We start from the raw sequence: 57421 nt of genomic DNA on the forward strand, positions 1-57421 counted from the left end.
GGCGCTGCTGCCAGTGATTGAAAGCGCCTACAACCCGATGGCCTATTCCCGGGCCGACGCGGTTGGCTTGTGGCAATTCATCCCTTCCACCGGGCGTTACTTCAACCTGCGTCAAACCCGTTTCTATGATGGCCGTCGCGATATCACCGCCTCGACCACCGCGGCCATGGATTACCTGACCCGCCTGCACGACATGTTCAACGGCGACTGGCTGCTGGCCCTGGCGGCGTACAACGCCGGCGAAGGCACGGTCAGCCGGGCCATCGAGCGCAACGAAAAGCTCGGTTTGCCGACCGATTACTGGAACTTGCCGCTGCCGGCCGAAACCCAGGCCTACGTGCCAAAGCTGTTGGCCCTGTCGCAAGTGGTGCTGGCACCTGAAGCCTACGGCGTGAACCTGAACCCGATTGCCAACGAACCGTACTTCCAGGTCGTCGAAATCAACCAGCGCATGGACCTGTCCAAGGTCGCCGCGGTGGCTAACATCGACGAAGACGAACTGTTCCAGCTCAACCCGGCCTTCAAGCAGCGCACCACCATCGATGGCCCACAGCATTTGCTGGTGCCAACGTCCAAGGCGCAGCTGCTGACCGCCAGCCTGTCGACCATGCGTCCTGAAGAGTTGATCAGCAAGAAGCCGCTCAAGCCAGTATTCGAAGGCTCGGACGACTCCGAACTCGCCAGTCTCAAACGCGGTTACCGCGTTAAACGCGGCGACAACCTCGGCACCATCGCCAAGGCCAACAAGGTCGACATCAAGGACCTGCAGCGCTGGAACAAGCTGACCGGCAAGGACCTCAAGGTCGGCCAGACACTGGTCATGCAGGACACCGCCAAGCGCAGCAGCGGTCGGGTCAACACCGTCGTGGCAGCGAACAGCAAAGCAAACAGTAAAGCTGACAAACAGCAGACCCAATACAAGGTCAAGCAAGGCGACTCGCTGTACATGGTAGCCAAGCGTTTCAACGTTGAAATGCAGCACCTCAAGCGCTGGAACCCACGTGTTGGCCAGGCGCTGAAGCCTGGTCAGATGCTGACGGTGGCTTCCCCACGCTGATTGATGTGAAACCGAAAAAGATCGCAGCCTTCGGCAGCTCCTACGGATGTAAACGCAGGTAGGAGCTGCCGAAGGCTGCGATCTTTTTTTGTGCCCCTACACCGCTTTCAGCACCCGTCTTTTTCCTGTCGATACAAGCTGTTACTGTACGGGCCACAAAGCCCAAGCCGCCTGGATCGGATCCCTGACTTGAAGCGTCCCCTCCTCCTGCTCCTGATCAGCCTGGCCTTAAGCTCCCCCGCAAGCGCGACGATCAGCGAAAGCCATGGTTATGCGCAGTTCGGCACGCTCAAGTACCCGGCCAGATTTACCCACTTCGACTGGGTCAACCCGCAAGCGCCCAAGGGCGGTACGTTGCGGGTGATGGCGTTTGGCACCTTCGATACGCTCAACCCCTACACCTTCAAGGGTTCAAGTCCGGTTTCCACACCGAACTTCCTGCAATACGGCATCAACGAGCTCAACGAACCGTTGATGGTCGGCACCGGCCAATACGCGCCGTCCGGCGATGAGCCGACCTCCAGCTATGGCCTGATCGCCCAATCGGTGGAATACAGCGAAGACCGCAGCTGGGTGGTGTTCAACCTGCGCCCCGAAGCGCGTTTCCACGATGGCACGCCGATTACCGCCTATGACGTGGCGTTTTCCTACCGCTTGCTGCTCAAGGAAGGCCATCCGCAATACCGCACCAACCTTCAGGAAGTGTCCCGGGTCGACATCCTCAATCCGCAGCGCATTCGTTTCGTCTTCAAGCGCGCCGGCAATCCGTTGCTGATCCTGCGCCTGGGCGAATTGCCGGTGCTGCCCCAGCATTACTGGAAAGGTCGCGATTTCAAGGCCACCACCTTCGAACCGCCACTGGGTAGCGGGCCGTATCGCATCACATCGGTAGAGCCAGGGCGCCGGATTGTTTTCGAACGGGTCAAGGATTACTGGGGCAAGGACCTGCCGGTCAATCGCGGCAAATACAACTTCGACCGTATGGAAGTCGAGTTCTACCGCGACAGCGACGTCGCGTTCGAAGCCTTCAAGGCCGGCGAATTCGACATCTATATCGAGCACCAGGCGAAGAACTGGGAAAACGGCTACAGCTTCCCGGCGGTGCAACGCGGCGACGTCATCAAGGCGCAAATCCCGCATCAGATCCCGACCCAGAGCCAGGGTCTGTTCATGAACTCCCGACGCCCCGCCTTCTCCGAGACCAAAGTCCGTGAAGCGCTGGGCCTGATGTTCGACTTCGAGTGGACCAACCGCACCCTGTTCAGCGGCGCTTACAAGCGCGCCTTGAGTTACTACCCCAACAGCGAGTTCTCCGCGACCGGCCTTCCGGTCGGCCATGAATGGCTGATGCTCACGCCGTATCGCGAGCAGTTGCCCGCCAAGCTCTTCACCGAGCCGTTCAGCCTGCCGCAGACCCAAGGGCGCGGCATCCCCCGGGAAACCATGCGCAAGGCCCTGAGCCTGCTCTCTGAGGCCGGCTGGAAGCTCAGTGGCCAACACGTACAGAACGCCGCTGGCCAACCGTTGCGTTTGGAGATCCTGCTGGTCAACCCGAACCTGGAGCGCATCCTTCAGCCTTACGTCGAGAACCTCGCCAGCATCGGCATCGACGCTCGGCTGCGCACAGTCGATCGCGCCCAGTACAAGCAACGCCTTGATCAGTTCGACTTCGACATGATCCTGATGACCCTCAACCAGACGCTCAGTCCGGGCCTGGAACAATGGCAGTACTTCCATTCCAGCCAGGTCGGGGTCAAGGGCAGCAAAAACTACGCCGGTATTGCCAATCCGGCGGTCGACCATTTACTCGAACAATTGCTCGCCGCCCAGACACAGGATGAACAGGTCGCCGCCGGCAAGGCCCTGGACCGGGTGTTGCTGTGGCAGCACTACATCATTCCCAACTGGTACCTCAATTATCACCGCCTGGCCTACCGCAACCGGTTCGCCTTCGTCACCACGCCGCCCTACACATTGGGCCTGAGCGCCTGGTGGCTGAAATCTTCGGAGAAAGATCGATGAAACCCGTACGCACCCTGCTCTTGCAGGCCAGCGGTCTGTTGTTCGCCGGGCTGGCCTGTGCCGCCCCGCAACATGCCCTGACCCTGTACAACGAGCCGCCGAAATACCCGGCCGATTTCAAACATTTCGATTACGTGAACCCCGACGCGCCCAAGGGCGGGATCTTCCGTCAGGCCGGTTTCGGCGGCTTTGACAACCTCAATCCGTTCATCAACAAGGGTGTCGCGGCCGACGACATCAGCATGATCTACGACACCCTGGCCAAACAGGGCCTGGATGAACCGTTCACCGAGTACGGCCTGGTCGCCGGCAAGATTGAAAAAGCCCCGGACAACAGCTGGGTGCGTTTCTACCTGCGCCCCGAAGCGCGCTTCCACGACGGGCATCCGATGCGCGCCGAGGACGTGGTGTTCAGCTTCCAGACCCTGATCAAAGACGGCGCGCCGCTGTACCGCGGTTACTACAGCGATGTCGAGGAAGTGGTCGCTGAAGATCCGCTGACGGTGCTGTTCAAGTTCAAACACAACAACAACCGTGAGCTGCCGTTGATCCTCGGCCAGTTGCCGGTGTTGCCCAAGCATTGGTGGGCGACTCGCGATTTCACCAAGGGCAACCTGGAAATGCCGTTGGGCAGCGGCCCGTACAAGGTCAGCGAAGTGAAGGCCGGGCGGTCGGTGCGCTATGAACGGGTCAAGGATTACTGGGGCAAGGACCTGCCGGCCAACCGCGGGTTCTACAACTTCGACGTGATGACCACCGACTATTACCGCGACAACACCGTGGCCCTGGAAGCGCTCAAGGCCGGGCAGTTCGATTACTGGCTCGAAATGGCAGCAAAGAACTGGGCCAACGCCTACAACATTCCGGCCGTCACCGAGGGCCGGTTGATCAAGGAACAGATCCCGAACGGCAACCCCACCGGCATGCAGGGTTTTGTGTATAACCTGCGCCGCCCGGTTTTCCAGGACGTACGTGTACGTCAGGCCTTGACGCTATTGCTGGATTTCGAGTGGACCAACAAACAACTGTTCAATGGCGCCTATGTGCGCACCCGCAGTTATTTCGAGAATTCGGAAATGGCGGCCAGCGACCTGCCGGACGCCGATCAATTGGCGATCCTCGACCCGTTCCGCGGCAAGATTCCCGAGCAGGTATTCAGCGAGGCGTTCCAGAACCCGGTGACCGACGCCAGCGGCATGATCCGCGCCCAACAGCGCAAAGCTTATCAACTGCTGCAAGAGGCGGGCTGGCGGATCGTCGATGACAAGATGGTCGACACCCATGGCAAACCGGTGACCATCGAGTTCCTGCTGGCCCAGACCGAGTTCGAGCGGGTGCTGCTGCCGTTCAAGCGCAACCTGAGCGACTTGGGGATTGACCTGGTCATCCGCCGGGTCGATGTCTCGCAGTACATCAATCGCGTGCGTTCACGGGACTTCGACATGATCGTCGGCAGCTTCCCCCAGTCCAATTCACCGGGCAATGAACAGCGTGAGTTCTGGATGTCTGCCGCCGCCGACAAACCAGGCAGTCGCAACTCCATGGGCCTCAAAGACCCGGTGGTGGACCAACTGGTCGAGCAACTGATCAACGCCGATTCGCGCAAAAGTCTGGTGGCCCATGCCCGCGCGCTGGACCGCGTGCTGCAATGGGGCTATTACGTGATCCCCAACTGGCACATCAAAACCTGGCGCGTGGCGTACTGGAACCACATCGGCCACCCGAAAATCTCACCCAAGTACGACATCGGCATTAACACCTGGTGGATCAAGCCCGATGCCAAACCTGCGGTAGAAGTCGAAACCAAACTGCAAGCCGACCCTGCGGGCACGGAGTAATCAGATGCTGGCGTATATTTTTCGGCGACTGCTGCTGATCATCCCGACCTTGCTCGGCATTTTGCTGATCAACTTTGTGATCATCCAGGCCGCCCCCGGCGGGCCGGTGGAGCAGATGATCGCCAAGCTCGAAGGCTTCGAAGGCGCCACCAGCCGCATCGCCGGCGGCGGTGCCGAAGTCTCGGTGGCGGGCTCCGCCTATCGCGGCGCCCAGGGCCTGGACCCTGCGCTGGTCAAGGAAATCGAGCACATGTACGGCTTCGACAAATCGGCGCCGGAACGCTTGTGGATCATGATCAAGAACTACGCGACGCTGGATTTCGGCGACAGCTTCTTCCGCGATGCCAAGGTCATCGACCTGATCAAGGAAAAGATGCCAGTGTCGATCTCCCTCGGGCTGTGGAGCACGCTGATCATGTACCTGGTGTCGATCCCGCTGGGGATCGCCAAGGCGACGCGACACGGCAGCCACTTCGACGTCTGGACCAGTTCGGCGATCATCGTCGGTTACGCGATTCCGGCGTTCCTGTTCGCCATCCTGCTGATCGTGGTGTTCGCCGGCGGCAGCTATTTCGACTGGTTCCCCCTCAGAGGGCTGACCTCCAACAACTTCGATGAGTTGAGCATGGGCGGCAAGGTTCTCGATTACTTCTGGCACCTGGCATTGCCGGTGACGGCGCTGGTGATCGGCAACTTCGCGACCATGACCTTGCTGACCAAGAACAGTTTTCTCGACGAAATCAACAAGCAGTACGTGGTCACCGCCAAGGCCAAGGGCCTGACCAATCACCGCGTGCTCTACGGCCACGTGTTCCGCAACGCCATGCTGTTGGTCATCGCCGGGTTCCCGTCGGCGTTTATCGGCATCTTCTTCACTGGCTCGTTGCTGGTGGAAGTGATCTTCTCCCTCGACGGTCTCGGGCTGATGAGTTTTGAGGCGGCGATCAACCGCGATTACCCAGTGGTGTTTGGCACGCTGTTCATCTTCACCCTGTTGGGATTGGTGGTGAAACTCATCGGCGACCTCACGTACACCTTTGTCGATCCGCGCATCGACTTCGAAAGCCGGGAGCATTGAGATGAATCTGTCCCCTCTCAATCGCCGACGCTTCGAACTGTTCAAGGCCAACAAGCGTGGCTGGTGGTCGCTGTGGCTGTTTCTGCTGCTGTTTGGGCTGAGCCTCGGCGCCGAGTTGATCGCCAACGACAAACCGCTGGTGGTGCATTACGACAACGGTTGGTACTTCCCGGCGCTCAAGCGTTACCCGGAAACCACCTTCGGCGGCGAATTCCCGCTGGAAGCCAATTACAAGAGCCCGTACATCCGCGAACTGCTCAAGGCCAAAGACGCCTGGGTGCTGTGGGCGCCGATTCCCTACAGCTATCAAAGCATCAATTACGATCTGAAAGTCCCGGCACCCGCACCGCCCTCGACCGACAACCTGCTGGGCACGGACGATCAGGGTCGCGACGTGTTGGCGCGGGTGATTTATGGCTTCCGGATTTCGGTGCTGTTCGCCCTGACGCTGACCATTCTCAGCTCGATCATCGGGGTGATTGCCGGGGCCTTGCAGGGTTTCTACGGCGGCTGGGTGGATTTGGCCGGGCAGCGCTTTCTGGAGATCTGGTCCGGGCTGCCGGTGCTGTACCTGCTGATCATTCTCGCCAGTTTCGTCCAGCCGAACTTCTGGTGGCTGCTGGGGATCATGCTGTTGTTCTCGTGGATGAGCCTGGTGGACGTGGTCCGCGCCGAATTCCTGCGAGGGCGTAATCTGGAATACGTGCGCGCCGCGCGGGCGTTGGGGATGCAAAACGGAGCGATCATGTTCCGCCACATCCTGCCCAACGCCATGGTCTCGACGATGACCTTCATGCCGTTCATCCTGACGGGCGCCATCGGCACCCTGACCGCTCTCGATTTTCTGGGCTTCGGTCTGCCGCCTGGCGCACCGTCCCTCGGTGAACTGGTGGCCCAGGGCAAATCCAACCTGCAAGCGCCGTGGCTCGGCATGAGCGCGTTTGCCGTGCTGGCGTTGATGTTGAGTTTGCTGGTGTTCATCGGCGAGTCCGCTCGCGATGCCTTCGACCCGAGGAAGTGAAATGAATCAGGACAATCTGATCGAAGTGCGCGACCTGGCCGTCGAATTTGTCGTCGGCGAGCGCGTTCAACGAGTGGTCGAAGGCGTGAGCTTCGATATCAAGCGCGGCGAAACCCTGGCGCTGGTGGGCGAGAGTGGCTCCGGCAAATCGGTGACTGCTCACTCGATCCTGCGGCTGCTACCCTACCCGCTCGCCCGGCATCCGTCCGGGACCATCGAGTATTCCGGGCAAAACCTGCTGAGCCTGAAAGAGAAAACCATCCGCCACATCCGCGGCAACCGGATCGCGATGATCTTCCAGGAGCCGATGACCTCGCTCAATCCGCTGCACTCGATCGAGAAGCAGATCAACGAGGTGTTGAGCACCCACAAAGGGCTGATCGGCAAAGTCGCGACCAAGCGCACCCTGGAGCTGCTGGAGATGGTCGGCATCCCGGAGCCCGAGAAGCGCCTCAAGGCCCTGCCCCACGAACTGTCTGGCGGCCAACGGCAGCGGGTGATGATTGCCATGGCGCTGGCCAACGAGCCGGAACTGCTGATCGCCGACGAGCCGACCACCGCGCTGGACGTGACCGTTCAGCTGAAAATCCTCGAATTGCTCAAGGAATTACAGGCCCGGTTGGGCATGGCGCTGCTACTGATCAGTCACGATTTGAATCTTGTACGAAGAATTGCGCATCGCGTATGTGTCATGCAGCGCGGTTGCATCGTCGAACAGGCATCGTGCGAAGAGTTGTTCCGCGCACCGCAGCATCCGTACACTCGGGAACTGCTGGCAGCGGAGCCCAGCGGCAAACCGGCGACCAATGTAATCGGCCCGCCGTTGCTGCAGGTCGAGGACCTGAAAGTCTGGTTCCCGATCAAGAAAGGCTTTCTGAAAAAGACCGTCGACCACATCAAAGCGGTGGACGGAATCAATTTCAGCCTGCCTCAGGGCCAGACTCTGGGGATTGTGGGAGAAAGCGGCTCGGGCAAGTCGACACTGGGTTTGGCGATTTTGCGGCTGATCGGCAGCAAAGGTGCCATCCGTTTTGAAGGCAAGCAGCTAGACTGCCTGACGCAGCAACAGGTTCGACCGCTGCGTCGGCAGATGCAGGTGGTGTTTCAGGACCCGTTCGGCAGCCTGAGTCCACGGATGTGCGTGAGCCAGATCGTCGGCGAAGGCCTGCGGATCCACAAGATGGGCACCGAGGCAGAACAGGAACAAGCGATTATTGCGGCACTCAAGGAGGTAGGTCTGGACCCGGAAACCCGGAATCGCTACCCCCACGAATTTTCCGGTGGGCAACGGCAGAGAATCGCCATTGCCCGGGCATTAGTGCTAAAACCGGCGTTGATTCTGCTGGACGAGCCGACATCGGCCCTCGACCGGACAGTGCAACGCCAAGTGGTGGAGCTTTTGCGTTCACTGCAAACCAAGTACAACCTGACGTATCTGTTTATCAGCCATGACCTGGCTGTCGTCAAAGCGCTGAGCCACCAGCTGATGGTGGTCAAGCAAGGCCAAGTGGTCGAACAGGGAGACGCGCAAAGTATTTTTGCGGCCCCCAAACATCCGTATACACAGCAGTTGCTGGAAGCCGCTTTCCTGGCCCCGGCCACTGCGCAATAACCTGAAAGAGAGGAGCAACACATGGGTTTTCTCGCCGGTAAGCGCGTACTGATCGTCGGTGTCGCCAGCAAGCTGTCCATCGCATCCGGCATCGCTGCCGCCATGCATCGCGAGGGCGCTGAGCTTGCCTTCACTTATCAGAACGACAAACTCAAGGGTCGTGTCGAAGAGTTCGCACAAAGCTGGGGTTCCAACCCTGATCTGTGCTTCCCGTGCGACGTGGCCAGCGATGAAGAAATCGCCAAGGTCTTCGTTGAGCTGGGCAAGAAGTGGGACGGCCTGGACTGCATCGTGCACTCCGTCGGCTTCGCCCCGGGCGACCAACTGGATGGCGACTTCACCGAAGCCACCACCCGTGAAGGTTTCCGCATCGCTCACGACATCAGCGCCTACAGCTTCGTGGCCCTGGCCAAAGCTGGCCGCGAAATGATGAAAGGCCGCAACGGCAGCCTGCTGACCCTGTCGTACCTGGGCGCCGAGCGCACCATGCCGAACTACAACGTAATGGGCATGGCCAAGGCTTCCCTGGAAGCTGGCGTTCGTTACCTGGCCGGCTCCCTGGGCCCGGACGGCACCCGCGTCAACTGCGTATCGGCTGGCCCGATCCGCACCCTCGCCGCTTCCGGCATCAAGAACTTCCGCAAGATGCTGGCCGCCAACGAAGCGCAAACTCCGCTGCGTCGCAACGTCACCATCGACGAAGTCGGCAACGCCGGCGCCTTCCTGTGCTCGGACCTGGCGTCCGGCATCAGCGGTGAAATCATGTACGTGGACGGTGGTTTCAACACCACGGCCATGGGCAGCCTCGAAGAGTAATCTTCAGTCGGCCAACTAAAAAACCCGCCTCTTCAGGCGGGTTTTTTATGGGGGGGGCGAAGTCAAAAGATCGCAGCCTTCGGCAGCTCCTACAGGGGATTTGTGTTCATCAGCCAACATGGGTGACCCCGGTCAATGTAGGAGCTGCCGAAGGCTGCGATCTTTTGACTTTGACGTCAGACTAAACACTGCGCAAACAGCTGCTGGATAGGCTGTGTGCGCTGGCTATAGCGCTGCAACAGGACGATCTCCCGGTAGAACGTCAACGCACCCAAAGGGATGATCCTGACCTTCGCCCCGTACTGGAGCCAGAGCCCCGCCTCGGGTAGCAGCGACACCCCTAACCCGCATTCAACCATCTTCACGATGGCTTCCAGCTCATCCAGCTCCAAAGCCACCTGCACATCAATCTGCTGCTCGCGCAAAAACCGCGTCACAAGTCTTCCACCGAACGAATTGCGGTCGTAGCGCACATGCGGATGGCTCGCGAGGATCTGCAACGGCTCATCGCCTTCAAGGTCCGCTGGCACGATCAATACAAACGGTTCCTTGCGGATGAGCTGCGCTGACAGTTCTTTGGGCAACTCGAACGGCGGCTTGATCAGGATCGCCAGATCCACCTCACCGGTGTCCACCTGACTTAACAGGTTCAGCGACACACCGGGCACCAGTTTCGGTTCCAGCAACGGCGCCTGTTGCCTCAGTCGCAGCAACGCCTGGGGCAGCAGTCCGGTCTGGGCCGTGGCCACCGCGCCTATTTTCAACTCGCCGCGATACTCACTGACATCATCGCTGACCGCCATGCGGCTGAAGGTTTCCAGGATTTCCCTGGCCATCGGCAATGCCCGTTGGCCCGCCGCATTGAGCAGCGCCTGACGTCCGGTGCGGTCGAACAAACGAATACCCAGCGCGTGTTCCAGATTGCGAATCTGCGCGCTGACGGCCGACTGGGTCAGGCCGATGTGCATCCCGGCGGCCGCAAACGTGCCGTAGCGCGTCACCGCAATGAAGGTTTTCAGTTCCCGCAGCATGGCGTACTCGATTGATCGAAATAATTTGAGCTCGATGCAAAAATTATCGTCTTTTAATCAAAAAGCACAGGGCTAAACTCAGTCTGAATCCAGACAGTCGAGGCACATCCGATGCAACTCTCCCCTTTTCACTTGGCCATCCCGGTTTACGACCTGACCGCCGCGCGCAATTTTTATGGCCAAGTGTTCGGCCTGGAAGAAGGTCGCTCAAGCGATCATTGGGTCGATTTCAACTTCTTCGGCCATCAACTGGTCATTCACCTGGCGCCGAAAAATGCCTCTCAAGAAGCCGCGCACACCAATGCTGTCGACGGTCATGACGTACCGGTGCCACATTTCGGCGTGGTGTTGGGGATGAACGAATGGGAGGCGCTGGCCGAGCGGTTGAAAGCCCTCGACACCCGATTCGTGATCGAACCGGGCATTCGCTTTCAGGGCTTGGTGGGTGAGCAAGCGACGATGTTTCTCTTCGATCCGTGCGGCAACGCGCTTGAGTTCAAGGCATTCAAGGATGTGGCTCAGCTGTTTGCCAAGTGAACGCATCGGCCTGTGCCATCAGCTCCTCGATCGAGCCGGGAAGCTGAGGGTTGCACTCGATTTGTCCAATGCTGAAGTGGATGTCATAACCGCGATGCACCGTGGCATTGCGCTCTTTGAGTATTTCTTCGAGTCGCGCCCTGATCGCGGGAATCTCCACAACGCTTGAGCCGGTCAGCAACGCGACGAATTTGTCACTGCCCAACCGGCCGATCACGTCGCTCTCGCGAAAGGCAATTCGCAGCACATCAGCGAAGGTTTTCAGGGCATTGTCGCCCTCGGCACGACCATAGAGATAGTTGATGTGTTTGAAGTCATCAATATTGAAAAGCAGCAGCGTTGCTGGCTTTTTCAGCTGATGGCAGACATCCAGCCCTTGTTGGGCCAGCGCTGTAAAACCGTGTCGGTTGGAGAGCAGCGTCAACTCGTCCATGCTCGCCATCTGCAGGCCCATCAACTCCTCCTCGGCCTTGCGGGCCAGGTCACGCAGCAGCTCGCGCTCCTGCAGTGGCGTGCGCAACGGGTCGGCGCATGCGCCTGGTTTTACCGGTTTGCCTGGGATCAGCATTACTCACTCCATTGGCGGGTATATTTCTTAGAGTCGTCCATACCCGGTTTGGCTCCCTGTTAACGGACCGCCGGTCAACTACCCACGACCGGACATGGCCCCCCAGCGTCTGCCCAGCGCTTGAACTGGGTGACGAAAATGTCGTGCGGCACCGGGACCGGCGCCCTTCCCTGACCCGGATTCCAACCCCAGAGCACCAGTTTGTCGTCGCTGACATGCTTGATCAGCGCGGCGAAATCGCGGTCACCGTTGCTGGAACGGTCCTTGATCATTGCGCACAACTGGTCGGCCGGCAGACCGATCCAGGCCATTTTGTGCGCGGCTGGCGGCAAGCTCCAGTGCGGCGCCCCTGGCGGTGCGTGAGCGCCGTAACTGGCTGGCGGATTACTCTCGGCGTGGCAGGTAGCGCAGGGCAAACCCGCCGCGCCCTTGCCGTCCATGCCCCGCACGACGTTCATTGCGTGAGTAATCCCGGCGTCGAATTGCAACGGCGAATCGCCGGGGATATGGCAGTTCTGGCAGCGCGGGCTCTGAAAGACCTTTTGCACGGTATCGAACGCCTTGATGGCCTCCTTATCATCAGCGAACATGTCCTCGGCGTAGCCGATCAGGCCGACCAACACCACCGCGCCAAGAATCAGATGTCGTCTCATCTCACACCCCCGACAGTTGCAGTGGCAGTTCCCGCAAGCGTTGGCCGGTCAGGGCGAACACCGCGTTGGCCACTGCCGGCGCCGTGGGCGGCACACCGGCCTCGCCGATGCCGCCGGGTTTGTCACTACTGGGCACGATATGCACTTCCACCACCGGCATTTCGTTGAGCCGCAGCACTTGATAGTCGTGGTAATTGGATTGCACCACTTGCCCGTTCTTGAAGGTCAGTTTGCTGTGCAAGGTAAACCCGAGGCCGAAGGTGATGGCCGACTCCATTTGCGCCGCGATGCTCATCGGGTTGACCGCAATCCCGCAATCCACCGCACACACCACCCGATGCACGCGGATCGCCAGGTTGTCCTCGGACACCTCGGCCACCTGGGCAACATAACTGCCGAAAGATTCATGCACCGCGACACCCAACGCATGGCCGTCTGGCAGTGGCGCCTTCCAGTTGGCTTTCTCGACGGCCAGGTTCAGCACGCCAAGATGCCGCGGATGCTCCTTGAGCAAGGTTCGTCGGTACTCGACCGGATCCTTGCCGGCCGCCTCTGCCAGTTCGTCGATCAGCGACTCCATCACGAACGCGGTGTGGGTGTGCCCCACCGAGCGCAGCCAGAGCACGCGAATGCCGGTTTGCGGCGAATGCAGATCAACCTGGTGATTCGCCAACCCCTCAAGGTACGGACTGTCGGCGACCCCTTCGACAGACGTCTTGTCGATGCCATTTTTGACCATGGTCGCCTCGAATGACGTGCCCGCCATGATCGACTGCCCGACCATCACATGCTTCCAGGCGATCGGTAGGCCGCCGGCATCGAGGCCGATACGGGCCTGATGGAGGAATGCCGAGCGGTAGTAGCCACCGCGAATGTCGTCCTCCCGGGACCACACGGTTTTCACCGGTGCGCCCGCCGCCTTGGCGACTTCCACGGCCTCAGCGACAAAGTCCGAGGTCGGATTGGCCCGGCGACCGAAACCGCCGCCCAGAAACTCGGTATGAATCTCCACCTGCTCGGGTTTGAGCCCGGTGATTTTCCCGGCGACCATTTGATCCAGCGTCTGGAACTGGGTGCCGGTCCAGATTTCACATTTGTCCTGGGTGATTTTGACGGTGCAGTTGAGCGGCTCCATCGGCGCGTGGGCCAGGTATGGCACGCTGTATTCGACATCGATGGTCTTCGCCGCTTTACCCAGACCCGCCGCGACATCACCGGCCTGACTGGCCGACGCGCCTGGGGTGGCGGCGAGTTTGCGGAAGCTTTCCAGCAGTGTCTGACTGTCGAGCCCGGTGTTCGGCCCCAGGTCCCAATCAATCTTCAATGCATCGCGCCCCAGCTTCGCCGCCCAGTAATGGTCGGCAATCACCGCCACCCCGGTGGGCACCTGCACCACTTTGTGCACGCCCGGGATCGCCAGCGCTTCGGCGCCTTCGAAGGATTTGACGCTGCCACCGAACACCGGCGAGCGCGCGACCATGGCGGTCATCAGCCCGTCGAACTGCACGTCCATGCCGAACTTGGCGCGGCCAGTGATTTTCTCCGGCGTGTCCAGGCGCTTGGTCGGTTTGCCGATGATTTTCCAGTCCTTGGACTCCTTGAGCTTGATCGACGCCGGATCCGGCACCGGCAGCTTGCCGGCGTCATCGGCCAGTTCGCCGTAGGTGGCGCGTTGGTCGCCGGCAATCACCACACCCGATTCGGTGCGAATCCCGGAGGGCGCGACGTTGAAGCGCTTGGCCGCCGCGTCGATCAACATCAAACGCGCCGCTGCACCGGCCTGCCGGTAGCGGTCGAACTCCATCCAGGTCGAGGTGGACCCGCCAGTGATTTGCATCCCGCCAAACCCGGCCAGGCCATACTCGGCGGCCGAAGCCGGTGCATGTTCGACACGGATCTTTGACCAGTCGGCGTCCAGTTCTTCGGCGATCAACATGGTCAGGCCGGTCCAGATGCCCTGGCCCATTTCCGAATGGCCGAGCAGCATGGTGACGCTGTTGTCATTACCGATCCGTAAAAACGCATTCGGCGCGAAGACATTGCCTTGATTCTCGGCGCCCATGGCAAAGCGATGGGCACCGGGGATGACAAACGCCACCACCAGACCACCGCCCAGCACCGCGCTGCCCTTGAGGAAACCGCGGCGTGACAGAGGATTGAGGCTGTTCATTGCTCAGACTCCCTTCAACGTGGCATCAACCGATCTCGGCGGCGCGTTTGACCGCTGCGCGGATCCTTGGGTAGGTGCCGCAGCGACAGATGTTGCCGGAGAGCGCCTGATCGATGTCGCTGTCGGTGGGCTTGGGAATTTTCGCCAGCAACGCGGCGGCCGACATGATCTGCCCGGACTGGCAGTAACCGCACTGGACTACATCGAGCTCCGCCCAGGCTTGTTGCACCGGGTGCGAACCGTCGGTAGACAGACCTTCGATGGTGAGGATTTTTTGCCCATTGGCCACCGCCGTGGCGGGGGTGATGCAGGAGCGCAGCGGCGCGCCGTCGACGTGCACGGTGCAGGCGCCACACTGGGCGATGCCACAACCGAATTTGGTGCCGGTCAGGTGCGCGACATCGCGCAGGACCCACAGCAGCGGCATGTCTGCGGGGACATCCAGCGCCTGGTCCTTGCCATTGATGTTGAGGGTCAACATTGCGAATGTCCTCAGACTCACGGTGTTCTGAAGGGGCTCTCGGGAACCTCCGGTTATCCCTACAGCTAAGCGCAAATTGCCGGGCGAGACCGGTTCATCGACCACCGGTCACACGATGAAGGAAATCAGGATCGCTCTGTAGCAGCTGCCGAGCCCGCGAGGCTGCGTTCGGCGACGGAGTCGTCGTGAAGTCAGGCTCTGCGGTGTGTCAGGAAAACTGCGTTTGCAGGGTTTACGACGACTTCGTCGCCGAACGCAGCCTCGCAGGCTCGGCAGCTGCTACATAGAGCGGGTGGGGGCTTAGAAGTCGGTGGACACCGACACTTCGCGCCACGTCTGCAACTCATCGGCGACGAAGGCGTTCTTGGCTTCGATCGCCGCGACACAGTCGCTGCCAAGCGGTAAGCGCAGCGGGGCTTTTTGCGCTTGCACCAGGGTGATCATGGCTTGGGCGAGCTTGTCCGGATCGCCAGGCTGATTCAGGGTTACAGCCTTGGCGATTTTGCGCACCTCGCCCGCTGTGGTGTCGTAGTCGGTAATCGACGCCGGGGATTCAACCAGCGAATTGCCTTCGAGGAATTCGGTGCGGAAGTAACCCGGCTCGACAATGGTCACGTTGATACCCAGCGGTGCCAACTCGGCGTGCAGCGCCTCGCTCAAGCCTTCGACGGCAAATTTGGTCGAGCAGTAGACGCCAAAGCCCGGCCCCGACCTGTAGCCGCCCACCGATGAGAGATTGATCACATGTCCACGGCGAGCAGCGCGCATGTGCGGCAGAACGGCGCGCGTGACATTCAGCAAGCCGAAGACGTTGGTTTCATACACGCGCCGCACTTCATCAGCGCTGGCTTCTTCCACCGCTCCGAGCACGCCGAAACCGGCGTTGTTGACCAGCACATCAATGCGCCCGAAGTGCTCAATGGCCGCCTTGGCAACCGCAACGCCTTGGGCTTCGTTGGTCACATCAAGGGTCGCGGCCAACAAACCCGGCTGCTCGCCAAAACGCTGGGTGATGCTACTGGCGTCACGAGCGGTGGCGACTACGGCGTCGCCATTGGCCAGCGCGGCGGCAGCAATCTTGGCGCCGATACCGCGAGAAGCACCGGTGATGAGCCAGACACGTTTGAAGTTTTGGGAAGTGGTCATGATGGCGAATCCTTGTAGGCAGTTGGGGTAAGCACAAGGTACGCAGGAACATTGGTCTGAAAAATGCCCTCGTGTTACAAGCACTATGAAACTCTCTTTCATAATGACGCCGATATGAATCACGACCCGTTTGATGGTTTGACCGAGTTTCTCGCCGTCGCCGAGCATAAAAGCTTCACTCTGGCCGCGACTCGGCTAGCCGTTACGCCCACCGCCGTCAGCCATGCGATCAAACTGCTGGAACGGCGCACCGGCGTGTTGCTGTTTCAGCGCACCACACGCCGAGTGGCGCTGACCGAAGCCGGCGCCAGTCTGTTTGCCCGCTTGCGTCCGGCGGCCAGTGAAATCGATGAAGCGCTGGCGGTGCTCAGCGGTTTCCGCGATCAGCCCATGGGCACGCTGCGACTCACGGCCCCACGATTGTCCGGGGCCTTGTTGATGGAGCCGCTGATTCCGCTGTTCCGCGAGGCCTACCCGCAAGTCACTCTCGATATTTCCCTGGACGACGCCACGGTTGACCTGATGGCCGGCGGCTTCGATGCCGGGATTCGCCTGGGAGAGTCGATTGAAAAAGACATGATCGCGGTGCGCCTGACACCTGATCTGCAATGGTCGGTGGTGGGCTCCCCGGCCTACTTCGCCAAGGCGGGAAAACCGGTTATCCCGGAAGACCTGACACGACATGAATGCATCGGCTTTCGCTTCTCGACCTCCGGCAGCGCGCATCGCTGGGAGTTTCGCCGCGAGAGTCGGGACTTCACCGTGGGCGTCGAGGGTGGCGTGATCGTCAATGATCGCCGGTTGTTGGTGGCGGCCGCTCGTAGCGGTTCAGGCCTGGCCTACGCCTGTGATCTGGAGATTGCCGACGAGTTGGCGGATGGACGCCTCGAACGGGTGCTGCAACCCTTCGTACCGCTCAGCTCGGCGTTGTACCTGTACTTTCCCAGCCGCACTCAGACCCAGCCAAAACTGCGGGCCTTTATTGATTTGGCCACCCGCTGGATCGCTGAAAAAGGAGGCCTGGGTCGTCGCTGAACCGTCGTCTTCACAGTATGACTGCATTCAAAAACAGTCATATCGACCCTACAAAAAGTCATTACGACTACATCAGGGTTGTTTCACGTAAGCCGCGCTGTACTTCTGATACTCACCAAAACCGGTCACTTCTGCGGCGCCATTGAGCAACTGCAGGCGAAACAGCGGATCGCCCTCGGGGTCCACTGCGATGACGAGGTTGCCGGCAAGCAATGGGTACTGATGATGGACTTCGACAGGCGGGTCCTTGAGCTGAAAAATGCTCAGGTTGATATCCGCCATCTCGGGGCCGTTGTCGATCCCCGGCAATACTCTGAGGGTCAACTCGCCGACACGCCGATCCTGGACATTGCTCACGAGGTAGCGCCCTTCTCGCTGACTGTCTGCTACCCGCTCAAGTTTTTGCGCGGCGACTTTGAACGCAGTCGGCCTCACATTGATGCTTAATTGACGAGAGCCGTTGATCCACGTGCCGGTCTGGCTGCCCTGCTCGTTCGGCGTGCCTTCGACGAACCAGTTGCCGATCATCTGACCGTCGTCGTCCAGTTCACGCAGAACAATACCGCCATCCTCGTAGGTATTGCCCACCAGCCGGATCGGTTGACCGCTGCCGGTCTTGCTGTAGCGAACTTCCCCGACGTAGACATCACCCTGACGTTGCCACCACAGCTCAACGGGGATCTTGTCATCGAGGGTGCCGCGCAACATGACAGGCGCTTCACCGACGGGCCCCTCGAGGCGCCGACGCTCCGTCCACTGGCCGGATTTCAGTTCACGATCGGTGACGTCGACATAGCCATCAGGCATGAACGGGTTGGCTTCCGACGGCTTTTGCACCACCTCTGTTTTCTCGGCCACCTTCACAGGATTGTTGTCCTGAATTTGCCAAGTCGCGCTCTGGCGCCAGCAGCAACCGCTTTTGGACTGGGTATGCAGGCGCTTGGTGACCGGGTCGATGTCGAACATGCCCAGATTTGCGTCACGGGTCAGAGCGGAAAAGGACGTGCTCAACACGAGCGTCGGGCTCTCGGGATCGAACAGGTAGATGTCATAGGAAGGACCGCCATAGCCCGCTTCATTGCCATTGCGTACGGCAAGATCTTGTTGCCCGTCGAAATTGAAATCGCCGAACAACAGCAGACTTTGATCGGTATACGCCAGGTTGCGGTCGAACTCCGAAGCTTTGCGGCCTGGCTTGAACAGGGCGAACGCTTCGGCTGACTCGATGCGCTGCAGCACCTGCCCACCGGCCCTTTCGCGCAGCGTAATCAGCGCGGGAGCGCCGTCGAAAGTCTGGGTGGGCGGCTGTGCAAACAGCACGTCGATGACGTATTTCTGCGCAGGGTCCGTGAGGTGATACGTCAGCGGTTCGGCGCTTACGGCAGCGGCAACCAGCAGACAGGAAACAGCCAATAAACGATGGGCAACCATAATGCAGAGCGTCCTTGCGGCAAACCAGGTCGGCAAGTCTAGCGGCAATCGGGTCATGCCGACATCGTTGATTCCGTCGACAGGAAACTCTTTCAACTTGTCGATCTACGGTACGGCCAGACGACCCGAGGCTGACTACGCTGAAAGTCCAGCCTGAGTAATCCGTAGAGGAGCTACACCATGCACCGCGTTCAAAAACTCACGCCCTGCCTGTGGTTCGATGATCAAGCCGAGGAGGCCGCGAAGTTCTACTGTGCGATCTTCGATCATTCGAAAATCAGCGCCACCACCCACTATGGCAAGGCCGGTCAGGAGATTCACGGCAGGCCCGAAGGCTCGGTGATGACGGTCAGTTTCGAACTGGACGGACAGAGTTTTACCGGCCTCAACGGCGGCCCCCTATTCAAATTCAATGAAGCCGTTTCGTTTCAGGTCAATTGCCATACTCAGGAAGAAGTCGACCACTTCTGGGGGCGCCTGTCCGCGGGTGGTCCCGTTGAGGCCCAGCAATGCGGCTGGCTCAAGGACAAATTCGGCGTGTCCTGGCAGATCGTGCCAGTGGCCCTGATGGACATGATGAAAGACCCTGACCCGGCAAAATCACAACGCGCCATGACGGCGATGTTGCAGATGAAAAAACTCGATATCGCTGCACTGCAACGAGCCTTTGACGGCGAGAGCTAATACACTTCGACGCTGACCTGCCGAGGACGCTGACCATGAAGCCCGCCGTTGCCAAAGACGCTGACAAAGCCCCGCGCTTCTGGCGCGACGACGCCCTGCCCTTCATCGAAGCCCGCTCCATCGCCGACGGCCGCGAGGTCTGTTACACCCGGCATTCCCACGAGCACTTTTCCATCGGTGCGATCACGGCCGGGCGCAGTACCTACCTCCACGAGCAATCGGAATTTCAGGTCAGTGCCGGCACCGTGGTGCTGATGAATCCCGGTGATGTCCACGCCTGCAATCCCATCGATGACCAGCCGTGGTCGTACCTGATGCTGTACGTCGAGACACCCTGGCTGACCGATTTGCAGCATCAGTTGGGGTTTGGCCAGGACCAGACGTTTCGGCGGTTTTCCATCACTCACTTGCACGACGCCGATCTGTTTACCGGGCTCAAGGGTTTGTATGAAGTGTTGGTCGATGATCAGCACGACATCCTGCGCAAACACAGCACCGCGGTGGAGCTTTTCACCGATGTGCAACAGCGCCTCAACCCTGGTGATCAACCACTGCGCGAGCCCAATTTCAAACTGGAACGGGCCGCCGAGTACATCCGCGACAACTGCACGCACATGCTCAAGCTCGAAGACATTTGCGAGGCAGCTCAGCTATCGCCGTCCTACTTGATCCGTGCATTCAAGCAGCATTACGGCATGACGCCCCACGCCTTTCTGGTCAACCGGCGTATCCAGTTCGCCCGGGAGCGGTTGCGTAGCGGCAAATTGATTGCCGATGTGGCACTTGAAGCCGGGTTTGCCGATCAGGCGCACTTTCAACGGGTATTTAAACAGCATTTGGCGGCGACGCCGGGGCAATATCGGAGTTGACATCAGCCGTTATCAATAAAAGAACCCGTGGCAAACTTTCGCATATACATACCGCAACACATCGCCCCACTAAGGTATTTGCCACGTCACCCGACACTTCGCTCACCCCACGTCTGTTTCATACATATATGGATATATAGCTAAAACGACAACGCGCATCAGTTCAATTAGCGTAACGGGCAAGTTCCCTCCAGCCAGGAAACTTACTCACTTACTCGAAGATGGAACTTAAATCATGCAATTGCAAGGACAGGCCAACCTGGCTTCCGGCGATGAACGCCAACGAATGGCGATTACCCAAGCGCTCACCAACGCCATGGGGGATGAGGACATTCACCAGACCTTGACGTGGCCGTGGGATCGACTGGCCGTTTCCTGCGTGCCCAACTCCGCCTTCCATGACGTTCATCACAGCAGCGCCGTTCTTTTGTCGCAAATGATTCGACAGCCAGACTTCCTCAACATCCGCGCCGAACAATTTATCCCCGAACACGCCAGTTTCCATGTTGACCAAGAAGGCCGTCTCTATTACGTCCGGGAAAACATCCGCTCTTTCGGCCGCCCTGGCGATGTTGCTGAACAGGCCACCAACCACTTCTTCGCGCGCGTCGATATTACCTCTCATATTACCGACGTTGCCGAGTTCAAACAGAATCTGGCGTTACTGGCAAAGATGGCCGGGCTCACGGGCGGTTTCATATCTTCCAATGATCGAATTGCCGTTGGCCAATGGCTGCGTTTTCACAACTTGCCACTGCCCTCCGATGAAGAAAGTACCAAAGCGCTGATTGACCTGCTCAACTTCGCCGTTATGCCGGACCTGCCGGACACGGGTAACTACTGGGCGCTGCTGGACGCTCCAGAGGATTCGCCCTTCGAGTTAACCAAGAGCAAACGCGCGATCATTCGTGACATCACCACGCAACTGACCGGCAACGAAATGCCCTTGGCCGAATACTTTGGCGCAGCGCTGGTGTTGGAAAACGCAGGATCGGACAAGCAGCCGCAGAGCCTCGAGTACCGCTTGCAACGGCTGATCAGCGACGCGCGCCTGCTGGATGAAACAGGGCAAAACTACATTGATGCGCTGGGTTGGTTCACCGACGAGTCAGGCCCCAAGGCGTCGAAACAATTTATCGAACAGTTGCTGATCGCCGCCATGCTGCTGGACCTCGATCCCGAGGTAGACACGGCCAACACGACGCTTGCAGGGTTCAACCTTTACTCCTCAGCTCAGGTTCAGCGCCGGCCTTGCGATGTCCGCAACGACCTGGAAGCGCATCTGATTCAGCGCTTCAAGCTCGATAAACTCATCGCCCCCCTGGTGGCCGAACTGGCATTGGCGGGTATGGCACCGGAGTATCTGGTGCGCGAACTACCCCCGTCGTTGAAGGTCGGAACCCCGGGCTGGGTCATCCTCTGCCAAGCCGTGGGCCTGGCCGAAAGCATTGTTCCCGGTTGCTCCCGGCGCCTGACCTATGAACACTTGCTGGGCTTTAGCCCGATCTCGGGGCTCACCCCGCAACTCAACGATTTGCACGCCATGGCGGGGATTGACCCGGTCGTTACGTGGGCATTGATGAATGGACTGGTCCAACGCGACGCGGACGGCAACCTGAGCCTCGAAACGATCAATAAAGGCATCAAGGCCTATAACGAGCATGTCCAGACGCTGTCTACCGCGCTTAACGCGATCAACAAGCCAATTCCCCGGCGCAAAGCCCTCGCATTGAAAGAGCTGACATCGAACGTACCGGCCTGCGACCCTCATGAACGGCTGGTCAAACAGCGGGGCTCCGGTGGCGGTGGCGCAAGCAAAGTGTCGGTGTTGGACTTGTACATGAGCGACCAACTTCACACGCAAGACTGGGGGCGTATCAGGGGCCGCGATATTTATCAGGAATTTCCCCGGCTCAAGCAGCTGTACCCGGTTGCCGACCTATATGAAACAGCCGTGCACGATCACTACAACGATCTGATATCCGGCCTGTCGACCACGATTCGCTATGTGTTTTCACAGATGGAGAAATCCGACAAAAGATTTATCGAACATGGGCGATTGGCTATCTACCGCGTAGAAGCCTACAAACAGCATTTTTCCGTAGGATCAATACCCGAGGCGACACGGGAGCGAACGGGCCGTTACGGCGTGATTATTTGTGCGGAATATCAAGGCACGCTGGTTCGCTGCTTCGAGCTGTTCCCGTTGCGCTCTGAATGCCGGAGCACGCCGGAACTCAGGGAGAAAGTCGGTCAATACCTGTTTACTTATGCACAGGACGGCACACGGGGCAACTTTGTCAAAGACAACGGCCTTCTGGATACGCCACTGGATCTGGATGCCTACTTTGAAAACGTTGCGCCGCGCAGTGATACGAAGTCTTCGGTATTCGTGCGCAAGATAGGTGAATTCGACAGTGCGTCGCACCCGACCTTCTCCAATAAACCGATGGCTTACTTCAATGCCGAGCGCATAAAAGCCATCAGCGACCTGATCGCTGAACAGCATCCCTTCCTGGCCGAAAGTGAACTGGCGGACATGGGCCGTGACAGCACGGAACAAGAACTGGCGGCGCAAAAGTTCGATGTCATCTTTAATTCGCTGTTGAATTTGATCATTCCGTTCAAGGAATGCATCGAGGGTTTGTCTTCCGGTGTTCCGGCCAGGCAGCGGGGCGCGATCGCCAGTTGCGTGATGGACGCGGCGCTTGTTGCCTTTGTCTTTGCCAGCGTGCCGGCACAAGTGGGCAAGGCCGTTGGAAAGAGCGCGTCATTGGCCACAAAATTGTTGTCCGCGTCCCGGATTGGCACGCGCACCGTCGTTTCCCTGTTGAACCCGCTGGACGGAATACCGACCCTGCTCACGGGCGGTGTAAAACTGATGGGCAGAGGCGCGATAAAACTCGCCGGCCATACTGCCGCTGCGGCGCATATCGTCAGGGCGCAGCTGTATCGCCTGACAGGCGCCCATTCCTACAACCTGCTGCGCGCCCTCGACCACACCGGTGCGGCCGCGCGGATCCGCATGAGCCTCGACACCGTAGCGCATGCGCGGGCGCTGTTTAAAAGCGATGGGCTCGAAACCGCGGAACATGTGCTCAAGCACCTGCAAGCCAATGATGCAAAGTTGCTCAAGAACGTTCCCCAAACGGAGCTTCAGCATTTGTTTGAAGGCTCGTTGACCGACCTCGCACGCCAGTCTGACACTGCTCAATCGCTGAAGAAGGTCCTGGATTCGGACGTTGTCGATTCGTTGATACGCCAGCAAGCGCAAAAGTTTTCCCTGGATAACCTGCAACAGTTCAAGGATCACACGACGCTGCCGGAGCTGTTCAACGACCTTCTGGAGGTGGAGTACAAAAACCTGACGGCCATGAATCAACATCAAAAAACATTGCTCGCTTCGGACCTTGGCAAAGCACCTTACAGCGGCTTTCTCGACGATGTGTCCTTTAACCCGGACCATTTGACCGACAACACTGATCGAGCCACTGCCTGGATTCTCAAAGCGTCGAGCTCTCGAAACGAGGTTGATAACATCAGGACCTTGCTTCGCGAGTTCAGCGGTAATGGCAAGTCCCTGACCGACCCTGCCGTTTACAAAGAACTGCATCGGCGTCTGGTGCCCGAAGCTACAGATGCCTTGCGCAGCCCTACTGCTCAAGCGCGTTACCCGTCCAACGTTTCGGGCGCAGCGATGCTGGAAAAACACCTGGCAGCCCTGGATTCTGCTCATGAGCACTTCGGCAAACAGATGCTGGGGGCATTCCTGGGCTACCACAGTTTTGTTGACGGAAATGGCCGCACGGCGCGCGCTATCTATGCCATCACGGAACTGCGAGCCAATCGGTTCAACGCCCTGCCGCTACCGGTAGAAAATGCACTGAGCGGTCTGGGTTGATGCGCAGCGCCTAAGTCCGGATCAAATATCCCGCGCACACCACCAAGAGCAACGCCATGCTTCGGTTAAACAACCGCATGCCTTTGGCGTTGCTCAAATACCCGCGCAAAAACGTCCCGGCGTAGACCCAACAGCCGACCGACACGTAGCAAACCACCAGATACACCGCCGCAAACTGCCAGACCAGTCGCGCCTCGCCATCCGCCACAAAAGCGCCCATGCCGGCCACGCAGGCCAGCCAGGCTTTCGGGTTGAGCCACTGCATCACCGCGCCATACAGCATCGACGGCGCCCGGCCTGACTCCTTCGCATCCAGATGCCCTTTGTCGGCGGCCAACTTGAAGGCCATGTACAACAGGAACGCCACACCCGCCCATTGCACCCCCTGCGTCAGCGCTGGCCATCGCTGCAACACCTCATGCAGGCCTAATCCCATCAACACCAACAACAGAACGAAACCCAGCGTCGCCCCGGCTACATGCCGTTGACTGGCGCGAAAACCAAACTGCGCGCCGGAACTCAACGCCACGATATTCACCGGCCCTGGCGTTATCGAGGCCACCAGTGCAAATACCGCCATCGAGATAATCAGATTCATCACAGACCTTCTTCAATTCAGTTGAACGAGGCCTCAAGGTAAAGAGCGACCTGACGGCTGTATTGAACAAAACACCCCTCAGCTGTACCGCGCCCGCCGTCCACCACTGTATGGGTCAAGCCACCCCAGGCCTGTGATAAAAATGCCGTTCCTGCTTTTGGAGCCCCGCCATGGACCTCGCCACCCTCACCCTGTTTCTTCCGGCCTGCTTCGCCCTGAACATGGCGCCCGGCCCGAACAACCTGTTGTCGGTCAGCAACTCGACCCGCTACGGCTATCGCATCGCCTGTATCGCCGGGATCGGTCGGCTGCTCGCGTTCGCCGGCATGATCGCCCTCGCGTCGGCGGGGCTGGCGGTGGTGCTGCAAACCTCGGAATTGTTGTTCTACGGGATCAAGATTCTGGGGGCGGCGTATCTGCTCTACCTCGCCTGGCAATTGTGGCGCGCCGATCCTGGGACGGAAAACGTGGTAGCGGGCGCGCCGGTGGGGATGCTGGCGTTGGCGCGGCAGGAGTTCCTGGTGGCGGCCGGCAATCCGAAAGCGATCCTGATCTTCACCGCGTTCCTGCCCCAGTTCGTCGACTCGACCCACGCCGTATCGCCGCAATTCGCCGTGTTGGGCGCGTTGTTCCTGGTGCTGGAATGGATTGCCATTGGCGCCTATGCCTACATGGGCCTGCACATGCGCCGCTGGTTCGCCGAACCCCGGGGCAAGCGGATATTCAATCGTTGCTGCGCAGGTTTGTTGTCGGCGGCAGCTTCGGTGTTGCTGATGGCGCGGCGGGCCTGAGGTTATCGGTTGACGGGATGCAACACAGGTTCAAACTGCGTGACATCCCGTATCAATATCCGACGAGCCGTGAATGAACCTGAACATTGTCTACGCCCTTGGCGCTGCTGCTCTTTTTGGCGCGAGTACGCCATTGGCCAAGTTGCTGGGCCTGAACCTTTCGCCGGTCCTGCTGGCCGGGTTGTTGTACCTGGGCAGCGGACTGGGCCTGACGCTCATCAGGCTGTTGCGCGACCGGGGCTGGCAGTCCAGCGGACTGAAATCGTCAGAGTGGCCCTGGCTGATCGGTGCCATCGCGTTTGGCGGCGTGCTCGGGCCGGTGGCGCTGATGTTCGGTTTGACCCTGACCTCCGGCGCCACGGCCTCGTTGATGCTCAACCTCGAATCGGTATTGACCGCCGTGCTGGCCTGGGTGGTCTTCAAGGAGAACGCTGACCGGCGCATCGTTGCCGGAATGCTGGCCATCGTCGCCGGTGGCTTGCTGCTGGCCTGGCCGCAGAACCCGGCGCAGTCACAGGGCTGGATCGGACCGTTGGCGGTAGCGCTGGCCTGCGTCTGCTGGGCGATCGATAACAACCTGACGCGCAAAGTGTCGGCCTCGGATGCGCTGTTTATTGCCGGCATCAAGGGGTTGGTCGCCGGGGTGGTGAACTGTTCCCTGGCGCTGTTGCTCGGCGCAACACTGCCGCACATGACGGTGCTGGGGCCTACGTTGATCGTTGGTTTCCTGGGGTATGGCATCAGCCTGGTGTTGTTCATTCTGGCGCTTCGTGGCCTGGGCACTGCGCGCACCGGCGCTTACTTTTCCACGGCACCTTTCCTCGGCGCGGCAATCGCCATCCTGCTGCTGGGTGAACCCGTCACGCTGACGTTTTGGGCCGCTTCACTGTTAATGGGCCTTGGAGTCTGGATTCATCTCAAGGAAAGTCATGCCCATGAGCATCAACATGAAGCGCTCAAGCATGGTCATCGCCACGTGCATGACGAGCACCATCAACATGAGCATTCGTTCCAGTGGGACGGTACCGAGCCCCACAGTCACGAACATGAACACATGCCGCTGCACCACAGCCATCCACATTTTCCGGACATCCATCACCGACATAAGCATTAAACAATCCTCATGACGAATGACTGGAATTCTCTGTCGATTTTCCGGTGGAGGCGTTGGGCGACGCGTCTTATGCTCACCTCATGAACCTACAAAACGCTTTGCTTCCGCCCCACGCCGAGATGGTTCGCGCCATGCTCGAACGAGACACCGCCTACGAGGGGGTGTTCTTTACCGCGGTCAAAACCACCGGCATCTTCTGTCGCCCCAGTTGCACGGCGCGCAAGCCGAAACCGGAGAACGTCGAGTTCTTCGCCCATGCCGATGAGTGCATGTCCGCGGGCTATCGCGCCTGTCTGCGCTGCAAGCCGCTGGACGCGGCGGCCATCGCGCCGGACTGGGTGCAGCAGCTGCTCAAATCGGTGGATGCCGACCCCGAGCAGCGCTGGACCGATGCCCAGCTAATGGCCGAAGGCATCGAACCGCTGAAACTGCGCCGCTGGTTCAAGCAGCATTTCGGCATGACCTTTCATGCCTGGCTGCGCACCCGACGCCTCGGCATGGCGTTGGGCGGGATCAAACAGGGCGACTCCATCGACAACGCGGCGTTCGATTCGGGCTACGAATCCTTGAGCGGATTTCGCGATGCGTTTCAAAAGTCCTTCCACATCACCCCCGGCCGTGCCGCCAATAGCGAACCGCTGCTGTTCACTCGACTGACCACACCGCTGGGGCCGATGATCGCCATGGCCGAACGACGCGGGCTGGTGCTGCTGGAGTTTCTTGATCGGCCAGCGCTGACCAAGGAAGTCGAAGCATTGCAGAATCGATACGGCTATGCCGTCGCGCCAGGACATAACGCGCATTTGCAGCAGATTGAAGCCGAACTGACGCAGTATTTCGCCGGCAAACTCACTGACTTCAACGTTGCACTACACTTGCCGGGCAGTGATTTCGCCCGACAGGTCTGGGCCGAACTGGCGAAGATCCCGTACGGCCAGACCAGCACCTACGGCGCCATCGCGGCGCTATTGGGCAAACCCGGCGCCAGTCGCGCCGTGGGCCTGGCCAACGGGCATAACCGTCTCTCGATTGTCGTGCCCTGTCACCGGGTGATTGGCGCCGACGGCTCGCTGACCGGCTATGGTGGAGGACAACCGCGCAAGGCGTTCTTGCTCAGGCTGGAAAAAGCGGCGGTGCAGATCACGCAACAACTCGCATTCTGATTACTTGCAGGTTTCTCAAAAGTCATAAGGAAGGACATTCGATGGACACGCCATTTCACCAACTGCACCACGACGGCTTGCTGATCCTCACCAATGTCGCCGATGCCGCCGGGGCGCGCATCGTGGAACAGTTGGGCTGTAAAGCCGTCGCCACCAGCAGCGCGGCAGTCGCCTGGGCTCACGGTTATCCGGACGGCAACGCCCTGCCCCTCGAACGCCTGGTATCGACAGTCGAGTCCATCGCCCGGGTGATCTCGGTGCCGTTGACCGTGGACATCGAGGCCGGCTACTCCGATGACCTGACGCGGGTTGCCGACCTCATCGATGCGGTGATTGCCGCTGGCGCCGTCGGAATCAACATCGAGGACGGCGCGTCCTCTCCCGAGCTGCTGGTGCGCAAGATCGAAGTCGCTCGTCAGGTGGCCGAACGTCGCGGCGTGAAGCTGTTCATCAACGCACGCACCGATGTGTACCTCAAGAGCCTGGTGCCCGCCGAAGATCGCGTGGCAGAGACGCTCAAGCGCGCCGCGTTGTATCAGGCGGCCGGTGCCGATGGGTTGTTCGCAGCTGGCGTTACCGCAGAGTACGAAATCGCTGCACTCTGCCAGGGCACCCCGCTGCCGTTGAACGTGCTCGGGCTCCCCGGACTGCCATCGCCTGAAGAGCTGAAAGCCCTCGGCGTACGCCGCTTGAGCGCGGGTTCACGCATCGCCGAGTTTCTTTATGGCGCCATGAGCGCACTGGCCAAGAGCTTTCTGGAAACAGGAACACTCGATAGCCGTGATCTTAAGGCCTTCACCTATGGCGAAGTGAACGCCCTGTTGGCGCCGTCCGGGAAAGCTTGACCTCCATGCCCGACGCCTATCTGCCCGCCACCGAGTTTCTATCGTCCATCGATGAGGATTGGCGCCGCCACATCGCCGCCATCGGCCCTTGCCTGCATCAGCCCCATGCGGCTCGCGATCCTTATGAGTCGCTGGTGCGGGCGATTGCCTATCAGCAACTGCATGCGAAGGCCGGGGATGCGATTGTCGGTCGGCTGCTGGCATTGTTTGGGACGGGCGCGTTCCCGAGGCCTGAACAGATTGTCGCGACTGACTTCGATCAACTGCGCAGTTGCGGCTTTTCCGCCAGCAAGATCGCGACCATTCAGGGCATTGCCCAAGCGGCGCTGGACGGAGTGGTGCCGGATTACGCCACGGCACTGGCCATGGAGGATGAGGCGCTGATCGAGCGGTTGATTACCTTGCGTGGGGTTGGGCGCTGGACGGTTGAGATGTTGCTGATTTACAGCCTGGAACGGCCGGATATCTTGCCGGCCGATGACTTTGGCGTGCGTGAGGGGTATCGGCGGCTCAAGGGGCTCGACGTGCAGCCGACGCGCAAGCAGATGATTGAGATCGGGCTTGGGTGGCGTCCGTTTCGGACGGTGGCGGCGTGGTATTTGTGGCGGGTGCCGAAACCACCCCTCACCCCAACCCTCTCCCCTGAGGGTAGAGGGGGCTGACCGTAAAGACCTGACGAATTACTGCGACCTGAAAGTATTGTATTGAATCCATAATCGACTCGATTTAACAGGTCGACGGATCACTTAGAACACCTCGGTCAGCCCCCTCTACCCCCTGGGGCGGTCCGACGTTTCGGGAGGGTTGGGGTGAGGGGGCGATTTCAAAGCCCCGACTTCAATCGACTGAACGCCCGAATCAAAGCCCGGTTAAACGCCTTGCCGTTGTCATTCTTGCTATACAACGAAGCCCTCACCTCGGCCGACGGATACGTCCCCGGATCATTGCGAATCGCCGGATCAATCAAGCCGTCCGCCGCCGTAATCGCATTGGCGTAATGGATGGTGTCCGTGATTGGCGCAATCACCTCCGGTGTCATCAGATAATCCATCAATGCCAGTCCCGCCTGAGGATGAGGCGCATCCTTGGGAATGACCATCGCGTCGAACCAGATCAACGTGCCCTCCTTCGGTATCCGATAACTCAGCTTGAACGGCTTGTTCGCAGCCTCGGCCTGTCCCGCGGCAATGGCCACATTGCCGTTCCACGACATCGCGACGCAGGTGTTGCCATTGGCGAGGTCGCTGATATTCAGGTCATTGTCGAAGTAGCGGATATAGGGCCGAATCCTGGCCAGTTGCTGTTCGGCCCGTTTCAGGTCATCGAGGTTCTGGCGGTTGATGTCCAGGCCCATGTACTTCATGACCGCGGCGAACACTTCGTTGGGATCATTGAGCAAACTGACCCCGCAATCGGCAAATTTCGACACCACTGCCGGGTCGAACAGCATGGCCCAACTGTCCCGTGGTGCGTCGGGCAGGCGCTGCTTGATCGCCTCTTCCTGGTAGCCGACGCCGGTGGTGCCCCAGGCGTAAATCCCGGCGTAGCGATTGCCCGGATCGAACACCGCCATGTGCTGGCGGAACTCGTCACCAACCCCGGCAAAATGCGGCAGCTGTTGCGGGTTTAGCGTTTGAATCGCACCGCTCTGGATCGCCCGGGACAAATGCTGGCCGGCGGTCAGCACCAGGTCATAGCCGCTGCGGCCGGTGAGCAGTTTGGTCTCTACGGTTTCCAGGGAGTCGAAGTGGTCGGCCACCACGTGGATGCCGGTTTTCTTCTCGAAATTGCTCAGGGTGTCCGGAGCCAGGTACTCGCCCCAGATGTACAAATTGACCACCGGTTTGGCGGTGTCGGCGGCCTGCACACACAGGGGTGCGAGCACCAGCAGTAATGCTTGGGTCAGTTTGTGCAGGCCCATTTTCAAACTCCCTTTTTGTTGCAGGCACTGCCTGCGTACTGCGGCATGGTGATACAGGCGACGTTACCGCCGCCGAGGAGGATTTCCCGGGAGTTTTCGATACCGACGATTTTGTGTCGCGGGAACAGTTCGGCGAGGGTCGCCATTGCTGCCTGATCGTTGCGATCGCCAAACAGCGGCACGACGATCGAGGTGTTGCCGGCGTAGTAGTTGATGTACGACGCACAGATTTTGGTCCCGGCCTGACGGGTGTGCGTGCTGTCTTGCTGATCCAGGCCTTCGGCTTCCTCGGCGGTCCATTCCAGCACATCCGGTTGTGGCAGCTTGTGCACTTTCAGCTCGCGGCCACGGCTGTCGCGGGTGCTGCGCAGAATGTCGTAGGCCTCCTGGTAGATTTCCCATTGCGGATCATCGCGATTATCGGTCCATTGCAGCACCACTTCACCGGGATGCACGAAGCACGCGAGATCGTCGACATGGCCGTCGGTTTCGTCGAATTTGCAGCCCCGTGGCAGCCAGATGATTTGCTCGGCGCCAAGGTAATCGGTCAACCGCCGGGTGACTTCGGCCTTGCCCAGGTGCTGGTTACGGTTGCGGTTGAGCAGGCATTGCTCGGTGGTGAGAATGCTGCCCTGGCCGTCGCTCTGGATACCACCCAGTTCGGCAATCAGCGGCGCGCGGTAGCGGTCGAACCGTTCGATTTCAAGGATTTTGCTGGCGATTTGATCGTCCTTGTCCCACGGGTAGTACAAGCCGCCGTCGAGACCGCCGTATGCGTTGAACTCGAAGTCCACGCCACGCACCTCACCGCTGTCGTCGTTGACCACAAAGCACGGGCCACTGTCACGGAACCAGGCGTCGTTGCAGGTCATTTCCACCACCCGCACTTGAGGCGGCAATTGGCGGCGAGCGGTGGCGAACTGCGCGGCGGAGGCGCACACGGTGACCGGTTCGCTCCGGGAGATGGCGGTGACGATCTGCACCCAGACTTTCTGCGCAGGCTTGGCGCCATTGCGCCAGACGTCGGTGCGCTCCGGCCAGCCGAGCCAGCAACCGGTTTTGGTTTCGAACTCGCCGGGCAAACGGAAACCATCGAGTTTGGGGGTGGAGTCGAGCAAACGTGCCATGGTCAAACCTCATCAGCGGGGATTGGAATGACCACAGGCTACGGTCGCCAGCGCCCTCCTCGCCAACGATGATTATTTCGGAATACTTGAATTCAACTCATCAATCGATCAGCTGATCGTTGAACCATTCCAGCATCTGCGCCACTGCCGGGCGCTCCAGCCTCACCCGCTCACACACCAGCGCATATTGGCCGAGTGCAGTCATGCTTGAAGTGAACGGCCGGACCAGACGACCGCTGAGCAAATCCTCCTGCGCGGTCAAGTTATCGCCCATGGCCACACCCTGGCCTTGGGCCGCCGCTTCCAGCGCCAAACCCGCATGGGCGAAATACAGCTGCCGTTCGGGGCGCTGATCGCCGGCATGGCTGGTGAGCCAAGCGGTCCAGGTCTTGCCGTCTTGATCGTCGTGCAGCAGGCAGTGACGTGTCAGATCCTTCGGGGTTTTCAAGGTGCCCTGGTTGAACAGACCGGGGCTGCACACCGGGAAGAACTGCAATGCCGGCAACGGCCGGACAAAGTACGCGCTGCTGTCCACCGGGCCGGTGCCGTAAGTGATCGCCAGGTCGATGTCTTCCCCTGGCGCCGTGGCGTCGATCGGTTGTTCGTAGAGGTGCAAGGTGACGTGCGGATAGCGCGCGTAGAAATCCGTCAGGCGACTCATCAACCACTTTTGCGCCAGCTCGGCAGTCACCGCCAGGCGCAACACCGCCAGCGATGACGGGTCACGCAGTTCATCGCAGGCATCGCCGATCAGTTCGAAGGCCTGCTGCAAGCTTTGCATCAGGCGCCCGGCGGCCATCGTCGGGCGAATCTGCCGGCCTTCACGAATGAACAACGTCACGCCCAATTGTTCTTCGAGCTGGCGAATCTGATGGCTGACTGCGCTGTCAGTGACGCACAACTCCGCCGCCGCCCGGCCGAAATGGGCGTGACGGGCGGCGCATTCGAAGGTTCTGAGTGCGGCCAGAGAAGGCAGTCGTCGCATGGCAAAGGCTCCAATAGGAAGGCGCCCATGCTGCCCCGGCCATGGGTGGGCGTCCAGCGGGACCGCGTTATCGTTCTTCGCGAGCAGGCTCGCTCCCACAGGGGAATGCATTTCAAATGTGGGAGCGAGCCGGCTCCGGGCGGCGTTCCGACGAAGGGGCCTGCACAGCCACCGCATATCCAACGCCATCACACTCACTTATGGGCAATGACTTCCCCCAAAACCCGGCGCATGTTGCCCCCTCAACCGGAGGGATTCGCCATGCTCAACGCACTCAAACAGATCAACTCAACCTCAGCCTTCAACCGCTGGGCCGGTTTCGAAGTCACCCGCGCCGAGTTGTTCGCGCAAACCGGCGATCAACTGAAACTGGTGGCGACCGGCGATGCGATTCTCGTACCGGTCGAGGGGCGCTGAAGGTCTAGGCTGTCTTGGGTACGTTCCAGATCTGTCGGAGGTTCCCATGCAGCTCGAAGGCTCCTGCCATTGCGGCGCGGTATCGTTCAGTTTGACCAGCGCCCACCCCTACCCGTATCAGCGTTGTTACTGCTCGATCTGTCGCAAGACTCAGGGCGGTGGCGGCTACGCGATCAACCTGGGTGGCGATGCCGGCAGCCTTAAGGTGCGCGGTCGCAAGCACATCGCGATTTATCACGCACGACTCAAGGACGAAGGCGATAAACGCACCCACAGCAGCACCGCCGAGCGGCATTTCTGTTCTCTGTGTGGTTCAGGCTTGTGGCTGTTCAGCCCCGAATGGCCGGAGCTGATTCACCCGTTTGCCTCTGCCATCGACACCCCGCTGCCGGTGCCGCCGGAGCACACGCACTTAATGCTCGGTTCCAAGGCGCCGTGGGTGGAAGTCGAGGCAAATCCTGGGGATCAGCAGTTCGACGTCTATCCAGAAGAATCCATCGCCGAGTGGCATGAGCGCCTGGGTTTAAGCCGCTAAGCCGGTTCACAGTCTTTGACAGTTTCCCGACAAAGCTGTCAAAGATTGCTGGCCGGCAGCTGCCTAGCATAGGCGCATCCAAACTCCCTCGGGTGCTCCCATGTTTCGCTCGCTATCTGTGTCGTTGACTTCGCTGTGCCTGCTCATTCCCACTGACTCTTTGCGTGCTGAAGACTGGCGCTACACCTTGCGGGCCGGTGCAGCCAGCGTGCCCCGTTACAGCGGCAGTGACGAACGCGTGGTGGCGCCACTGCTGGGCGGTAAAATCGTCAGCCCTTTCGGATTCTTTCTGGACACTGAAAAGGGTCTGGGCTGGGCGTTTGACGAGGACGACTTCGGCCTCAGCGTGTACATCGGCGCCAGTGATGTGCGCAAGGATCGCAAGACCGGATTCAAAGGTTCGGATGAGCTGAACGGCATGGGCTCGATCAAGTCGCGCCCGGCGCTGGGGCTCGACGGGACTTACCACATGGGGCCGATTATCCTCGGTGCGAGCTTTGAGCATGCCTTGGAAAAGGACGATGACGATCATGACACCGGCTCGCCGTGGAACCGGTTGAAACTGAGCATCAGCGCGCCGTTTTATGAAGGTGACTATGGCAAGGTCGTAGGCAGCCTCAATAGCCAGTTTGGTGACAGCAATTACGTGCGCACCTGGTACGGCGTCAGCGATGCCCAAGCGTCGCGCAGTCGGTTCAGGGCTTATGACACACATGGCGGGCTGGTGAGTCGCGGGGTGGATTTGACCTGGACATTACCCGTCAATGATCAGTGGAGTGTTTCGACGGTGCTGGCTGTGCAATATCTGGCCAACGATGCGGCGGACAGTCCGATTGTTGAGCAGCGGATGCAGGCTTCGGTGGGTGGGCAGGTGGTGTACACCTTTTAGCAATCCGGTGTTGATGATGGCCCCTTCGTCGGAACGCCGCCCGGAGCCGGCTCGCTCCCACATTTGGAATGCATTCCCCTGTGGGAGCGAGCCGGCTCCGGGCGGCGTTCCGACGAAGGCGTCAGTGAGATCAACACAATTAATCCAGGTGCGCCCAGGTCATGCGAAACGACGCCCCGCCCCACGGCGAATCAGCCACTTCCACTTGCCCGCCATGGGATTGCGACACCCGCCGCACCAGCGCCAGGCCCAGGCCGAAGCCACCGGTGCGGCGGTCGCGGCTGGCGTCCAGGCGCGAGAACGGCTCGAAGATCTTTTCCCGCCCGTCCACCGGCACGCCAGGCCCGTCGTCGTTGACCCGCACTTCGTAGTGATCACCGTTGCGCACCAACAATACTTCCACCCGCTCATCGGCATAACGAATGGCATTGCGCAGCAGGTTGATCACCGCCCGGGCCATGAAACGCGGTTCGATGCGGACCTGATCGACCTGACACTCGACAATCAGCAATTGCACGCCGGCGGCTTCAGCTTCCAGCGCGACGCTGCCGACCACGCTGTCGAGCCAACTGCTGGCCTGAATGTTTTCCCGAGTGATCACCGTGGCGCCGCGCTCGAGGCTGGCATAGGTGAGCAGCTCGGACACCATCTCTTCCAGTTCGCCGAGGTCGGCGTACATGTCGGCAATCAGTTCACGGTTCTGGGCCGGATCGGGTTGCTGCTTGAGTTGATCGAGCTCGAACGACAGCCGGGCAATCGGCGTGCGCAGTTCATGGGACACCGCGTTGGTCAGCTCGCGCTGATTGGCAATCAGGCCTTCGATGCGCGCCGCCATCAGGTTGAAGTGTTCGGCCAGGTCACGAATGTTCGAGCGCTTGGACAGCTGGATCCGCGACGACAGGTCGTTATCACCAAAACGCTCGGCCGCCAGACGCAGCTTTTCCAGATCGCGCCAGTGCGGCCTTACCCAGAAAAGCAACACGAAACCGATCATCACCGCGATCATCAGATAAGCCGCGGCAATGTAGAACGGCATCAGGCTCGGTTCGGCCGGCAGCTTGATACTGAGCAGTTGCGAACCGTCGTCAATGCGCGAGATGAACTGCGTGTATTTGTCGCGAATCACCAGCAGGCCCTGGGCCAACTCGGCTTTCTCCTGCTCGGTCAGGGACAATGGGTCGGTCTCGACCAGGCTCAGGCCCAAGCCGTAGTGGGGGCGTACCGCTTCCAGTTGGCGCTCCCGGGCCGAACCGTCCAGACCGCGCAACTGCTCGGCCAGCGACCAGGCCTGGCCACGCACCGCCTCTCGGTTGTAGCTCTGCATCTGACCGTCGAGCAGCGCATCGAACGTGCGCTCGACGGTTTGCAGCCCCAGAACCAGGCCCACCGTCATCACCAGAAACAACCCCAAAAATAATCGCAGCATTTACAACTCCCACGCAAACGGATTGAACAGGTAACCCTTGCCCCAGATGGTCTTGATGCACACCGGTTCGCGCGGGTTGTCCTTGAGTTTGCCTCGGAGTTTGCTGATGTAGACGTCAACGCTGCGGTTGAGACCGTCGAACGCAATGCCACGCAGGCGGTTGAGGATGTCGTCGCGGGACAGGATCTTGCCGGCGGTGCTGGCCAGCAACCACAGCAGTTCAAATTCCATGGTGGTCAGTTCGATGCCCTCGCCCGCCAGCCGCACTTCCCGGCAGCTGCGGTCGATGCTCAGATGGCCGAATTCCAGAGCGCTGCACACGCCGCTCTCCGGCGTCTGGCGACGTTGCAAGGCGCGTAACCGGGCCAGCAGAACCGGCGGCTTGATCGGTTTGATCACGTAGTCATCGGCGCCGGACTCCAGCCCGAGGATGTGATCAAGGTCGTCTTCCTTGGCGGTAAGAATGACGATCGGCGTGTCGGAGACGCTGCGGATCTCGCGGCACACGTGCAGGCCGCTCTGGCCCGGCAGCATCAGGTCGAGCACGACGATTTTCGGTTTGAATTCGAGGAACGCCGCCAATGCGAGGTCGCCGCGATGCACCTGCCGGACCTCAAAGCCATGTTGCGACAGGAAATGCGCAATCAGCCCGGCGAGTTTCTCGTCGTCTTCCACCAGCAGTACTTTGCCAAAACCCAGGTTATCCATAACGACCGTCTGCCAACCCTTGTGTGAAGTGGTCGGCATTATGGCGCCAATCGGTGACCGGACGGCTATCGCAGGCAGCAAAAACCGGCCACGGGGGCCGGTTTTCGAAGATGTTTCATTCTTTTAAGAGTTTTTAACAATTCAGACGTTTTGATCTTCACGCCGCTGCCGGCACACCGCTGTGGAAACGAAACTCCACGTCCGGCGACTCGATCAGCTCTTGCTCCGCGGCGCGGACCTTGTCGATCACTTGGGCGATGTCCTTGGCGTCTCCGTACTGGTAGGCCAGTTTCAGGTAACCCTGGAAATGTCGGGCCTCGCTTTTCAGCAGACCGAAGTAGAACTTGCCCAGCTCTTCGTCCAGATGCGGCACCAGCGCTTCAAAACGCTCGCAGCTACGAGCTTCGATAAAGGCGCCGACCACCAGGGTGTCCACCAGCTTTACCGGCTCGTGGCTGCGCACCACTTTGCGCAGGCCCGAAGCGTAGCGCCCGGCGGACAGCTGACGCAGCTCGATCTTGCGCTTTTTCATCAGGCGCATGACTTGTTCGTGGTGCACCAACTCTTCCCGGGCCAGACGCGACATCAGGTTGATCAGATCGACGTGGGAGTGATACTTGGCAATCAGGCTCAACGCAGTACTGGCCGCCTTGAATTCACAGTTCTTGTGATCGATCAGCAGGGTTTCCTGATCAGCCAGCGCGGCCTGAACCCAGCCATCGGGGGTGCGGCAGCCGAGGAACTCGTGAATTTCGGGAAGGATCATGGGGCTCACGGATAAGAGGTTGAAATCGAAGGGCGCCGATTATACCGGCCTGCCGGCAGACCACCAGTCGCGACCGTTGATATACATCAAGTCCCGAATAACCAGCCAGCAACTATAGTTGTCCAACGCAGTATTTTTTACTTCATGGAGATCCCGATCATGCAAGCCATTCGCAGCATTCTGGTGGTCCTCGAACCTGAACACTCGGAAAGCCTGGCGCTCAAACGGGCCAAACTGATTGCTGGCGTGACCCAGGCTCATCTGCATCTGCTGGTCTGCGACCGCAAGCATGACCACAGCGGCATGTTGGGCGTGCTCAAGGCCGCGCTGATCGAGGACGGCTACAGCGTCACCACCGAGCAGGCCTGGAACGAAAGCCTGCACGAAACCATTGTCGATGTGCAGCAGGCTGAAGGCTGCGGACTGGTGGTCAAGCAGCATTACCCCGACAGTCCGCTGAAAAAAGCCCTGCTGACCCCGGCGGACTGGAAGCTGCTGCGTTACTGCCCGACACCGGTGCTGCTGGTCAAAACCTCGAAACCCTGGACTGGCGGCGTCATTCTGGCGGCGATCGATGTCGGTAATACCGATGGTGAACACCGCACCTTGCACGCTTGTATTGTCGATCACGGTTACGACATTGCCAGCCTGGCCAAGGCCCATTTACACGTGGTCAGTGCCCATCCGTCGCCAATGCTGTCGTCGGCCGACCCGTCGTTGCAGCTCAGCGAAACCATCGAGGCGCGCTATCGCGAACAGTGCAAATCGTTTCAGGCCGAGTTCGACATTGATGACGAGCACCTGCATATCGAGGAAGGTCCGGCGGATGTGTTGATTCCGTTCATGGTCCACAAGCTGCAGGCGGCGGTGACGGTAATCGGTACCGTGGCGCGATCCGGGTTGTCAGGGGCGTTGATCGGGAATACGGCGGAGGTGGTGCTGGATGCGGTGGAGAGCGATGTGCTGGTGCTGAAGCCGGATACGATCATGGATCATCTGGAGGAGATCGTGACCCAGCATTAAGCAAGATCAAAAGATCGCAGCCTTCGGCAGCTCCTACATCAATCGCATCCCTCTGTAGGAGCTGCCGAAGGCTGCGATCTTTTGACTTTAACAATCAGCCGCCGAACGCGTCCTTGAGAAAACCCGGCGCAATGTAGCGCTGGTAATGCGCCTCGGAGAGCAAAAAGAACTCCCGATCAATGGCATCTCGCAGTTCCGGCAGGTTCCAGTCGCGAAACTCCGGCATCAGCACCATCCCGTAAGCTTCCAGGTTGTTGATGACCCGCGCCCCCCGGGCGATCAACTGATAAGCCCAGCAATATTCCGACTGATGCGGCACAAAGCGGATCTTGCGCTGCTCCAGTTGCAGGCGCAGGCGCTGGGGATCGAAAATCTCCAGCTTGCTGGCCATCACCTGGGACAGCAGCAGCTCAAGACGCAGCCACACCGCGCGTTTTTCCTCCTCGTTGTAACCATTCCAGTTGATCACTTCATGGTGGAAACGCTTGCAGCCACGGCACACCAAATCACCGTAAACAGTGGAACAGAGGCCGACGCAGGGGGTCTTGATGGTCTGATTGGGCATAGGTAGGCAGAACACGGGAAAGCAGAACAGGTCGGCATGTTAGCCCTTTGTCTAACATTCATCACCCCTCAAAGTTCAGGGGCTAACTTACGTTTATATTTTTTTTGCCGTAGAATCAGCCAGCCTTTTAAGGCGCCAATGTCCGTTAGAAGCTGTTTTCAAAGCGTCACGAGCACAGTCGTTCCTTCAGAGCGGTGTTGGCGACGGGTTTTTCCAGCGGGGAAAAGCCCAACGCCAACCCTCATCAGCTCCCCGTTCTGCAGGCGTAAAACTTTGAAAGCAGCTTCTGTAAGGAATTGTCGGTAATTCTGGCTAAGTGGCCCACAACGCCACGCAGCGCATGAGTACGGCAATTTCGGGATGAGCGTCCCGGACACCCATTTGGGACCACTGATGAGGGTAATAACTGTGCTTGAAGCCTACCGCAAACATATCGAAGAGCGTGCAGCACTGGGTATCGTTCCCCAGCCGCTAAACGCCGAACAAACTGCAGGCCTGGTCGAGCTGCTGAAGAATCCCCCGGCTGGCGAAGAAGCTTTCCTCGTTGACCTGATCACCAATCGCATTCCGCCAGGTGTGGACGAAGCAGCCTATGTAAAGGCCGGTTTCCTGTCTGCCCTCGCTAAAGGCGAAGCAAAATCCCCCCTGATCGACAAGAAACGCGCTGTTGAACTGCTCGGCACCATGCAGGGCGGCTACAACATCGTGACGCTGGTTAATCTGCTGGACGACGCCGAACTGGCGCCAGTCGCCGCCAAAGAACTCAAGCACACCCTGCTGATGTTCGACGCTTTCCACGACGTCGCTGAAAAAGCCAAGAACGGCAACGTTCACGCTAAAGGCGTGCTGCAATCCTGGGCTGACGGCGAGTGGTTCAAAAACCGCCCTGTGCTGGCCGACAAGATCAGCCTGCGCGTGTTCAAGGTCACCGGCGAAACCAACACCGACGACCTGTCCCCTGCTCCGGACGCCTGGTCCCGCCCGGACATCCCGCTGCACGCCCTCGCCATGCTGAAAATGGCCCGTGAAGGCATCGTGCCTGACGCCCAGGGCGTCACCGGTCCGATGAAGCAGATCGAAGAAATGCGCAACGCCGGCTTCCCGATCGCCTACGTTGGCGACGTGGTCGGTACCGGTTCTTCGCGTAAATCGGCGACCAACTCGGTGCTGTGGTTCTTCGGCGACGACGTTCCTTACGTGCCGAACAAGCGTGCCGGTGGTTTCTGCTTCGGCAGCAAAATCGCTCCGATCTTCTACAACACCATGGAAGATGCTGGCGCACTGCCAATCGAATTCGACGTTACCAACATGAACATGGGCGACGTGATCGACCTGTACCCGCATGCTGGCAAAGTCTGCAAACACGGCACTGACGAAGTCCTGACCACCTTCGAAATGAAGACCCCGGTGCTGTTGGACGAAGTTCGTGCTGGCGGCCGTATCCCGCTGATCATCGGCCGCGGCCTGACCGACAAGGCCCGTGCCGAATTGGGCCTGGGCCCTACCGACCTGTTCAAACTGCCTGAAGCACCTGTCGACACCGGCAAGGGCTTCACCCTGGCACAGAAAATGGTCGGCAAGGCTTGCGGTCTGCCAGAAGGCAAAGGCGTTCGTCCAGGTACTTACTGCGAACCGAAAATGACCACCGTCGGCTCCCAGGACACCACCGGTCCTATGACCCGTGACGAACTGAAAGACCTGGCGTGCCTGGGCTTCTCGACCGATCTGGTGATGCAGTCCTTCTGCCACACCGCGGCTTACCCTAAGCCGATCGACGTGACCACCCACCACACCCTGCCAGACTTCATCATGACCCGCGGCGGCGTTTCCCTGCGTCCGGGCGACGGCATCATCCACAGCTGGCTGAACCGCATGCTGCTGCCGGACACCGTCGGTACCGGTGGTGACTCCCACACCCGTTTCCCGATGGGCATTTCGTTCCCGGCCGGTTCCGGCCTGGTAGCGTTTGCCGCAGCCACTGGCGTTATGCCGCTGGACATGCCGGAATCGATCCTGGTGCGCTTCAAAGGCAAAATGCAACCAGGCGTCACCCTGCGTGACCTGGTTCACGCCATTCCTTACTTCGCGATTCAGGCTGGCCTGCTGACCGTCGAGAAGAAAGGCAAGAAGAACGCCTTCTCCGGCCGCATTCTGGAAATCGAAGGCCTGGACAACCTGAGCATCGAGCAAGCGTTCGAGCTGTCCGACGCCTCGGCCGAACGTTCGGCTGCCGGTTGCACCATCAAGCTGTCGAAAGAGTCGATCACCGAGTACCTGAGCTCCAACGTCACCCTGCTGCGCTGGATGATCGGCGAAGGCTACGGCGATGCGCGCACCCTGGAACGTCGTGCTCAAGCGATGGAAGCCTGGATCGCCAACCCTGAGTTGATGGTTGCCGATGCTGACGCCGAATACGCTGAAATCATCGAAATCGACCTGGCCGACATCAAAGAGCCTGTGCTCTGCGCGCCAAACGATCCGGACGACGCCCGTCTGCTGTCCAGCGTTGCTGGCGAGAAGATCGACGAAGTGTTCATCGGTTCGTGCATGACCAACATCGGTCACTTCCGCGCTGCCGGTAAGTTGCTGGAACAGGTCAAAGGTCAGCTTCCAACCCGTCTGTGGCTGTCGCCGCCGACCAAAATGGACGCTCACCAGCTGACCGAAGAAGGCTACTACGGCATCTACGGCAAGGCCGGCGCGCGCATGGAAATGCCGGGCTGCTCGCTGTGCATGGGTAACCAGGCACGTGTAGAGCCGAACTCGACTGTTGTGTCGACGTCGACCCGTAACTTCCCGAACCGTCTGGGTGACGGCGCGAACGTCTACCTGGCTTCGGCCGAGCTGGCGTCTGTTGCGTCCATCCTGGGTCGCCTGCCGACCGTCGAGGAGTACATGGAATACGCTGGCAAGATCGACAGCATGGCGGCCGATGTTTACCGCTACCTGTCCTTCGACCAGATCGCCGAGTTCCGTGAAGCTGCTGCGAACGCCAACATCCCGGTCGTTCAAGCCTAACGCTGCAACGCAATAAAAAACGCCGCCCATCGTGAGATGAGCGGCGTTTTTTTATGCCGGCGAAAGATGCCCGTTTGCTTGAAGCGCTTGTTGCACTGCGCCGTCGACGCTTAAGCCACTGAGTATCACCTGCGCGAGTTCCTGCGGCGGCAACAGAGAGAGCACCGCCTTGGCCTGGTGTTTGAGCCGCGCCAGAATCAGCAGTTTGTCCTCGGCTCTCACTTGCATAAAGAACGCTTCCAGCGCCTCGATGCTGGTGCCATCCAGGTCGGGAGACTCCTCCAGACTGAGAATGATCGTATGAATCGGCGGCGATGCATGTCGGGCCAGGCGCAGTGCGCCGCCCAGAATGCGCTCCACGTTTGCAAAAAACAGCGCCTCGCTCGGCCTGACGATTAACACACCCGGAATCTCGCTGGCTTGGGGATGGCGTTGTACGTCAACAAAATCATGACCGCCGCCCATTTGCCCCAGCACTTGAATATCTGCCGATGACATCTGTTTCAACATCAGCACCACACTGATCACCACCGCCACCAACAAACCGTCCAGTACTCCCAGCACCAGCACCGCCGCCACGGCACAGATCACCAGCAGACGGTCACGGCGCCAAATGAAATAACGGCCCAAGGGCTGCAGGCTCAAGCCGCGCGCCAACGCATAAATGACGATGGCCGCCAGCACCGGCTCGGGGGTCAGGGCGATCCAGGGCAACACCGTCAAGACAATGAGCAACACCACCCCCGCCGCTACCGCGCCCGCCAGACGCGATCCAGCACCCGCCGCCTCGTTGGCCGATGTTGCAGAGTAACCGGCGCCCGCCGGCATGCCATGGAACAATCCCGACAGCAGATTAGCCGCACCGAGTGCCAGCAGATCGCGGTTCGAGGACACACGGTCGCCGTGCTTGAGCGCAAACGAGGTGATCGATCCGTAAGACTCGGCATACAGAATCATCACCATGGCGAACGCCAGTTCGCCCAGGCGCAGCCAGTCGGCAAACGGCAACTCGGGAAGACGAGGCACTTCCAGGCTCAGATCGATCACGCCGATCAGTTTCACCCCATAGGCTGGCAAGTTCAGCCATTGGCCGGCCGCGATGCCGAGCGCCACCACCAGCAAACCTCCCGGCAAACGCCTGACCCGCGCGCACAGCCAAAGCACCAGCAAGGACACCGCCGCCACGAGGGCGCCGACCCGGTTCCACTGCGGTAATTGCTCAAGCAGTTGCGGCACGAAACGGATCAGGTTGCCATTGCTCAAGTGCACATCGACGATGCTCGCTACTTGCTTGAGGATGATCGTCACTGCCAGGCCGAAGGCAAAGCCTCGCAGCACCGGTTTGGCAATAAACGACGTCACGCTGCCGAGTTTGAACAACCCGGCCAGCAGGAAAAATCCGCCCGTCACCAGCACCAGACCGATCGCCAGGGCCATGCGCAGGCCCGAGTCACCATTGGCCAACGTGGCTGTGGCGGCGGCCAGAACCGCCGCCGAAGAGGACGTCGCGGAAACGATGGCAAAGCGACTGGTGCCGAACAGCCCGTAGCACAGCAGACCAGCAAATAACGCAATGACACCCGCCTGTGGCGGCAACGCGGCAATGCTTGAATAGGCGACCGCCTCGGGCAACAACAAGCCGGCAATCGACAACCCGGCCAAAACGTCCAGCCAGCGGTTTGGCCTGTCGGCACGGGGTTGCGCCGATGCGCCGTGGTCACGAGCCATGAAGCGTCTCCAGAGAAAGATAGACTGGCCGGGGAAAGTCCTCGGCAAACGCTCTATGACGCGTTTATGCAACCTCAAGCTTAATCGCTAAGCGCGCGGAATGTCGGCCCTGGGTCAGGTGTTAAGCGTTTTCAACGCAATAAAAAACGCCGCCCATCGTGAGATGAGCGGCGTTTTTTTATGCCTGTACGAAGATCAAATGTGGGAACGGCGGTCAGGCCGTCAACGAATAGATCAACGCCGAAATCGCCACCAGGCCTACCGCCGTCACGAAGACGTTGGAAGCCTGACCGCGATAACGCGCCATGGCCGGAACCTTGCGGATCGCGTACATCGGCATCAGGAACAGGATCGCGGCGATAATCGGGCCACCGAGGGTTTCGATCATCCCGAGAATGCTCGGGTTCAGCGTGGCAACGATCCAGCAGACCACCAGCATGAAGGCGGCAGTCATGCGATCCAGGGTCTTCGGTGCCGGGCGCTTGCCACTCTTCACGATCAGACCTTTAAGACCTTCGCTGGCGCCGATGTAGTGGCCCAGAAACGACTTGGAAATGGCCACAAACGCAATCAACGGCGCCGCGAAGGCGATGGTCGGGTTGCTGAAGTGGTTGGCCAGGTACGACAGGATCGACAGGTTTTGCGCCTTGGCTTCAGCCAATTGCGCTGGCGACAGGGTCAGCACGCAACTGAACACGAAGAACAGCACCATCACCACCATCAAGGCGTGGGCGCGGGACAGGATCTGCGAACTGCGCTCTTCGGCGTGATCGCCATAACGACGCTTCTGGTCCACCGCGAACGCCGAGATGATCGGCGAATGGTTGAACGAGAACACCATCACCGGAATCGCCAGCCACAGCGTGTGCAGCAGTGCCGATGGTTCTGGCAGCGTCGACGCGGTGGCGAGGATGCCGCCGTTCCAGTGAGGAATCAGGAACACCGCGAGGAACAGCAGCGCAACAATGAACGGATAAACCATCAGGCTCATGGCCTTGACGATCGCTTGCTCGCCGCAGCGCACCACCGCCAACAGGCCGAGGATCAGCACGAGCGACAGCACGGCGCGCGGTGGCGGCATGATGTGCAGTTGATGCTCGAGGAAACTGCCCACGGTGTTGGTCAGGGCCACGCTGTAGATCAACAGGATCGGAAAGATCGCGAAGAAGTACAGCAAGGTGATCAGCGCGCCAGCCTTGATCCCGAAGTGCTCTTCCACGACTTCAGTGATGTCCGCACCCTCGCGTCCGGACAACACAAAACGTGTCAGGCCACGGTGTGCGTAAAACGTCATGGGGAACGCCAGCACCGCCAGGACCAGCAACGGCCAGAAGCCGCCCAGACCTGCGTTGATCGGCAAAAACAGCGTGCCGGCCCCGATGGCTGTGCCAAACAGGCCCAGCATCCAGGTGGTGTCATGGCGATTCCAGCTCTCAAGCGTCGCTGGTGTCGCCGATACATAGCGTTCGTCGACGCTATTGGCCTGATCATTCATCCGGTGGGATCTCCGCATTCCGGTCAGTTGCTACCCGGTCAGGACGAGTCGGAAAAATCCGACAGGCAGCGCCCTGGCCGAAACAGGGGCGCGATTGTCCGGGATTAATGAGCAGAAGCAAAGACTTAGCTGAGGAGTGGTTGTGCGGATCAGATCAATTGCTGCCCTTTATTAAATAGATGTTTAAATAAATCTATTCAATAAAGGATTGCTGTCATGTAATTTCGATGCTCACTGCTGACTGGCAGCCCTTACTTGAGGAGCCCTCTCATGCCACTCGTTCGCGTCGACATCAAGAAGCATCAAGACCCGACTTACGCCAAACGTGTCGGGCAATTGATCTACGCCGCCATGCACAGCGCCATTGGCGTGCCGGAGAACGATAACTTTCAGATTCTTGCCGAGCACGACGAACAGCATTTCATTTTTGACCCGGGATACCTGGGCATCGATCGCACCGACAATCTGGTGGTGATTCAGATCACCTTGAGCGAAGGCCGCACCATCGAGCAGAAAAAACTCCTCTACAAAACCATTGCCGAGAGCCTTAACGCGGAACTGGCGGTGCGCCTGGAAGATGTATTCATCAATCTGGTGGAGGTCAAGAAAGAGAACTGGTCGTTTGGCAACGGCATTGCTCAATACGCCAGCTGATTTCTACCTTCTATATACCTGTGAGCCGCCAATGCCCCGAGTCTCCCGCAAACAAGCCGAACTCAACCGCGAGATCATCGTCGAGGCCGCCACGCGTCTGTTTCGCGAACGTGGCCTGCACGGGATCAGTGTCGTCGATGTGATGGGCGCGGCCGGCCTCACCCATGGCGGGTTTTATGGTCACTTCGAATCCAAGGAAGCGCTGGCAAAAGAGGCGTGCACCCGGGCGTTCAACCAATCCATGGAGCGCTGGAAGCAGAAAATAGAGGATAACGACGACAGCCTCTCGGCCCGCGAGAGCATCATCGCGCCCTACCTGTCCGCGGCCAATCGCGATAATCCGGGTGAAAGCTGCCCGGTCACCGCGTTTGCCGGCGACATGTGCCATGAAACCGCTGAAAGCGGATTGCACCAGACCTACACCCAAGGGCTGGAGGCATTGCTGCAGATGCTGACCCCGCTGATGGGCGCGGATCAGCCCGAAACCAATCGGCAAAAAGCGTTGGTGGACTATTCGCTGATGGTCGGTGCCCTGACCCTGGCACGTGCAACCCGGGGTGACGCCTTGTCCGATGAAATTCTCGACGCAGCCCGGACTTTTCTCACCTCGGACACCGCCGTTGACACTCCCGTGACGCCGACTGCATGATCGGCCACATGAATATTCCTGCGCTGAACCTCACCCGCACCACCACGACCGCTTCCGGCGGGTCGTGCGGTGCCTGGCTGAGATAAACACAGCGCAGTGACCCCAAGGCCCCGCCAGCAATGGACGGGGCCTTGTTGTTTCTCCCGTCCGTTCGGCACTTTTCGTACGACACCCAAGGAGAAACACCCATGTCATCAGCGCTGTTGATCATCGATATGCAGGTCGGTCTGTTCCACGGCCCGGAAAAACCCTACGACGGTGAACGGGTACTGGCGAACATCCAGCAACTCATTCGTCAGGCCAGGGCGCGCAACGTGCCGATCTTCGCGGTGCGCCATACCGGCCCTCAAGGTTCGCCCATCGAAGTCGGCAGCCCCTTCTGGCAGCTATTGCCCGCACTGGATCTGGATGCCTGCACCGACATCCTGTTCGACAAAACCCGACCCAACGCCTTTTACGCCACCGCGCTGGCGGAGCAACTGCGGGCTAGCGGGATCATTGACGTGCTCATTGCCGGAATGAAAACCCAATATTGCATCGACAGTACTTGCCGGGCAGCGGCTGAACTGGGGTTCAACCCCATACTCGTGGCCGATGCGCATACCTGCATGGACACACCGGCGCTGCCGGCCCGGTCGATCATCGATCACCATAACGCGACGTTGAACGGTGCCTTCGCAAAGGTGTTGAACACCGTGGATATGTAAGCGCTACGGAACGCTCCTACACTGAGGTTGCAGGCAATAAGCCTGCTATCTTTAGTAATGGCTAAACCGTTGCGGAATCAGCAATTTGAAGCAACGTTTTAAAGCTACGTTCGAGCCCCGACTTTCCGATGCCCACAGGAGCCCAGCATGCCCGCGACCGTTCTGGTACTGGTTGAAACCATCAATGATTACCTGCCGATTCTCGAACGTCAGGGTTTTCACCTGATTCTGGCTCCCACACCTGCCGAGCGCGCCGATGCCATCACACGGCATGGCGCGCAGATCGATGCGGTGCTGACCCGCGGCCCATTGGGCCTGTATGCCGACGAAATCGCCGCCCTGCCCAATCTCAAGATCATCTGCGTGATCGGCGCTGGTTACGAACACGTCGACCTGCAAGCCGCCGCCAACCGGGGCATTACGGTCACCAATGGCGCCGGCGTCAATGCCTCTTCAGTCGCCGACCATGCCATGGCGATGCTGCTGTCTCTGGTACGTGACATTCCCCGTTGCGACGCCGCCGTGCGCCGGGGTGAGTGGCCGAAAATCATGCGCCCTTCCCTGGCGGGCAAGCACCTGGGCATCCTGGGGCTCGGTGCGGTCGGCATGGCCATCGCCAAACGCGCCGCCCACGGCTTCGACATGACGGTCAGTTACCACAACCGCCAGCATCGCAGCGATGTGCCGTACAGCTTCCGCTCGACGCCCACGGAGTTGGCGCGGGAATCAGACTTTTTGGTCGTCGCCACCCCCGGCGGCCTGGGCACCAAACACTTGATCAACCGGCAGGTACTCGACGCTTTGGGCCCCCAGGGGTTCATCGTCAACATCGCCCGAGCCAGTGTGATCGTCACCACCGACCTGATCAGCGCGCTTGAGCAGCGCAGGATTGCCGGCGCTGCGCTGGATGTCTTCGACGCAGAACCCCAAGTACCCAATGCCTTCAAGGCGTTGGCCAATGTGATCCTCACCCCGCATGTCGCCGGTTTGTCCCCGGAAGCCACTCAAGGCACCGTGGAGCTGGTAGGTCGCAATCTGGTGGCGTTCTTCTCCGGCAATCCGGTATTGACCCCGATTGCCCTGCCAACGTCGATGAGCATGACCTGACGACCATTCAAACAGGTGTATCAAAAACAATGATTGCCCGGCAACACGCTCACCTATAAGGGCGTTTCGTGGTTGTGGGTGTTGGGTGTGCGCATTAGATTAGCCAATAGTCTCAGGCCTCCAGAATAAGCAGAAGGGATAAGCATGGCGCTTACTGACCAGTCCACCCGTATCCGCACCGGCGAAGAACTCGATGCCAGCCTGATCGATCCGTACCTCAAGGCCCACATTCCGGGCCTGAGTGGTTTGCCGCAGATCAGCCAGTTTCCAGGCGGTGCGTCGAACCTCACCTACTTGCTGGAATACCCCGAACAGGAGTTCGTCCTGCGTCGCCCGCCCTTTGGCCACAAGGCCAAGTCCGCTCACGACATGGGCCGCGAATTTCGCATCCTCAATCAGCTCCGTGATGGTTTTCCGTACTGTCCGAAAGCCTACGTGCACTGCACCGATGAATCGGTGATCGGCGCCGAGTTCTATGTGATGGAACGGGTCAAGGGGATCATCCTGCGCTCCGAACTGCCGCCGGAACTGGGTCTGGATTCGGCGAAAACCGAAACGCTGTGCAAGAGCTTCATCGACAAATTCGTTGAACTGCACCGGGTCGACTACAACGCCTATGGCTTGGGCGACCTTGGCAAACCCGAAGGTTATGTCGCGCGGCAGATCAAAGGCTGGAGCGATCGCTATGAAAAAGCCCTGACCCCGGACGCGCCGAAGTGGGAAGCGGTCAAAGCCTGGCTCAACGACAAGATGCCGGCCGATCACCCGACCTCCAGCATCGTCCACAACGATTACCGCTTCGACAACGTGATCCTCGACCCGAACAACCCGATGGACATCATCGGCGTGCTCGACTGGGAACTGACCACCCTCGGCGACCCGCTGATGGACCTGGGCAACACCCTCGCCTACTGGATCGAAGCCGGCGACCCGGCCCCGGTGCAATTGATGCGCCGCCAGCCGAGCCACGCACCGGGCATGCTGACCCGCCGCGAGTTCGTCGATTACTACGCCGAGCGTTCAGGCATCCAGATCGACAACTTCGACTTCTACTACACCTACGGCCTGTTCCGCCTGGCCGGCATCGTGCAGCAGATCTACTACCGCTTCTTCCATGGTCAGACCCAGGACAAACGCTTTGCGCAGTTCATTCACATGAACAAACTGCTGGAGCAGATGAGCCTGCAAGTCATTTCGAAATCCAGCCTCTGATCGCCCGGCTCTGATTACATTCCCTGGCCCCAATAACAAGGAAAAACCATGTCCAAGACTCAGTTGTTCGACCTCGACGGCAAAATCGCATTCGTATCCGGCGCCAGCCGCGGCATCGGCGAAGCCATCGCCAAACTGCTGGCCCAACAAGGCGCCCACGTAATCGTCTCGAGCCGCAAACTCGACGGCTGTCAGCACGTGGCCGACGCGATCATCGCCGCCGGCGGTAAAGCCACTGCCGTTGCTTGCCATATCGGTGAAATGGAACAGATCAGCCAGGTCTTCGCCGGCATCCGCGAACAGTTCGGGCGACTGGACATCCTGGTCAACAACGCGGCGACCAACCCGCAGTTCTGCAACGTACTGGACACCGACCTCAGCGCTTTCCAGAAAACCGTCGACGTGAACATCCGCGGCTACTTCTTCATGTCGGTGGAAGCCGGCAAGCTGATGCGCGAAAACGGTGGCGGCAGCATCATTAACGTCGCCTCGATCAACGGCATCTCGCCGGGGATCTTCCAGGGCATCTACTCGGTGACCAAAGCGGCGGTCATCAACATGACCAAAGTGTTCGCCAAGGAATGCGCGCAGTTCGGTATCCGCTGCAACGCTCTGCTGCCGGGCCTGACCGACACCAAGTTTGCTTCGGCATTGGTGAAAAACGAGGCTATTTTGAACACCGCGTTGCAACAGATTCCGCTCAAGCGTGTGGCGGATCCGAGCGAGATGGCGGGAGCGGTGTTATATCTGGCCAGTGATGCGTCGAGTTACACCACTGGGGTTTCGTTGAATGTGGATGGTGGGTTCTTGTCCTGATCCGATTTACCGGATGAACAAGAGGCAGCCTTCGGGCTAATACCGATCAGTTAAGGCAAACGCGATCCGTAGCAGCTGGCGAAGCCTGCGTTCGGCTGCGAAGCAGTCGTGAAATCAGACGATGCGGTGTTTCAGGAAGACCGCAAACTCAGGTTTTACGACTGCTTCGCAGCCGAACGCAGGCTTCGCCAGCTGCTACGGATTGTGTCGTTCCTTAACTGAATTGATCGTTCCCACGCTCTGCGTGGGAATGCAGCCCGGGACGCTCCGCGTCCCAAAGCGGACGCAGAGCGTCCATTGAGGCGTTCCTTTGCTGCGCGTGGGAACGATCACACCAAAGAATTTTAATTCCATAATTTGCAAATAAGGAATATTTATTCCATTAATAGCCTTCCTGAAAACAAAATCCCAAAAGGACCCCGGCTATGCGCGAACTCGGTATCGGACTCATCGGCACAGGTTTCATGGGCCGCGCCCATGCCTTGGCGTTTCGCAACGTCAGTGCGGTTTTCGAACTGCCCCTCAAGCTCAAACTCGCCGCCCTGGCCGACGCCGATCCGCAGCGTGCCCGCCACTGCGCCGATGCCTGGGGCTTCGACTCCGCTCATAGCGACTGGCAACAACTGATCGATGACCCCAAGGTCAATCTGATCGCCATCACCACGCCCAATCACCTGCATTACCCCATGGCCATGGCCGCCCTCGCCGCCGGCAAACCAGTGTATTGCGAAAAGCCGTTGGCGGTGAATCTGGAACAGGCCGACGCCATGCGACTGGCGGCCAAAGCGGCAGGCGTGGTGACGCGGGTGGGTTACAACTATCAGCACAACCCGATGATCGCGCTCGCGCGGCAGCTGATTGAAAACGGCGACTTGGGTCAGATCATCAGTTTCCAGGGTGAATTCAGCGAAGACTTCATGGCCGATCCCGCGTCGCCCTGGTCCTGGCGTTGCGATGCCGATCATGCCGGTGGCGCACTGGCCGATCTGGGCAGTCATTTGTTGGCCATGGCCCGTTATCTGGTGGGCGATGTCGAGGCGGTGAGCGCCGACACCCAGACCGTGCACCGGCAACGTCCCGCCACGGCTGGCAGCCCGGAACAACGCAGTATCGCCGTCGACGATCAGGTTCATGCCTTGTTGCGGTTTGCGAATGGCGCCCGGGGCACGTTCAGCAGCAGTTGGCTCAAGCACGGCTACAAGAATCACCTGAGCTTTGAAATCAGCGGCACCCGAGGGACGTTGGTGTTCGATCAGGAACGCCTGAATGAGCTGCGTCTGTTTCGTGCCGGTCAGGACGGCTTCCAGCGCTTGCTGGCAGGGCCGAATCTGCCGGGCTATGCGGCGTTCAGTCCGGCCGCAGGGCATCAGTTGGGTTACAACGAACTGAAGACGCTGGAAGTCCATGATCTGGTGATGGCGCTGGCAGGTTTATCTCAGGGTGGAACAGATTTCGAGCAGGCGTGGGAAGTCGAACGCCTGGCGACGGCGATTCGACTGGCAGCGCAGGAATCGCGGTGGGTCAGGATCGAAGAGGTCTGAGCGAAACGCACGAATACCCGCCAGCAGCACAGCTGCTGCTGGCGGTTCAACGTGAGCCCATCGCCCCTTACTGAGTGACGCAACGAGTAAGCGTCGTTTCCCGGGTCACCTGCCCCTCAGCACGCATATCGCCTTGCACATCGGTGTTTTCAGTGGTCTGGCAGGTGCGCACAGGCGGTGGAGGCGGCGCGGCGGGAGGTGGCGGTGGAGGACTCGCACAACCACCCAGAATCGCTAGCCAGAGTGCGAACGACAGTGTTGCAAAAATGCGTTTCCCAAGACTTTTCATAGGTTGACCCGCGGTAAGTGATCGACATATTTCCGCGACCCAACTGCCTCACCGCGAACCCGCGGACCGGTCACAGAAAAAATACTCTCGTATTCTTTATACGACCGTCGGCAAAACCTGACAGTTCCTAGGACGTCTCGCGACAATGCAATGTGTTGCTCTCAAGTTCATAGCGCAGCTCTTCGATCAACGCTGCCACCGCCTCCGGCGTTCTGAGCTTGGTCACGCTCAACCCACTGACCACCAGATCCACCTGACCCGACACAGGATGATAGAGCTTCACCGTCAGTGAATGATCACCGGTAACACTGCAGTCACAGGCCAACGGCGAAAAGCTCCGCTCCAGTTGCATACGCAATTGCGCCACATAAATCATCCCGCGGTTCCTGTCGCTGTTTTGAAAGGGACGCGATACCCGAAGACCTGTATCGCACCCTTACAGCCTAAGAACTGCCGCACTCGGTCAGAACATGAATTTGCACCCCTTCGAGTAGTGCATTTGCACCTAACGCTGGGCCTTGGGCCGCCACTCGCTGGAGAACAAACCGCGCTCGCGAGCCCAGACAATCGCCTCGCTACGACTGTGAACGTCGAGCTTGGAATACACCGTCGAGACATGGTTGCGCACCGTGTTCGGCGCGAGTTTGAGCCGCGCGGCGATTTCCTTGTCGGCCAGGCCTTCGCAAATCAGGCCGAGCACATCGCGCTCGCGGGCAGTCAGGTCGGTGAAAGACACACTAGGCAACTGCGGCGAGTTGACGTTTTTCACGTTAGCGAGTTTCTCGATGAGCGTGCGGCTGAACCAGGAGGCGTCCTTCATGACCTCTTCGATCGCCGACACTAGCTCCAGCTCTGTGCGTTTACGCTCGGTGATGTCCATAAACACCAGCAGGTAGCAGGGACTGTCCTGAATGTTCACGGTGTCGGCCGAGACCGCGCAATCGATCAGCCCGGCGCCTTTCTTGCGGAGGCTGACATCAATGCGATCCAGGCTTCCCATTTTCTCCAGCGTCGCAAACAGCCGTGTACGTGCGCCCTTGTCATGGATGAAGTCGATCTCTGCAATGGTCTTGCCAAGCACTTCTTCACTGGCATACGCGAGCGTATCGAGGAAGGCTTCATTGACGTCCATCACCACCTGATCGCCGGCGTTGCACACCAGGATCGGCACCGGGGTCAGTCGAAAAGCCTTGGCAAAACGTTCCTCGCTCTGGCGCAGTGCGACTTCGGCCTTATGCCGAGGCTCGATGTCGACGAAGGAAAACAGCATGCAGGCTTCGTCGTTCAGCTCAAGGGGCTGGCCGGCGACGATCACCTGTTTGCTGCCACCTTCGGGTAACTGCAGCTGCGCCTGCATTTGTGGAATGGTCGCCCCTTCGCGCAACCGCTGCTTGGCCAGGTCTTTGTTTTCGGCGCCCTCCAGCACGTCCAGTTCATAAGTCGAATGGCCGATCACCTGATCACGGGCATAGCCAGTCATCTCCAGGAAGCCCGGATTGACTTTGATGTAGCGCAAATCGCTTAGGCGACAGATCACCGCCGGGGCTGGGTTGGCATTGAAGGTTTTTTCAAAACGCTGTTCGGCGCTGGCCCACTCCGTGACATCGTTCATGATCAGCACCAGCGACTCCGGCTCGCCAGCGCTGTCGGCCAACACCATGCTGCGCACGCTGTGAACCCAGGTGCGCTCTTCGTCGTCCGCCGGGGTCACCTCAACCAACACATCACTGAAGGACTCGCCTCGAGCGACGCGGCTGATCGGATAATTGTCGACCTGAACCGGATGATTATTGCGATAACGCAAGGCGAAGCGCTTGGCGTACTCCCTGGCATTCGCCCCCAGTTCGCTGAGTTGCCCGACGCCGTGCATGGCCAACGCGGCGTCATTGGCCCAGAGAAGGGTCTGGTCGAGCTCCAGCAGAATCACCCCATCGGACAGGCCGGCGATGATCTGCTGCAACTGACGGCGATTGGTTTCGGTGGTCAGGACGTCCTGGCTCATTGGCTCTCCACGCGTACGGCGGTGCATTCATGCGCCGCCCTGTGAAGATTACGACCGCGTGCATTCATGATCGTGCAGATATGCCGGGGAACACGGGTGTAGGAGCTGCCGCAGGTTCGGGCCGCGTTCGGACGATCTTTTCGGCGTACTCGAAATATTACGAAAATGCTTTGGCCAACAACAGAAGCACCATCAGCTAACGTTCGTTTGCCAACAAATTTCAAGGAGGGCAAGGAATGCCTGTCGCTGCAAATGGATGTCGTCTTCGTAAAGCTCGATTTTCGGAATCTGGTCGTATTTATCTGCTGACTGCTGTCGCTCATCAGCGAGAGTCGGTGTTTGCAGATTGGCGGTTGGGACGGCTGGTGGTTGATCAGTTGCGTTGTGCCGATGAAACCTCGGCCATCACGTCATTGGCCTGGGTGGTGATGCCAGACCATCTGCATTGGTTGTTGGAACTGCACAACGGTACTTTGGCCGAGCTGATGTGCCGTATTAAATCCAGAAGCAGCCGTTCGATCAATATTGCGCGGCAGAAGCAGGGCCGATTATGGCAACGGGGGTATTACGACCGGGCATTACGTCGTGATGAAGACTTGAAGGATGCCGCACGTTACATCGTCATGAATCCGTTGCGTGCGGGGTTGGTGAAACGGGTGGGGGATTATCCGTTGTGGGATGCCATTTGGCTTTGAAAGATCAAGATCAAAAGATCGCAGCCTTCGGCAGCTCCTACAGAGGTTGCGTACACCTGCAAACTCCACGGATGTACGCGATCAATGTAGGAGCTGCCGCAGGCTGCGATCTTTTGACTATTGCACTTGCAACGATGCATCCAACCCCGCCAACTTCTCCGGGTTACGCATGATGAAAATCCGGCTCACCCGCCCCGCGTCATCAAAACCAAACGTCATCGACGCAGTGATGATCCCGTCCGCCTTGATAATCACGCCTTGTGCCCCATTGATTTCGCTGGGCAACCATTCGCACGTCTGCCAATAGACGTGCAACGACTGGCCAATGAAATCCAGCACGCTGGAAATGCCCGACAAGGTCTCACGAATGGCCGAGGCCTTGCCGCCACTGTCGGCGCAGAGTTCGACGTCTTCGCTCAGCATCGCGGTCAAGGAAGCGGTCGAGCCGCTGGCGATGGCGCTATGGAAAGCGCTGAGCAATTGGTCCTGACGCGCCGGTTTCGGCTGAAAGCGCGTTTGTCCGTTGCCCAGGCTGGCTTTGGCCCGGGACACCAGTTTGCGGCACGCCGCCTCTTGAACGCCGACCGTATCCGCGACCTGCGCGTAATCCATGTCGAAAATTTCGTAGAGCAGGTAGGCGGCGCGTTCCTTGGGGGTTAACCGCTCCAGCAGCAACAGGAACGCGGTGGACAGCGATGAGGCCAGTTCATGCCTGTGTTCGGGTGAATCCTGATGGGTGGTGTGAATCGGTTCCGGCAGCCAGGTGCCGATGTAATCAACCCGCGACTTGTGAGCCGAGCGCAGCAAATCGATGCAGTGCCGGGTGCACGCCGTGGTCAGCCAGGCGGCCGGCGTGGCAATGGCGGCGCGGTCAGCCTCCAGCCATTTGATGAACAGCTCTTGCACGACATCCTCGGCTTCGGCGCGGGAGCCGAGGATGCGATACGCCAGACCAAGCAAAAAGGGCCGGCACTGCTCGAACACAGCGGCGGCGTTTTCAGCGGAGTTCATCAATCAGTGCCTCGACACCTGCAAACGGTTCCACAGGTTGATCATGCCGATCTCGGCCGTCAAGGCACCGATTTGCGCGTCATTGAAGTGCTCGCGCAAGTCACCGCGCAGGCTGGCGTAATCGGTCTGTTCATCGAGTACTGTCAGGGCTTCGGTCCAGGCCAGGGCGGCGCGTTCGCAGGCGCTGAAATCGCTGACGTGGCGCCAGACAATCAGGCGGTCCAGCCGCTCGTTGGTTTCATTGGCTTCACGGGCCTCGCGGGTGTGCATCTTCACGCAGAAACCGCATTGGTTGATCTGTGAGGCGCGCAAGTGGATCAAATGCTTCAGGCTTGCAGGCAGGTCGTGATGGTCGAGGGTGACATGCACCTGGGTCAGGCTTTCGAAGACGTGAGGAATGGATTGCAGCAGGTTGATCGGTTGGGTGTTGGACGACATCGTGTGGCTCCACTGTTTGGGGGATTCAACAAAATGACGATCCAGCGTTATGGTTTGTGACGCGCCGACAAAGGCTTTGATCTTTTGGTCGTATCACCATCTCGCGGCGGCTGCCCTAAGCTCAAGTCGAAGAGTGATTTATGCTGTCCCTTACCTGCCAGGAGAGTTGCCATGATGCTGGATACGCTGCATTTCACGCCTTGGTCCGCGTTGGCAGGCGGTGCGTTGATCGGCTTGGCGGCGAGCGTGATGGTCGTGGCCAATGGACGGGTCGCCGGGATTAGCGGATTACTCGGCAGTCTGCTAGCGCCAGGTGATTCGGGGCGAGGCGAAAAAGCCTTATTCATACTCGGACTGCTGGCGGCCCCCCTGTTGTGGGCGCTGTTTCAGGTGTGGCCGACCATTGAATTCAAGACCGGTACCGTGGGGCTGATCATCGCCGGATTGTGTGTCGGGATCGGCACCCGTTATGGCTCTGGTTGCACCAGTGGCCACGGAGTGTGCGGTATTTCGCGGCTTTCACCACGCTCCATCGTCGCGACGTTGAGCTTCATGTTCGCAGGCTTTGCGACCGTGTTTGTCCTGCGCCATCTGTTGGGGGTTTGAACATGAAAAAACTCACGGCTTTCCTTGCCGGCCTGTTGTTCGGCATCGGCCTGCTGTTGGCTGGCATGGCCAACCCGGCCAAAGTGCTGGGGTTTCTCGATATAACCGGTGTGTGGGATCCCTCCCTGGCACTGGTGATGATCGGGGCGATTGCCGTGGCCTGGGTGCCGTTTCACTGGGCCATGAAACAATCCACGTCGTTGCTGGGGGCGCCGATGCAGTTGCCGGTCAGTCGTGAACTGGATCGACGCTTGATCGGTGGCAGCCTGCTGTTCGGGGTCGGTTGGGGCATTGCGGGCATCTGCCCCGGGCCGGCGCTGGTGCTGTTGCCGACGGGGCATTGGCAGGCGTGGGTGTTTGCGATCGCGATGCTGGCGGGGATGTTGATATTCAGCAGGTTGCAAGCGCGTCGTTAAGTCGCCTCGCCAAGTCAATGTCTAGAGATCGTAGCTTTCGGCCGCGCAGTCATTGCCGAAGGCTACGATTTTTTGCGTTTCAGGCTGCCAACTCTCCACTGGCAATCGCCGCCGAAGCCGCCAGCATCGCCCGCAACAACACCGCACACCCGGCTGCCAGATCATCCGGCGCGGCGTTTTCGATTTCGTTGTGGCTGATGCCGCCTTCGCACGG

Annotated in this window: 54 protein-coding genes (2 of these 54 cut by a window edge); 32 read left to right on the plus strand and 22 right to left on the minus strand. The window is 59.5% G+C overall.

Annotated elements, in window-relative coordinates; all coding sequences use genetic code 11:
• From EAH74_RS13485 to fabI, 7 genes are all read left to right on the plus strand, one after another.
• On the plus strand, positions 1-1057 hold the 3' portion of the coding sequence (locus tag EAH74_RS13485) for a transglycosylase SLT domain-containing protein (RefSeq protein WP_140679065.1). It extends 392 nt beyond the left edge of the window; only the last 1057 of its 1449 coding nucleotides appear in the window; its start codon lies off the left edge, out of view; it ends in the stop codon at positions 1055-1057.
• Positions 1058-1246: 189 nt separating this feature from the next.
• Positions 1247-3079, plus strand: a complete 1833-nt coding sequence (locus EAH74_RS13490) for an extracellular solute-binding protein (RefSeq protein WP_140679067.1) — start codon at positions 1247-1249, stop codon at positions 3077-3079.
• Positions 3076-4917: an extracellular solute-binding protein gene (locus tag EAH74_RS13495; protein ID WP_140679069.1), complete on the plus strand. Its 1842-nt coding sequence runs from the start codon at positions 3076-3078 to the stop codon at positions 4915-4917. The genes EAH74_RS13490 and EAH74_RS13495 overlap by 4 nt, the downstream gene beginning before the upstream one ends.
• Positions 4918-4921: 4 nt before the next feature.
• Positions 4922-5995, plus strand: a complete 1074-nt coding sequence (locus tag EAH74_RS13500) for a microcin C ABC transporter permease YejB (protein WP_056741785.1) — start codon at positions 4922-4924, stop codon at positions 5993-5995.
• 1 nt (position 5996) lies between these two features.
• Positions 5997-7016: an ABC transporter permease gene (locus EAH74_RS13505; RefSeq protein WP_123364351.1), complete on the plus strand. Its 1020-nt coding sequence runs from the start codon at positions 5997-5999 to the stop codon at positions 7014-7016.
• Between the two features lies 1 nt (position 7017).
• Complete coding sequence (locus EAH74_RS13510; protein ID WP_140679071.1) at positions 7018-8628, plus strand: ABC transporter ATP-binding protein; 1611 nt, start codon at positions 7018-7020, stop codon at positions 8626-8628.
• 21 nt (positions 8629-8649) lie between these two features.
• Entirely contained in the window at positions 8650-9444 is a 795-nt protein-coding gene (fabI, locus tag EAH74_RS13515; protein ID WP_008152082.1) for an enoyl-ACP reductase FabI, read from the plus strand.
• A gap of 176 nt (positions 9445-9620) precedes the next feature.
• On the opposite strand, the gene EAH74_RS13520 is transcribed toward fabI, so the two are convergent.
• The gene (locus tag EAH74_RS13520) at positions 9621-10475 is read right to left on the minus strand and encodes a LysR family transcriptional regulator (protein ID WP_140679073.1); all 855 of its coding nucleotides are present in this window, start codon (positions 10473-10475) and stop codon (positions 9621-9623) included.
• Between the two features lie 111 nt (positions 10476-10586).
• Here EAH74_RS13520 and EAH74_RS13525 point away from each other — a divergent pair, with 111 nt between their 5' ends.
• Positions 10587-11012, plus strand: a complete 426-nt coding sequence (locus EAH74_RS13525; RefSeq protein WP_140679075.1) for a VOC family protein — start codon at positions 10587-10589, stop codon at positions 11010-11012.
• Here EAH74_RS13525 and EAH74_RS13530 read toward each other — a convergent pair.
• From EAH74_RS13530 to EAH74_RS13555, 5 genes are all read right to left on the minus strand, one after another.
• Positions 10981-11580 (minus strand): GGDEF domain-containing protein, encoded by a 600-nt coding sequence (locus EAH74_RS13530; RefSeq protein WP_140679077.1) that lies wholly within the window; start codon positions 11578-11580, stop codon positions 10981-10983. The genes EAH74_RS13525 and EAH74_RS13530 overlap by 32 nt on opposite strands.
• 74 nt (positions 11581-11654) lie before the next feature.
• Positions 11655-12233 (minus strand): hypothetical protein, encoded by a 579-nt coding sequence (locus EAH74_RS13535; RefSeq protein ID WP_140679079.1) that lies wholly within the window; start codon positions 12231-12233, stop codon positions 11655-11657.
• Between the two features lies 1 nt (position 12234).
• Positions 12235-14403 carry a xanthine dehydrogenase family protein molybdopterin-binding subunit gene (locus EAH74_RS13540; protein WP_140679081.1) on the minus strand — a complete coding sequence of 723 codons (2169 nt, stop codon included), beginning with the start codon at positions 14401-14403 and terminating at the stop codon, positions 12235-12237.
• A gap of 25 nt (positions 14404-14428) precedes the next feature.
• The gene (locus tag EAH74_RS13545) at positions 14429-14884 is read right to left on the minus strand and encodes a (2Fe-2S)-binding protein (RefSeq protein WP_046052829.1); all 456 of its coding nucleotides are present in this window, start codon (positions 14882-14884) and stop codon (positions 14429-14431) included.
• A 300-nt stretch (positions 14885-15184) separates the two neighbouring features.
• Positions 15185-16030 (minus strand): oxidoreductase, encoded by an 846-nt coding sequence (locus EAH74_RS13555; RefSeq protein WP_140679083.1) that lies wholly within the window; start codon positions 16028-16030, stop codon positions 15185-15187.
• 114 nt (positions 16031-16144) lie between these two features.
• Between EAH74_RS13555 and EAH74_RS13560 the strand changes: the two genes are divergently transcribed.
• On the plus strand, positions 16145-17065 hold the full coding sequence (locus EAH74_RS13560) for a LysR family transcriptional regulator (RefSeq protein WP_140679085.1): 921 nt from the start codon (positions 16145-16147) through the stop codon (positions 17063-17065).
• A gap of 72 nt (positions 17066-17137) precedes the next feature.
• Here EAH74_RS13560 and EAH74_RS13565 read toward each other — a convergent pair whose 3' ends face one another.
• Complete coding sequence (locus EAH74_RS13565; protein WP_240050506.1) at positions 17138-18592, minus strand: XAC2610-related protein; 1455 nt, start codon at positions 18590-18592, stop codon at positions 17138-17140.
• 84 nt (positions 18593-18676) lie between these two features.
• Here EAH74_RS13565 and EAH74_RS13570 point away from each other — a divergent pair, with 84 nt between their 5' ends.
• From EAH74_RS13570 to EAH74_RS13580, 3 genes are all read left to right on the plus strand, one after another.
• On the plus strand, positions 18677-19180 hold the full coding sequence (locus tag EAH74_RS13570) for a VOC family protein (RefSeq protein ID WP_140679087.1): 504 nt from the start codon (positions 18677-18679) through the stop codon (positions 19178-19180).
• A gap of 35 nt (positions 19181-19215) precedes the next feature.
• A complete protein-coding gene (locus EAH74_RS13575) occupies positions 19216-20049 on the plus strand; it encodes a helix-turn-helix transcriptional regulator (protein WP_140679089.1) in 834 nt (277 codons plus the stop codon).
• Positions 20050-20284: 235 nt separating this feature from the next.
• Positions 20285-23950 (plus strand): hypothetical protein, encoded by a 3666-nt coding sequence (locus tag EAH74_RS13580; protein WP_140679091.1) that lies wholly within the window; start codon positions 20285-20287, stop codon positions 23948-23950.
• Positions 23951-23960: 10 nt separating this feature from the next.
• On the opposite strand, the gene EAH74_RS13585 is transcribed toward EAH74_RS13580, so the two are convergent.
• Positions 23961-24548 (minus strand): LysE family translocator, encoded by a 588-nt coding sequence (locus tag EAH74_RS13585; protein WP_140679093.1) that lies wholly within the window; start codon positions 24546-24548, stop codon positions 23961-23963.
• Positions 24549-24718: 170 nt separating this feature from the next.
• Here EAH74_RS13585 and EAH74_RS13590 point away from each other — a divergent pair, with 170 nt between their 5' ends.
• From EAH74_RS13590 to EAH74_RS13610, 5 genes are all read left to right on the plus strand, one after another.
• Positions 24719-25339 (plus strand): LysE family translocator, encoded by a 621-nt coding sequence (locus tag EAH74_RS13590; protein ID WP_140679095.1) that lies wholly within the window; start codon positions 24719-24721, stop codon positions 25337-25339.
• A gap of 73 nt (positions 25340-25412) precedes the next feature.
• A complete protein-coding gene (locus tag EAH74_RS13595; protein ID WP_140679097.1) occupies positions 25413-26453 on the plus strand; it encodes a DMT family transporter in 1041 nt (346 codons plus the stop codon).
• Between the two features lie 80 nt (positions 26454-26533).
• The gene (locus EAH74_RS13600; protein WP_140679099.1) at positions 26534-27616 is read left to right on the plus strand and encodes a bifunctional transcriptional activator/DNA repair enzyme AdaA; all 1083 of its coding nucleotides are present in this window, start codon (positions 26534-26536) and stop codon (positions 27614-27616) included.
• 41 nt (positions 27617-27657) lie between these two features.
• Positions 27658-28461, plus strand: coding sequence for an isocitrate lyase/PEP mutase family protein (locus tag EAH74_RS13605; protein ID WP_140679101.1), 804 nt, complete (start codon positions 27658-27660; stop codon positions 28459-28461).
• A gap of 5 nt (positions 28462-28466) precedes the next feature.
• Complete coding sequence (locus EAH74_RS13610) at positions 28467-29123, plus strand: DNA-3-methyladenine glycosylase family protein (protein WP_140679103.1); 657 nt, start codon at positions 28467-28469, stop codon at positions 29121-29123.
• A 161-nt stretch (positions 29124-29284) separates the two neighbouring features.
• On the opposite strand, the gene EAH74_RS13615 is transcribed toward EAH74_RS13610, so the two are convergent.
• The 3 genes from EAH74_RS13615 to EAH74_RS13625 all read right to left on the minus strand — a co-directional run bounded on the left by EAH74_RS13615 (position 29285) and on the right by EAH74_RS13625 (position 32494).
• Positions 29285-30382 carry an extracellular solute-binding protein gene (locus EAH74_RS13615; RefSeq protein ID WP_140679105.1) on the minus strand — a complete coding sequence of 366 codons (1098 nt, stop codon included), beginning with the start codon at positions 30380-30382 and terminating at the stop codon, positions 29285-29287.
• 2 nt (positions 30383-30384) lie between these two features.
• Entirely contained in the window at positions 30385-31509 is a 1125-nt protein-coding gene (gene aguA, locus EAH74_RS13620; protein WP_140679107.1) for an agmatine deiminase, read from the minus strand.
• A gap of 100 nt (positions 31510-31609) precedes the next feature.
• On the minus strand, positions 31610-32494 hold the full coding sequence (locus tag EAH74_RS13625) for a LysR substrate-binding domain-containing protein (RefSeq protein ID WP_140679109.1): 885 nt from the start codon (positions 32492-32494) through the stop codon (positions 31610-31612).
• 261 nt (positions 32495-32755) lie between these two features.
• Here EAH74_RS13625 and EAH74_RS33085 point away from each other — a divergent pair, with 261 nt between their 5' ends.
• The 3 genes from EAH74_RS33085 (at position 32756) to EAH74_RS13635 (ending at position 34335) form a co-directional block, all read left to right on the plus strand.
• A complete protein-coding gene (locus tag EAH74_RS33085) occupies positions 32756-32911 on the plus strand; it encodes a hypothetical protein (protein ID WP_170206226.1) in 156 nt (51 codons plus the stop codon).
• 46 nt (positions 32912-32957) lie between these two features.
• Complete coding sequence (locus tag EAH74_RS13630) at positions 32958-33446, plus strand: GFA family protein (RefSeq protein ID WP_140679111.1); 489 nt, start codon at positions 32958-32960, stop codon at positions 33444-33446.
• Positions 33447-33546: 100 nt separating this feature from the next.
• Positions 33547-34335: a MipA/OmpV family protein gene (locus EAH74_RS13635; protein ID WP_140679113.1), complete on the plus strand. Its 789-nt coding sequence runs from the start codon at positions 33547-33549 to the stop codon at positions 34333-34335.
• A gap of 139 nt (positions 34336-34474) precedes the next feature.
• On the opposite strand, the gene EAH74_RS13640 is transcribed toward EAH74_RS13635, so the two are convergent.
• From EAH74_RS13640 to EAH74_RS13650, 3 genes are all read right to left on the minus strand, one after another.
• Complete coding sequence (locus EAH74_RS13640; protein ID WP_140679115.1) at positions 34475-35761, minus strand: ATP-binding protein; 1287 nt, start codon at positions 35759-35761, stop codon at positions 34475-34477.
• Positions 35762-36469 carry a winged helix-turn-helix domain-containing protein gene (locus EAH74_RS13645; RefSeq protein ID WP_140679439.1) on the minus strand — a complete coding sequence of 236 codons (708 nt, stop codon included), beginning with the start codon at positions 36467-36469 and terminating at the stop codon, positions 35762-35764. It lies immediately after the preceding gene.
• A 157-nt stretch (positions 36470-36626) separates the two neighbouring features.
• Positions 36627-37235, minus strand: a complete 609-nt coding sequence (locus tag EAH74_RS13650) for a tRNA-(ms[2]io[6]A)-hydroxylase (RefSeq protein WP_046032069.1) — start codon at positions 37233-37235, stop codon at positions 36627-36629.
• Between the two features lie 159 nt (positions 37236-37394).
• Here EAH74_RS13650 and EAH74_RS13655 point away from each other — a divergent pair, with 159 nt between their 5' ends.
• Complete coding sequence (locus EAH74_RS13655; RefSeq protein ID WP_140679117.1) at positions 37395-38258, plus strand: universal stress protein; 864 nt, start codon at positions 37395-37397, stop codon at positions 38256-38258.
• Positions 38259-38352: 94 nt separating this feature from the next.
• On the opposite strand, the gene EAH74_RS13660 is transcribed toward EAH74_RS13655, so the two are convergent.
• The gene (locus EAH74_RS13660) at positions 38353-38823 is read right to left on the minus strand and encodes a DUF1289 domain-containing protein (RefSeq protein WP_123364374.1); all 471 of its coding nucleotides are present in this window, start codon (positions 38821-38823) and stop codon (positions 38353-38355) included.
• A gap of 408 nt (positions 38824-39231) precedes the next feature.
• Between EAH74_RS13660 and acnB the strand changes: the two genes are divergently transcribed.
• The gene (gene acnB / locus EAH74_RS13665) at positions 39232-41841 is read left to right on the plus strand and encodes a bifunctional aconitate hydratase 2/2-methylisocitrate dehydratase (RefSeq protein WP_123364375.1); all 2610 of its coding nucleotides are present in this window, start codon (positions 39232-39234) and stop codon (positions 41839-41841) included.
• Positions 41842-41892: 51 nt separating this feature from the next.
• On the opposite strand, the gene EAH74_RS13670 is transcribed toward acnB, so the two are convergent.
• Both EAH74_RS13670 and EAH74_RS13675 read right to left on the minus strand, forming a co-directional pair.
• Entirely contained in the window at positions 41893-43569 is a 1677-nt protein-coding gene (locus EAH74_RS13670) for a SulP family inorganic anion transporter (protein WP_140679119.1), read from the minus strand.
• A gap of 214 nt (positions 43570-43783) precedes the next feature.
• Entirely contained in the window at positions 43784-45064 is a 1281-nt protein-coding gene (locus EAH74_RS13675) for a serine/threonine transporter (RefSeq protein WP_008149861.1), read from the minus strand.
• 270 nt (positions 45065-45334) lie between these two features.
• Here EAH74_RS13675 and EAH74_RS13680 point away from each other — a divergent pair, with 270 nt between their 5' ends.
• The 7 genes from EAH74_RS13680 to EAH74_RS13710 all read left to right on the plus strand — a co-directional run bounded on the left by EAH74_RS13680 (position 45335) and on the right by EAH74_RS13710 (position 51750).
• Complete coding sequence (locus EAH74_RS13680) at positions 45335-45718, plus strand: tautomerase family protein (RefSeq protein WP_140679121.1); 384 nt, start codon at positions 45335-45337, stop codon at positions 45716-45718.
• Positions 45719-45749: 31 nt separating this feature from the next.
• Positions 45750-46367, plus strand: coding sequence for a TetR/AcrR family transcriptional regulator (locus tag EAH74_RS13685; protein ID WP_140679123.1), 618 nt, complete (start codon positions 45750-45752; stop codon positions 46365-46367).
• A gap of 188 nt (positions 46368-46555) precedes the next feature.
• The gene (locus tag EAH74_RS13690) at positions 46556-47074 is read left to right on the plus strand and encodes a cysteine hydrolase family protein (RefSeq protein WP_140679125.1); all 519 of its coding nucleotides are present in this window, start codon (positions 46556-46558) and stop codon (positions 47072-47074) included.
• A 147-nt stretch (positions 47075-47221) separates the two neighbouring features.
• On the plus strand, positions 47222-48181 hold the full coding sequence (locus EAH74_RS13695) for a 2-hydroxyacid dehydrogenase (RefSeq protein ID WP_140679127.1): 960 nt from the start codon (positions 47222-47224) through the stop codon (positions 48179-48181).
• 144 nt (positions 48182-48325) lie between these two features.
• Complete coding sequence (locus EAH74_RS13700; RefSeq protein WP_140679129.1) at positions 48326-49393, plus strand: phosphotransferase family protein; 1068 nt, start codon at positions 48326-48328, stop codon at positions 49391-49393.
• Positions 49394-49441: 48 nt separating this feature from the next.
• The gene (locus EAH74_RS13705; protein WP_008149805.1) at positions 49442-50209 is read left to right on the plus strand and encodes an SDR family oxidoreductase; all 768 of its coding nucleotides are present in this window, start codon (positions 49442-49444) and stop codon (positions 50207-50209) included.
• Positions 50210-50634: 425 nt separating this feature from the next.
• On the plus strand, positions 50635-51750 hold the full coding sequence (locus EAH74_RS13710) for a Gfo/Idh/MocA family protein (protein WP_140679131.1): 1116 nt from the start codon (positions 50635-50637) through the stop codon (positions 51748-51750).
• Between the two features lie 416 nt (positions 51751-52166).
• On the opposite strand, the gene EAH74_RS13715 is transcribed toward EAH74_RS13710, so the two are convergent.
• Together EAH74_RS13715 and EAH74_RS13720 are read right to left on the minus strand one after the other, a co-directional pair.
• Entirely contained in the window at positions 52167-52415 is a 249-nt protein-coding gene (locus EAH74_RS13715) for a DUF1652 domain-containing protein (protein ID WP_140679133.1), read from the minus strand.
• A 129-nt stretch (positions 52416-52544) separates the two neighbouring features.
• The gene (locus EAH74_RS13720) at positions 52545-54041 is read right to left on the minus strand and encodes a PAS domain S-box protein (RefSeq protein ID WP_140679135.1); all 1497 of its coding nucleotides are present in this window, start codon (positions 54039-54041) and stop codon (positions 52545-52547) included.
• Between the two features lie 236 nt (positions 54042-54277).
• Here EAH74_RS13720 and EAH74_RS13725 point away from each other — a divergent pair, with 236 nt between their 5' ends.
• On the plus strand, positions 54278-54736 hold the full coding sequence (locus EAH74_RS13725) for an REP-associated tyrosine transposase (protein WP_140679137.1): 459 nt from the start codon (positions 54278-54280) through the stop codon (positions 54734-54736).
• 117 nt (positions 54737-54853) lie between these two features.
• Here EAH74_RS13725 and sigJ read toward each other — a convergent pair whose 3' ends face one another.
• Both sigJ and EAH74_RS13735 read right to left on the minus strand, forming a co-directional pair.
• On the minus strand, positions 54854-55747 hold the full coding sequence (gene sigJ, locus EAH74_RS13730; protein ID WP_140679139.1) for an RNA polymerase sigma factor SigJ: 894 nt from the start codon (positions 55745-55747) through the stop codon (positions 54854-54856).
• Positions 55748-55750: 3 nt separating this feature from the next.
• Positions 55751-56185 (minus strand): carboxymuconolactone decarboxylase family protein, encoded by a 435-nt coding sequence (locus EAH74_RS13735; RefSeq protein ID WP_140679141.1) that lies wholly within the window; start codon positions 56183-56185, stop codon positions 55751-55753.
• A gap of 171 nt (positions 56186-56356) precedes the next feature.
• Between EAH74_RS13735 and EAH74_RS13740 the strand changes: the two genes are divergently transcribed.
• Together EAH74_RS13740 and EAH74_RS13745 are read left to right on the plus strand one after the other, a co-directional pair.
• Positions 56357-56791 (plus strand): YeeE/YedE family protein, encoded by a 435-nt coding sequence (locus EAH74_RS13740; RefSeq protein WP_140679143.1) that lies wholly within the window; start codon positions 56357-56359, stop codon positions 56789-56791.
• 2 nt (positions 56792-56793) lie between these two features.
• Complete coding sequence (locus tag EAH74_RS13745; protein ID WP_140679145.1) at positions 56794-57207, plus strand: DUF6691 family protein; 414 nt, start codon at positions 56794-56796, stop codon at positions 57205-57207.
• A gap of 79 nt (positions 57208-57286) precedes the next feature.
• Here EAH74_RS13745 and EAH74_RS13750 read toward each other — a convergent pair whose 3' ends face one another.
• On the minus strand, positions 57287-57421 hold the end of the coding sequence (locus tag EAH74_RS13750; RefSeq protein ID WP_140679147.1) for a Zn-dependent hydrolase. Its footprint extends 1149 nt past the window's final position; 135 of the gene's 1284 nt are visible here — the last part of the coding sequence; its start codon lies beyond the right edge, outside the window; the stop codon is at positions 57287-57289.

The sequence above is a fragment of the Pseudomonas mandelii genome (assembly GCF_006438925.1).
GTDB classification, from domain to species: domain Bacteria; phylum Pseudomonadota; class Gammaproteobacteria; order Pseudomonadales; family Pseudomonadaceae; genus Aquipseudomonas; species Aquipseudomonas mandelii_C.

Coding starts and splice junctions, on each gene's coding strand:
- EAH74_RS13495 (WP_140679069.1), top strand. CDS start 3,076: ATGAAACCCGTACGCACCCTGCTCTTGCAGGCCAGCGGTCTGTTGTTC.
- EAH74_RS13500 (WP_056741785.1), top strand. CDS start 4,922: ATGCTGGCGTATATTTTTCGGCGACTGCTGCTGATCATCCCGACCTTG.
- EAH74_RS13505 (WP_123364351.1), top strand. CDS start 5,997: ATGAATCTGTCCCCTCTCAATCGCCGACGCTTCGAACTGTTCAAGGCC.
- EAH74_RS13510 (WP_140679071.1), top strand. CDS start 7,018: ATGAATCAGGACAATCTGATCGAAGTGCGCGACCTGGCCGTCGAATTT.
- fabI (WP_008152082.1), top strand. CDS start 8,650: ATGGGTTTTCTCGCCGGTAAGCGCGTACTGATCGTCGGTGTCGCCAGC.
- EAH74_RS13520 (WP_140679073.1), bottom strand. CDS start 10,475: ATGCTGCGGGAACTGAAAACCTTCATTGCGGTGACGCGCTACGGCACG.
- EAH74_RS13525 (WP_140679075.1), top strand. CDS start 10,587: ATGCAACTCTCCCCTTTTCACTTGGCCATCCCGGTTTACGACCTGACC.
- EAH74_RS13530 (WP_140679077.1), bottom strand. CDS start 11,580: ATGCTGATCCCAGGCAAACCGGTAAAACCAGGCGCATGCGCCGACCCG.
- EAH74_RS13535 (WP_140679079.1), bottom strand. CDS start 12,233: ATGAGACGACATCTGATTCTTGGCGCGGTGGTGTTGGTCGGCCTGATC.
- EAH74_RS13540 (WP_140679081.1), bottom strand. CDS start 14,403: ATGAACAGCCTCAATCCTCTGTCACGCCGCGGTTTCCTCAAGGGCAGC.
- EAH74_RS13545 (WP_046052829.1), bottom strand. CDS start 14,884: ATGTTGACCCTCAACATCAATGGCAAGGACCAGGCGCTGGATGTCCCC.
- EAH74_RS13555 (WP_140679083.1), bottom strand. CDS start 16,030: ATGACCACTTCCCAAAACTTCAAACGTGTCTGGCTCATCACCGGTGCT.
- EAH74_RS13560 (WP_140679085.1), top strand. CDS start 16,145: ATGAATCACGACCCGTTTGATGGTTTGACCGAGTTTCTCGCCGTCGCC.
- EAH74_RS13570 (WP_140679087.1), top strand. CDS start 18,677: ATGCACCGCGTTCAAAAACTCACGCCCTGCCTGTGGTTCGATGATCAA.
- EAH74_RS13575 (WP_140679089.1), top strand. CDS start 19,216: ATGAAGCCCGCCGTTGCCAAAGACGCTGACAAAGCCCCGCGCTTCTGG.
- EAH74_RS13580 (WP_140679091.1), top strand. CDS start 20,285: ATGCAATTGCAAGGACAGGCCAACCTGGCTTCCGGCGATGAACGCCAA.
- EAH74_RS13585 (WP_140679093.1), bottom strand. CDS start 24,548: ATGAATCTGATTATCTCGATGGCGGTATTTGCACTGGTGGCCTCGATA.
- EAH74_RS13590 (WP_140679095.1), top strand. CDS start 24,719: ATGGACCTCGCCACCCTCACCCTGTTTCTTCCGGCCTGCTTCGCCCTG.
- EAH74_RS13595 (WP_140679097.1), top strand. CDS start 25,413: ATGAACCTGAACATTGTCTACGCCCTTGGCGCTGCTGCTCTTTTTGGC.
- EAH74_RS13600 (WP_140679099.1), top strand. CDS start 26,534: ATGAACCTACAAAACGCTTTGCTTCCGCCCCACGCCGAGATGGTTCGC.
- EAH74_RS13605 (WP_140679101.1), top strand. CDS start 27,658: ATGGACACGCCATTTCACCAACTGCACCACGACGGCTTGCTGATCCTC.
- EAH74_RS13610 (WP_140679103.1), top strand. CDS start 28,467: ATGCCCGACGCCTATCTGCCCGCCACCGAGTTTCTATCGTCCATCGAT.
- EAH74_RS13615 (WP_140679105.1), bottom strand. CDS start 30,382: ATGGGCCTGCACAAACTGACCCAAGCATTACTGCTGGTGCTCGCACCC.
- aguA (WP_140679107.1), bottom strand. CDS start 31,509: ATGGCACGTTTGCTCGACTCCACCCCCAAACTCGATGGTTTCCGTTTG.
- EAH74_RS13625 (WP_140679109.1), bottom strand. CDS start 32,494: ATGCGACGACTGCCTTCTCTGGCCGCACTCAGAACCTTCGAATGCGCC.
- EAH74_RS33085 (WP_170206226.1), top strand. CDS start 32,756: ATGCTCAACGCACTCAAACAGATCAACTCAACCTCAGCCTTCAACCGC.
- EAH74_RS13630 (WP_140679111.1), top strand. CDS start 32,958: ATGCAGCTCGAAGGCTCCTGCCATTGCGGCGCGGTATCGTTCAGTTTG.
- EAH74_RS13635 (WP_140679113.1), top strand. CDS start 33,547: ATGTTTCGCTCGCTATCTGTGTCGTTGACTTCGCTGTGCCTGCTCATT.
- EAH74_RS13640 (WP_140679115.1), bottom strand. CDS start 35,761: ATGCTGCGATTATTTTTGGGGTTGTTTCTGGTGATGACGGTGGGCCTG.
- EAH74_RS13645 (WP_140679439.1), bottom strand. CDS start 36,469: ATGGATAACCTGGGTTTTGGCAAAGTACTGCTGGTGGAAGACGACGAG.
- EAH74_RS13650 (WP_046032069.1), bottom strand. CDS start 37,235: ATGATCCTTCCCGAAATTCACGAGTTCCTCGGCTGCCGCACCCCCGAT.
- EAH74_RS13655 (WP_140679117.1), top strand. CDS start 37,395: ATGCAAGCCATTCGCAGCATTCTGGTGGTCCTCGAACCTGAACACTCG.
- EAH74_RS13660 (WP_123364374.1), bottom strand. CDS start 38,823: ATGCCCAATCAGACCATCAAGACCCCCTGCGTCGGCCTCTGTTCCACT.
- EAH74_RS13670 (WP_140679119.1), bottom strand. CDS start 43,569: ATGGCTCGTGACCACGGCGCATCGGCGCAACCCCGTGCCGACAGGCCA.
- EAH74_RS13675 (WP_008149861.1), bottom strand. CDS start 45,064: ATGAATGATCAGGCCAATAGCGTCGACGAACGCTATGTATCGGCGACA.
- EAH74_RS13680 (WP_140679121.1), top strand. CDS start 45,335: ATGCCACTCGTTCGCGTCGACATCAAGAAGCATCAAGACCCGACTTAC.
- EAH74_RS13685 (WP_140679123.1), top strand. CDS start 45,750: ATGCCCCGAGTCTCCCGCAAACAAGCCGAACTCAACCGCGAGATCATC.
- EAH74_RS13690 (WP_140679125.1), top strand. CDS start 46,556: ATGTCATCAGCGCTGTTGATCATCGATATGCAGGTCGGTCTGTTCCAC.
- EAH74_RS13695 (WP_140679127.1), top strand. CDS start 47,222: ATGCCCGCGACCGTTCTGGTACTGGTTGAAACCATCAATGATTACCTG.
- EAH74_RS13700 (WP_140679129.1), top strand. CDS start 48,326: ATGGCGCTTACTGACCAGTCCACCCGTATCCGCACCGGCGAAGAACTC.
- EAH74_RS13705 (WP_008149805.1), top strand. CDS start 49,442: ATGTCCAAGACTCAGTTGTTCGACCTCGACGGCAAAATCGCATTCGTA.
- EAH74_RS13710 (WP_140679131.1), top strand. CDS start 50,635: ATGCGCGAACTCGGTATCGGACTCATCGGCACAGGTTTCATGGGCCGC.
- EAH74_RS13715 (WP_140679133.1), bottom strand. CDS start 52,415: ATGATTTATGTGGCGCAATTGCGTATGCAACTGGAGCGGAGCTTTTCG.
- EAH74_RS13720 (WP_140679135.1), bottom strand. CDS start 54,041: ATGAGCCAGGACGTCCTGACCACCGAAACCAATCGCCGTCAGTTGCAG.
- EAH74_RS13725 (WP_140679137.1), top strand. CDS start 54,278: ATGCCTGTCGCTGCAAATGGATGTCGTCTTCGTAAAGCTCGATTTTCG.
- sigJ (WP_140679139.1), bottom strand. CDS start 55,747: ATGAACTCCGCTGAAAACGCCGCCGCTGTGTTCGAGCAGTGCCGGCCC.
- EAH74_RS13735 (WP_140679141.1), bottom strand. CDS start 56,185: ATGTCGTCCAACACCCAACCGATCAACCTGCTGCAATCCATTCCTCAC.
- EAH74_RS13740 (WP_140679143.1), top strand. CDS start 56,357: ATGATGCTGGATACGCTGCATTTCACGCCTTGGTCCGCGTTGGCAGGC.
- EAH74_RS13745 (WP_140679145.1), top strand. CDS start 56,794: ATGAAAAAACTCACGGCTTTCCTTGCCGGCCTGTTGTTCGGCATCGGC.